This is a genomic window from Streptomyces sp. NPDC001903, assembly GCF_042891345.1.
Lineage (GTDB): Bacteria > Actinomycetota > Actinomycetes > Streptomycetales > Streptomycetaceae > Streptomyces.
The window spans coordinates 1-56,142 of record NZ_JBIASZ010000017.1 but is presented as its reverse complement, the minus strand read 5'-3'; the positions used below and the strand labels follow the sequence as shown (position 1 = coordinate 56,142).

Sequence of the window (56,142 nt, the reverse complement as noted above, 5' to 3'; positions counted from 1 at the left end):
CCTCGTGGTCGGCATGCTCGCCGAACCGGCCCTCGCCGGACTGCTGGCCGGGCCGATCGCGGCCACCGGCCTGCCCGCGGGGGCCGTGTCCGGCGTCGCCGTCTTCATCGGCATGCTGCTCGCCTCCGCCGTCCAGATGGTCGTCGGCGAGCTCGTCCCGAAGAACTGGGCCGTCTCCCGGCCGCTTCAGGTGGCACGGTTCGTGGCCGGCCCGCAGCAGGTCTTCTCCCGGGCCTTCCGGCCCGTCATCGCCGCTCTCAACGCCGTCGCCAACCGTCTCGTACGGGCGCTCGGCGTGGAGCCGGCCGAGGAGATGGCCTCCGCACGCACCCCCGGCGAACTGGTCTCCCTGGTCCGCCATTCGGCCCAGGCCGGCGCCCTCGAACAGGACACCGCCGACCTCTTCGTGCGGACCCTCTCCCTGGGCGAGCTCACGGCCCAGCACGTCATGACCCCCCGGGTGAAGGTCAGCGCCCTCCAGCACACGGCCACCGCGGCCGACGTGCTGAACCTGACCCGCGCCACCGGGCTGTCCCGGTTCCCGGTCTACCGGGAGCGCATCGACGAGGTCACCGGCGTCGTCCACCTCAAGGACGCCCTCGCCGTGCCCGAGTCCGAGCGCGCCCGCACCACCGTGAGCCGGATCTGCGTGGCCCCGCTGCTGGTGCCCGGCTCCCTGCCGGTGCAGCCGCTGCTGGAGCGGCTGCGCAGCGAGCAGCCCATGGCCGTCGTCGTCGACGAGTACGGCGGCACGGCCGGGGTGGTCACCCTGGAGGACATCGTGGAGGAGCTCGTGGGCGAGGTCCGCGACGAGCACGACCTCGCCGAGGACGAGAGCCCCGAACTGGCCGCCGTGCCCGCCGAGGACGGCCGCCCCTCCTGGGAGGCCGACGGCAGCTGCCGGGTGCACACCCTGCGCCGGATAGGCCTGGAGGTGCCCGAAGGCCCGTACGAGACCGTCGCCGGTCTCGTCGCGGATCTGCTCGGCCGGATCCCCGCCCCCGGGGACCGCGCCGAACTGCCCGGCTGGAGGCTGTCCGTCCGCCAGGTCGGCCGCAACCGCGCCGAGCGCGTCCGGCTGGTCCGGCTGGGCGCCGTCCCCGCCGCCGCGCACGGGACCGGCCCCGAGGCCGCCCGCGCCACCGTCCGGATCGACGCGGGCGCCGCACGCACCGGGCCCGGCCGCCAGGCCTCCCCGGACGGCCGCTCGCCGCAGCCGGCCCAGTCGGCCCAGCTGGAAGGCGCCGGCCGATGAACGCCCTCCAACTGCTGTTCGCCCTGCTCCTGGTCCTGGCCAATGGTTTCTTCGTCGGTGCCGAGTTCGCGCTCGTCTCCGTACGGCGCAGCCAGATCGAACCACTGGCCAAGGAGTCCAAGCGGGCCCGCCAGGTGCTGTACGGGCTGGAGAACCTGCCGCGCATGATGGCGGCGGCCCAGTTCGGCATCACCATCTGCTCCCTGACCCTCGGCGCGGTCGCCGAGCCGACGGTGGCCCGTCTGCTGGAGCCGCTCTTCCACGCGGCGCACATCCCGCAGGGCATGATCCACCCGCTGGGCTACGCGGTGGCGCTCGCCGCCGTCGTCTTCCTGCACCTGGTCATCGGCGAGATGGTGCCCAAGAACCTCGCCATGGCCGCGCCCGAGAAGACCGCCCTCTGGTTCAGCCCGGGCCTGGTGGCCTTCGCCCGGCTGTGCGGCCCCGTCACCAGTGCGCTCGGCTCCTGCGCGCACGTGGTGCTCCGCCTGTTCAAGGTGGAGCCCAAGGACGAGGTCGAGGCCGTCTACACCAGTGCCCAGCTCGGCCGGCTCGTCGAGGACTCCCGGCAGGCCGGGCTCCTGGAGCCGGGCGAGCAGGAGCGCCTGGAGGACGCCCTGGAGCTGGGCAGCCGCCCGGTCACCGACGTCCTGCTCGCCCGGGACCGGCTCGTCACGGTCGGCCCCTCGGCGACCCCGCGCCAGATCGAGCAGCTCACCGTCCGCACCGGCTACTCCCGCTTCCCGGTCCGCTCCGAGAACGGCGCCTTCATGGGCTACGTGCACGTGAAGGACGTACTGGACCTGGAGGACCGGGAGCGGGCCGTGCCCCAGCGGGTCTGGCGGCGGATGACCACCCTGTCCGCCACCCTCCCGCTGGACGACGCGCTCAGCGTCATGCGCCGGGACGCCACCCATCTGGCCCAGGTCGCCGACCCGGCCGGCCGGGTGCTGGGCCTGGTCGCCCTGGAGGACGTCCTGGAGATGCTGGTCGGCGAGGTACGCGATCCCGCGCACCGCGTCCCGGCCCGCCGCCCGGGCCCCCGGCAGACGAGCGCCGCGGGCCAGAAGGGACTTTGACGACACCCCCTGCCGCCCCGCGGAACCCCGCGGGGCGGCAGCGCTACATCGGCGGCGGCTCGGGCCGGTCCCGGTCCTGCGGACCGCGGCCCGACAGGACCTCCCCGTACGCCTGCATCAGGTCCGGCAGCCGCAGCGTCGCCAGGTCCTCCCGGGAGGGCTCGCCGGGGAAGCCCGCCAGCCGCAGGTCCCGGTACGCGCAGCTCTTCTCGTACAGGGTGCGCAGGAAGCGGCCGTTGCCCAGCTCGTCGATCCAGCCCTGCTCCACCACGTGCCCGCTGATGCTGCGCAGCTCCTCCAGGGCCTCCGCGTCCCAGCAGTCCCCGTTCGCGTCCGCCAGCACCCCGCCGATCGCGGTCAGCTCCAGCGGCCGGTAGCTCGGGAAGTCCACCCGGGTCGTGAACCGCGAGGACAGCCCCGGATTTGCGGCCAGCAGCCGGTCCATCCCGGCGGGATAGCCGGCCAGGATCACCACCAGGTGGTCCCGGTTGTCCTCCGCCCGCTTCAGCAGCACCTGGAGCGCCTCGTCCCCGTACGCGTCGCCCTTGCTGTACCCGGTGTTGGAGAGGCTGTACGCCTCGTCCACGAACAGCACCCCGCCGATCGCGGAATCGATCAGCTCGTTCGCCTTCACCGCGGTCTGCCCGAGGAACTCGCCCACCAGGTCCGCCCGTTGGGCCTCCACCAGATGGTCCCCGCCCAGCAGCCCGAGCGCGTAGAAGACCCGGCCCAGGATCCGCGCCACCGTGGTCTTGCCCGTCCCCGACGGTCCGGAGAAGACGAAATGCCGCTTCGGGGGCTGCACCGGCAGCCCCTGCCCGGCCCGCAGCCGGGCCATGTGCAGCTGCGCGGAGAGCGCCTTCACCTGCCGTTTCACCGGCTCCAGCCCCACCATGCGCTCCAGCTCCGCCAGGGCCTCGGCGAGCAGCGCCGGATCGGCCGGCCCGGCCGGCAGCCCCCCGGGCGCGGCCTGCGGCGGGACCGCCACCTTGCGGCGCGCGCCCTCCACCCGGCCCGTGCCCGGTCCGCCCGGAGCCCCGAACCGCGGATCAGGATCGGGGGCGATCAGCGGGTCCGGCTCCGCCTGCCCGTCCGCCGCGATGTCCTGGACGGGGCCGCCGCCGAGGGCCACGGCCGCGAAGTCCCCGCCGACCGGCGAGAGATCGTGGCCCGCGTACCCCTCGTAGCCGGACGCGGCGTATCCGGCGTATCCGTCGGCCCCGTCGACGTAGTCGCTGTCCTCGATCGCCGTCAGCCGGGCCGCCGTGTCCATGAACGCCGGATCCACCCGGTGCACCGCCCGGTACAGCGGCAGCGCCGCCGCGCTGCGCCCGGTACCCTCGTGGGCCCGCGCCAGCCAGTACCGCAGCTCCTTGCGCTGCGGCTGCTCGCTGCGGCACCGCATCAGCGCCGCCGAGAGCATGGGCTCGGCCTGTCCGTACATCTCCAGGCGGACCCGGGCCATCCCGCCGAACAGGCCCGCCTCGATGCCCAGCAGGGGATCGTCCACCAGCGGCTCGGTGTGCCGCACCAGCTGCTCCCAGTCCTTGACCAGGTAGGCCCGGCAGGCGTGCAGGAACCGCACCTGCGCATCGGTGTCCACCGGCGGCAGTGCGGCCAGTGCCTGGTCGAGCTCGGGGACGTGCCGGCCGTCCAGCCAGTGCGAGGCGTGGGCCAGCAGGAGGTCCCGCCGGCTCTCCAGCACCGGCTGCACCCACCAGCCGAGCCAGTACCAGGAGTTCAGCGTCCGCCGGTGGCGGGCCCGCTGCTCTCCGAAGCGGTCGCGGTGGGCGTACATGCGCAATAAGGCGTTGGTGGTGTCCACCCGGAGCGCGTGCAGGCCCAGCCATGCGTCGGCCATCGAGGGATCCAGTCGTACGGCCGCCCGGAACTCCTCCTCGGCCTGCGGATAGGCGCCCATGGTGCAGGCATCCACCCCGCGCAGCCAGGCGAGTTCGGCCGGGGCGTGCGTGCCCGGCGTGCCGAAATCCATCACATCCCCCACAAGCCTGCCCCCGTGGTGCACAGCAACCCCCGCGTCGCGCCCGCGAGTTGTCCACTGCGCCGATGAAATCAGGGATGCATCGTACCTGCGGCCAAGCACCATACGTAGGGTGCGGCGGGCACCGGTCGGAGGCGCACCAGGGGCGCGCGAGGTGACGCAGGGTGAAGATTTCGGGGAGATCGGGCCCGCGCGGCACCGGCGGAAAGCCGGCCCGGGGCAGAACGAAGCCCCCGATCACGGGGGAACAATCGGGGGCTTCGCGTCCGCTGCGGCCTGGAAAGACCGCGCATTCAGAACGTAAGGCCGGTGCGGGGCCCAGGTCAAGCACGTCGGTGCGGGCCCGCGCGAGCGGACTTCCCGAGCGGCTCAGGCCCGGGGGAATCCGTCACCTTCTGTAAGGGAAGAGGCCCTTCCGGAGGTCGCATCCGCCCCGGAAGTCCACTCGTATCCCGTACCGCTCTGGCGTACCAAAGTGTCGGCGAAGGGGCGCGAAGGATCATCCGCGAAGTGTGCGAGCTCCGCGCGCTCCCATCCGTCCCAGAAGTCGGAAAGTTCACGCCCGTCCCGATTTCGCCCGCGCCCCCAGGACTGCGCGCGGGGGGTCTCCATCCACAGCAGTCGCGCCAGATGCGGGCGCAGCGCCCGCCGTCCGGCCCCGACCCCCTCGATCAGCACGACCGGAACCGGCTCCAGCACCCGCTCGGGGCCGAACCGGCGCTCCACCCAGTCGTACGGGGCCCAGTGCGCCGGCCGCCCTGCGGCGAGCGGCTCCAGCACCTGCGCGCGCAGCCGCTCCGGCCACTCGAAGAGCTCCTCGTGCGTGGCCACGTCGTCCAGGTGCAGCACGGGAGCCCCGCCCAGCGCCTGCGCGAGCCGCCCGGCGAAGGTGCTCTTCCCGGAGCCGGCGTGCCCGTCGATTCCGATCAGCCGGACCGGGCCCAGAGACGGGGGCAGGGCGGCGAGTTCGTACGCGAGTGACTGAAGTGACTGCTGAGGCTCCACCCGGCCAGAGTAGGGCCCTGACCTGCCCCGGTGCCGCGTCACCCCGACACGGGGTCGTGGCTTCGGCTCCCGGCGGGCGGGAACTGGAAGGGTGGAGCCTTGCACCAGCGCACCGACCCCTGGGGGCCACGCCGATGACCGCACCCACACCACGCCGTGCCCTGCTGGCCGTAGCGCTCGCGGCGGCCGCGGTGGCCACCGTCCCGGGCGGCCGCGCCTCCGCCGCCGGCGGGACGCCCCCGGCCGGCACCGGCCCGGCCGGGGCGGGAGAAGCGGAAGCCGCGGCCGCGGCCCCCGCCAAGACCGTCGACAACCGGTTCTGGTACTCGTACGCGCACTGGCGGGCCGGCGCCCACCGCGGAACCACCGCCCTCGCCGGCGCCCGCCCCGGCCTGGTGATCGACACCCCGGCCGGCCGCACCGAGTACACCGACCCGCACACCGCGAAGAAGAGCACCTGGGAATACGCGGTCTGGACCTCCCCGGTGCACTCCTCCGGTGTGCCCGGCACCGAGGCCATCGCCTCCTGGAACGCCCACACCCCGGCCGGCACGTGGATCCAGATCGAGCTGCGCGCCACGTACGGCGGCGGAACCGCCACCCCCTGGTACGTGATGGGCCGCTGGGCCTCCGGCGACGGCGACATCCGCCGCACCTCCGTGGACGGCCAGACCGACGGCAAGACCACCGTGTGGACCGACACCCTCGCCGTCGACGCCCCCGCGAAGGCGGACGGCGTGCGGATCGCGCACTGGCAGCTGCGCCTGACCCTCCACCGCAAGCCCGGCGCCGCCCAGGGGCCGACGGTCTGGCTGGCCGGAGCCATGGTCTCCGACGTCCCGGACCGGTTCACGGTCCCGGCGTCCCTCCCGGCGCGCACGGCGCACGAGCTGAAGGTCCCCCGGTACTCGCAGGAGGTCCACAAGGGCCGGTACCCGCAGTACGACAACGGCGGCGAGGCCTGGTGCAGCCCCACCTCCTCCCAGATGACCATCGAGTACTGGGGCCGCAGGCCCAGCGCCGGGGAGCTGGCCTGGGTCGATGCCCGCTACCCCGACCCGCAGGTCTGCCACGCGGCCCGGTCCACGTACGACAGTGCGTACAAGGGATGCGGCAACTGGCCCTTCAACGCCGCGTACGCGGCCACGTACGCCGACCTGGCCGGGGTCGTCACCCGCCTGCGCTCCCTCGCCGACCTGGAGGTCCTGATCCGGTCGGGCATCCCGGTGATCACCTCGCAGTCCTTCCGGACGGAGGAGCTCACGGGCGCGGGCTACGGCACCGCGGGCCACCTCATGACCGTCGTCGGCTTCACCGCCGCCGGGGACGTGATCGCCAACGACCCGAACTCGCCCGACAACGCGTCCGTCCGCCGCGTGTACAAGCGCCGCGAGTGGGAAAATGCCTGGTTGCGAACAAAGCGTCACAACTCGTCCGGAAAGGTGGCGTCGGGCTCCGGTGGCATCTGCTATCTGTACGCCCCGGCCCGCCCGAGCGTCGTCCAGATCGCGGCCCTGCGGGCGGTGGGAGTGCTGTGATCGCAGTGCCGGAAATTCCCGTTGACCGCAGGCACAGATAAGCGGAACATAAAGGCGTAAAGGGCATATAAAGGCTTCTACAGGAGGCGGCCCGCCATGACCACCCACAGCATCGAACACCACCCCGACCTCGCCGAGATGCGCTCCCGGTTCGAGCGGGTCACCAGCACCCCCGCCGCGCAGGCCGTGGAGGCACTGGCCCTCATCACGGGCCTGTACCTGGCGGCCTCGCCCTGGATCGCCGGGTTCAGCGGACTCGGTCCGCTGGCGATCAACAACCTGATCGCCGGTGTGGCGTACTGCCTGTGCATGAGCGGACTCGGCTCCGCTTACGAACGCACCCACGCGATGGCCTGGACGGCGGTCGCCATCGGAGCCTGGACGATCGTGGCTCCGTGGGTCATCGCCGGTGACGTCAGCACGACCCGCAGCGTGGTCAGCAACGTCATCACCGGCGGCGTCGCCCTGCTGCTCGCGCTCGCCATGGCGGGCATGGCGGGCCGCAACCGCGCCACCTGACCCGCGTACGCGCCGGGCCCCGACCGCGATCCGGCCGGGGCCCGGCGACATGCCGGGGCGCGTGATACGCGCCACGCGTGACGATCGTCTCTACCGCGAAAGCCGCGAACGCTGTCACATTGGACGGCATGACCGCATACAGCCCCTCCCTCACCGCCCGCGCCCGGAACCTCGTCCGGACCGGTGGCCCCAAGGACCACTCCAAGTGGCTTGAGCACGTGCTCGGCTGGACGCTGGTGGTCGTCGTCGCCATGTTCGTCACTCAGGTCGGCTGGCTCTGACCTGCGGATCTGAGGGCCCGCGGGTCTGAGGTCCGCGGACCGGGCCTACGAGGCCTCCAGCCGCAGGCCGTCCGTGACGATCAGGTCCGAGGTGACCAGCGCCTGCTCCGCGCTGACCCGGGTCATGAAGACGAACGGCGGGATCACCGGGGGAGCGGGCAGCCCGTCGGGGCTGAACGTGACGCACAGCAGCCCTTCGATGCAGCCGCTGAACCTCGTCAGGTACAAGGTCACATTGCCCCGTAGCTCCAGGGACGTGGCGGCGAGCCCGTACTCCTCGCGGCCGTCGCGGGTGCGCAGCCGGTAGTCGGCCAGTGAGGCCGCGCGCATCCTGAGCACCATCACCCTCAGCGGCCCGTCGGCCGTCGCGACCTCGGTGACCCCCGCGAAGGCGAAGCCCTGCGGGGCGAAGAGCGAGGTGGTGACCATCGGTGGAGTCCGGGGGGCCGTTGGCGCCCCGGGGGGCGGCCCCGCCGCCCTGGCCGGCGGGGCGCCCATCGCCAGGGCGGCCACCAGCAGCACCGGCAGTACGGCGGCGAGAGCCGGGGGACCGGTGCCGCGCGGCCCGCTCCGGTACGCGTCCCGCCCGTCCGCGGCCGCGCGGGGCGCCTCGTCCGGCACCGGCGTCCACCCGAAGGCCAGCGCACTCCCGGCGATCCCGAGCAGCATGCCGACCAGGAACCCGCCCAGGTTGGTCGCCAGGAACGACAGCACCGACAGCAGCAGGGCGTGGACGGAGACGTACGCCCGCGCCTGCGGCAGGAACCACAGGAACAGGCCCGCCACGACGAGCGCGGCGCCGATCCCGATCGCCGCGATCCCGCCGAGCCCCAGGCTCACCAGCACGGTCAGCGGGGAGAGCGGGACCAGCAGCAGCTCGGCCCCGCCCAGGATGACCAGCAGCCCGCCCCAGAAGGGCCGGGTCCTGCGCCAGGCGCGCAGCCGCCGCCGCTGCAGCGGAAGCGGGAGCCGCAGCGGAAGCGGGAGCCGCAGTCCCGGCCGGGGGCGGCTCAGAAGCACTTCTTGCCGTCCAGGCCGACGCTCACCCGCATGCCCTTGAGGCGGAAGTTCCCGCCGGTCGCGGACCAGGCGTGCGACTTCACCCCGACGACCTCGATGTCCCCGGCCTGGAGGCCGAACTTCCCGGGCTCCCCCTTGACCCCGTCCACCCGGTCGAGGGTCGAGGCGTCCCGGCCGATCTGCGCCGTGCCGAAGGTCGCGTCGCCGTCGAGGTCCTCGCCGTCGATGACGAGATTGCTCGCCGTGACCTCCCCGGCCGGACCGCCGGCCGTCAGCTTGAAGACCACCGTGCCCAGCGGGGTGTCCACCTCGGCCGCCTGGCAGATGTCGGTGAGCGTGGCCTCGCCGATGCCGAGCAGCGCGACCGGATGCCCCTTGCCGTCGACGGAGCGGTCCGTCTGCACGTACGAGGCCAGGCCCTTGCTGCTCAGCTTCGAGGAGGAGACCTGGAAGCTGGTCCCCGAGACGGCGAACGAGGCCGCGAGCGCGCCCTGCGCCATGACCACGGCCATCGCCCCGACCGCGAGGACCGCGGGTACCGCGACGGCGGCCGACTTCCGCCAGCGGACCCGGCCTTCGCGCCTGCCGGCCGTGGGGCGGGCCGGCTCCGTACCGCCGCCCGTACCGCCGTCCGTACCTCCGGCCGTGCCTCTGTTCGTACTCATGGAAGTGCCTCCCGTACGTCGTCCGTGCGCAGGGGAAGTGCATGAGGCAGGTCTGCCATACTGCGGGCATCCTGTGGCAGTTCGAGGCTAGGGCCGAATTTGAATAATAGTCAACAGCGGGGTGCGAGCGAACGTTCGCAGGTCCGCAGGGCCGAACTCATAGCGACCGGGCGCAAGTTGTTCGCCGACACCTCGTACGACGCGCTCTCCATGGACGACATCGCCAAACAGGCTGGCGTCGCCAAGGGGTTGATCTACTACTACTTCAAGAGCAAGCGCGGCTACTACCTCGCCATCGTCGAGGACTCGGTGGCCGAGCTCGTCGCCCGCGCCGCCGGGGAACCGGACCTGCCCAAGGCGGAGCGGGTGCGCCGCACCATCGAGGGCTACCTCCACTACGCCGAGCACCACCAGGCCGCCTACCGCACCATCGTCACCGGGGGCGTGGGCTCCGACGCAGAGGTGCTCGCGATCCGCGACGCGGTGCGCGAGGAGCTGGTGGCCACCATCGCCGAGGGCGCGTACGGGCGCCGGGCCGTGCCGCCGCTGGCCCGGCTCGCGCTGGTGGGCTGGCTCTCCGGGGTCGAGGGGACCACGCTGGAGTGGATCGGCGCCCTGGCGGCGGATGCCCAGGCGGATCCCGGTGCGGACGGCGATCCGGAATCCGCCGCGCGGCAGCCCGACCGGGACCGGCTCGGCGCCCTCCTCGTCCGCCAGCTGCGCGCGACGCTGACCGTGATCGGGGAGTTCGTTCCGGAATGTCCGCCGCCACCGCTGCCCGAAGAGGCGTTCGAGGCGGCAGGTGATCTTGCCCCAGTGACGGGACGACCCTGATCGGGCATACTCAAGCCGCCCGCAGCCACTGATCTGCCGCTTCCGTGATCCGGGAGGGCAGTATCGGCTGTGAGAAGCACCGAGACCCGGCGGCCCGTCCCACACCTCACGTGCCGCCGCCGTGCCCGATGAGGGAGGAGAGCGCCGCCATGACTGACCGCGCCCCGCAGCCGGTGGACCGTCAGCTGCCCACCGAGGAGTCCCGGGATCTCCTCGCGCTCGTACGAGAGATCGCCCAGCGGGAGATCCGCCCCGTGGCCGCCGACGAGGAGGAGGCCGGGACCTTCCCGCGCGCGATCTTCACCCTCCTGTCCGAGGCCGGCCTGCTCGGTCTCCCGTACGCCGGCGAGTACGGCGGCGGCGAGCAGCCGTACGAGGTCTACCTCCAGGTCCTGGAGGAGCTCGCGGCGGCCCGCCTGACCGTCGGGCTCGGCGTCAGCGTCCACTCCCTGGCCTGCCACGGCCTGGCCGGATACGGCACGCAGGAGCAGCAGAAGGCCCACCTGCCCGCCATGCTCGGCGGCGGCCTGCTCGGGGCGTACTGCCTCTCGGAGCCCGCCTCGGGCTCCGACGCCGCCTCGCTGACCACCAAGGCCGTGCGTGAGGCTGGGGGAGACTGGATCATCACCGGCACCAAGGCGTGGATCACCCACGGCGGGGTCGCCGACTTCTACACCGTCCTGGCGCGCACCGGCGGGGAGGGCCCCAAGGGCATCACCGCCTTCCTGGTGCCCGGCGACGCGGAGGGCCTGACGGCCGCCGTCCCCGAGAAGAAGATGGGCATGAAGGGCTCGCCCACCGCCCAGCTGCACTTCGACGGAGTCCGCGTCCCGGACACCCGCCGCATCGGCGAGGAGGGGCAGGGCTTCACCATCGCGCTGGCCGCCCTGGACGCGGGCCGCCTGGGCATCGCCGCCTGCGCCATCGGCGTCGCGCAGGCCGCCCTGGACGAGGCCCTCGCGTACGCCCTGGACCGCAAGCAGTTCGGGCACCCCATCGCGGACTTCCAGGGCCTGCGCTTCATGCTCGCCGACATGGCGACCAAGATCGAGGCCGGCCGGGCGCTGTACCTGGCGGCGGCGCGGCTGCGCGACGCGGGCAAGCCGTTCTCCCGCCAGGCGGCGATGGCCAAGCTGTTCTGCACGGACGCCGCGATGGCCGTCACCACGGATGCCGTCCAGGTCCTCGGCGGCTACGGCTACACCGCGGACTTCCCGGTGGAGCGCCTGATGCGCGAGGCGAAGGTGCTCCAGATCGTCGAGGGCACCAACCAGATCCAGCGGATGGTCATCGCCCGCCACCTGGCGGGCCCGGAGTCGCGTTGACGGCGGGCTTGGTCCTGGAGGTGCGCCCGGCCCTGGCCGACGCGGAACTGAACGAGCTGTTCGGCGCGGCCTGGCCGGGCCACCGGACGGCCTCGTTCGGGCCGGTCCTGGAGCGCAGCACCGCCTGGATCACCGCCCGCCGCGGCGGCCGCCTGGTCGGCTACGTCAACGTCGCGGGCGACGGCGGCGCGCACGCCTTCATCCTGGACACCACCGTCCACCCGGACGAACGCCGCCGCGGACTCGGGGTCCGGCTGGTCCGGGCCGCCGCCGACGCGGCCCGCGCGTCCGGGGCGCAGTGGCTGCACGTGGACTACGAGCCGCACCTGGAGCCCTTCTACGCCCGCTGCGGCTTCCGCCCGACCGCGGCCGGACTCCTCCCGCTCTAGGGGGTGTCGTCAAAGTCCCTTCTGGCCCCGCCCTCACGGGCGGACGAAGCTACTTTGACGACACCCCCTGGCGGGCGCTCTTCCCGGCACCCGCTAGTACCGGTCGTCCCCGACGGGCAGGGGCTTCGCGTCGTGGTTGACGAAGAGGTCCTGGCGCGCGGCGGGGTGGTCGGCCGGCGGGGCGTTGGACACCGCGTTGTAGCTGATCAGGGCGAGGGTGCGGGCGTGCGTCGAGCGGTTCGGGCCCGAGCTGTGCACCAGGTTGCCGTGGAAGAAGACCACCGTGCCGGCCGGGCCGGTGGCCTCGTGCACGCCCCGGGTGCGGGCCAGCTCCTCGGTCGAGGGGTCCGGGAGCGCGTAGGCGTTCCGGCTCGACGTGATCCGGGCCCACGGGCCCTCGCCCGCTCCGCCGTCGGTGCCCCCGTCGTCCCCGGCGGGCGCGGCCGGCGCCGGCCGGTCGGTGTGCGTGCCCGGGATCAGGCGCAGCGGCCCGTTCTCCTCGGTGACCGCGTCGAGGAACACGGCGGCGGTGAGCGCCGCAGGGCGCCGCATCCCGTCGGCGGCCCGCCAGAAGTCGAAGTCCCGGTGCCACTGCCAGCGGTCGCCGCGCCGGGCCGCCTTCGGATTGACCTTCCACTGGTACACGTACATCTCCTCGCCGAGGAGCAGCCGGGCCAGCGCGGTCAGCGGCGAGGCCTCGGCCAGCGCCTGCCAGGGACCGCCTCTGCGGTGGAGCCCGTAGACGGCGCGCACGGTCGTCCCGTCCTCCTCGAAGAACCGCTGCGGTCCCTCCTCGGCGAGTACGGAGGGCAGTTCCGCGGTGAGGGGAGCCCATATCTCGTGCGGGGTCATCGGGGGTACGACGACAAAGCCGTCGCGCCGGTATTCGGCCAGGAGCCGCTTCGGGTCCGTCATGCGCCCAGGGTGCAGCCCGGCCCGGGTGCGCAGGAGGCGGCACGGGGAGCGCACAGGGAGTGCGCCGGGTCATTTCCGGCCGCTCCCCGCGGGCCGCCGCCTACTGGCCGCCGCCGTAGAGAGGGCCCGACGGCCAGATGGGGGAGGTCGCGACCCGGGACCACTCCGGATCGCGGCGGCCCGGCAGGGTGCGCCCGTCGGCGGCCCAACGGGCCAGCAGCGCATGGTAGATCGGGGGGTCCGGCTGCCGCTGCGGAACCGATTCTTCATGGCGCGGAACCGATTCTTCGTGCCCAGGCGGCGCCGGACGCCGACGGCGTCCCGTTCTTGTCCCAGGGGTTTCGAGTGTGGTCATACCGGGCCAACGCGCCACCCGACGCGCGGGTAACCGCCCCCGCCCTGCGGGTATCCGTTCGAGATGTCCCCGGCGCCGCGCGCCGGGGCGCTCGGGAGCGCCTGCGAGTGGCCAGACGTGCCGGGCTGTCAGGGAGTGCCAGAACTCTGGCCCCGGAGCCGGTATCTGACGTACCGTCATATCCGCCCGAGCCCGCTGCCGCCAGGAGGCTTGCCATGCCCGCGGACCGCCCCGTACCCCTCGACGAATACCCCGTCCACCAGGCCCCCTTGTCGATGAAGCACCTCGTCACCGGCGACCGGAACGCCTACGACCGCTGCATCTTCCACGTCTTCGACCACGCCGGCCGCGCCGTCCTCATCCTCGGCCTCGGCGTCTACCCCAACGCCGGGGTCATCGACGCCTACGCCACCCTCCGCACGGGCGACGAACTGCTCGCCGTCCGCGCTTCCGACGCCCTCACCGACGACCGCATGAACCTCTCCGTCGGACCGCTGCGGATCACCGTCGACGAACCCCTGAAGCGGATCTCCCTCCGGTGCGAGGCCGACCCCGCCGACCCCGGCGGGCTCTCGTACGACATCACCTGGACCGCCGAGTTCCCCGCCGTGTGGGAGCCCCACCACGTCCAGCGGCGCGGCGACCGCCTCATGCTCGAAGGCCGCCGCTTCGTCCAGGCCGGCCACGTCACCGGAACCCTCCGGGCCAAGGGGGAGGAGTACGCCCTCACCCCCGGAGAGTGGACCGGCACCCGCGACCGCAGCTGGGGCGTGCGCCCCATCCCCGGCGAGGAGGGCGGCCGCGCCGCCGAGGAGCACCGGCCCGAGGGCTTCCACTGGCTCTGGATCCCCGTCCGCTTCGAGGACCGCTTCCTCATGGTCATCGCCCAGGAGGAGGCCGACGGCCACCGCACCCTCAGCGAAGCCGTCCAGGTCTTCCCCGAGGACAGCGGCCGGGGAGACGTACAACTCGGCTGGCCCCAGACCGAGATCCGCTACCGCTCCGGCACCCGCCACCCCGAGAGCGCCGTCGTCCACCTCGCCGACCCGGCCCGCAAACCCCTCGAACTCGGCGTCGAGATCCTGAACTCCTCCCCGCTCGCCGTCGGCGCCGGCTACCCGCCCGCCGCCGACTGGCAGCACGGCACCTGGCAGGGCCGCGGCTGGACCGACCGCCGCGTCTACGACCTCTCCGACCCCGCCGCCCACCCCATGGCCGCCTTCGGCGTCACCGACCACTCCGCCCGGTTCACCCTCGAAGGGCGCACCGGCTTCGGCATCTTCGAGCACGGCAGCTTCGGCCGCCACGACCCGAGCGGCTTCACCGACTACGGCTCCGTCGCCCCGTAGCGGCGCACCCGGCGGCGCCCGCGGCGGCGTCCCGTACCCGAGCCAAGAGAAGGAACGGAGAAGTCATGGCAGCACCGGCACCACGCCCGCGCACCTCCACCCGCGAACCCGAGGAACTCGGCCGGCGCCTCGCCGCCTGGCTCCACACAGAGCTCCCCGGCGCCCAGGTCACGGGCGTACGCGTCCCCGCGTCCAACGGAATGTCCAGCGAGACCCTGCTCTTCGACATAGACCACCCCGACACCCCGGTCCGCGCCTGCGCCCTGCGGCTCGCCGCCGACCCGGCCGCCTACACGGTGTTCCCCACGTACGACATGCCCCGCCAGCACCGCGTGATGAGCCTGGTCGGCGCCCACACCGACCTGCCCGTCCCGCGCGTGCTGTGGCTGGAGCGGGACCCCGGGCCGCTCGGCGCGCCCTTCTTCGTCATGGCCCGCGCCGAGGGCCGGGTCCCGCCCGACGTCATGCCCTACACGTACGAGGGGAACTGGCTGCACGCCGCGAGCGACTCCGAACGCGCCGAGCTCCAAGAGGCGAGCATCTCCCTGCTGGCCCGGCTGCACGACCAGTTCCCCGCCAAGGAGGCCGAGTTCCTCCTCCCCGAGGGCGCCGGCAGCCCGCTGCGCCGCCACGTCGACGCCCAACGCGCCTACTACGCCTGGGTGGTCGACGGACTCGCACCGTCCCCGCTGCTGGAGCGCGCCTTCGAACGCCTGGAGGAGCTGTGGCCCGCGGACGAGGGCCCGGCCGTCCTCAACTGGGGCGACGCCCGCATCGGCAACGTGGTCTACCGGGCCGACGGGTTCGAACCCGTCGCCGTCCTGGACTGGGAGATGGCCGCGTACGCCCCGCGCGAGGTCGACCTCGGCTGGACCGTGTACCTCCACCGCTTCTTCCAGGACCTGACCGTCGGCTTCGGCCAGAGCGGCCTGCCGGACTTCCTGCGCCGCGACGACCTGGAGCGCCGGTACGCCGAGCTCACCGGGCACACCCCGCGCGACATGGAGTTCCACACCCTGTACGCGGCCCTGCGGCACGGGATCGTGATGCTGCGCATCGCCTACCGGCAGGCACACTTCGGGGAGGTCGAGATCCCCGCGGATCCGGACGGCCTGATCCTGCACCACGCCAGCCTCCGGGCGATGGTGCAGGGCACGTACTGGTAGACGTCCGGCACGGGCGGCCGGAAGGCCGTCGCTCAGGCGGCCTGCGCGTGCTGCCGCATCTGCGGCAGCAGCGTCGGCGCCGGCATCCGCACGGGACGCGAGCCGGGACCGCCGACGTGCGAGAACGGCTGCGTCCGCCAGTCCAGACCCTGCGGCAGGTCCAGCAGCACGACCTCGAGCTCCTGGGGCTCGCCCTGGCCCATGCCCACCGTCGGCAGCGCGTCGGAGGCCGGGCGGCCCGTGCCCGCGCACACCGTGAGCCCGAACGGGTTCCACGGGGTCAGGCAGAGCGCGTGCTCCGGCAGGTACTCCTCGTCGGCGACGAGGGCGATCGACTGGCCGCAGTCGGGGCAGATCGCGTGGTGGATCTCGAAGCCGTCGAACCCGTCGGCGTCTTCGAGGTACTCACCGTCCTCGGCATCGAAGAATTCCAGGGGCTCCGGCTCGGTGCGACCGGCGCGCTTGGTGTTCTGCATGGATGTACTCCCCCTTGGGTGGGCCGGGCGGGCAGTTTCCACAGCCTCGGCCACAGCAAGCACTTCCCGCCGCGCGGCACGAGTAACCACAACATCCCTGCGTACGCCTGCATACCCCTGTGGCCTTGGTCACATGCCCGCCGCAGGTGCCACTTGTGGGCGGACAGCACTGTGCCTGGAGCGCCCTTGGGCCTTAGGTTGAGCGGCTATGAGCGCAATGGAGGAGCTGGACCGCCAGATCGTGGATCTGCTCGTACGGGACGGGCGGATGAGCTACACGGATCTGGGCAAGGCCACGGGACTGTCCACTTCGGCCGTCCACCAGCGAGTACGCCGTCTGGAACAGCGCGGAGTGATCCGCGGATACGCGGCCGTCGTCGACCCCGAAGCCGTCGGGCTGCCCCTGACGGCCTTCATCTCGGTGAAGCCCTTCGACCCGAGCGCGCCGGACGACATCGCCGACCGGCTGGCCGGCGTACCGGAGATCGAGGCGTGCCACAGCGTCGCCGGCGACGAGAACTACATCCTGAAGGTCCGCGTCGCGACCCCGCTGGAGCTGGAGGACCTCCTGAGCCGCCTGCGCGCCCTGGCCCACGTCTCGACCCGCACCACGGTGGTCCTCTCCACCCCGTACGAGGCACGTCCGCCCCGGGTGTGACGGCTTTTCGGCCGCGTATCCGCGGGGGCGCGGTCGAAGCGGGGCCGGGGACCCGCGAGACTGACTGCATGACCGACCGCACCGCCAGTTCCGCCGAAGCCGCCGGAGCCCCCGCATCCGAACGGACCGTTCTCCTGCGCGGGGGCGAGGTACACAGCCCCGCCGACCCCTTCGCCACCGCGATGGTCGTCGAACGGGGACACATCGCCTGGGTGGGCTCCGAAGGCGCCGCGGACGCCTTCGCGCAGGGCGTCGACGAGGTCGTCGACCTCGGCGGGGCGCTCGTCACCCCCGCCTTCACCGACGCGCACGTCCACACCACCTCCGCCGGCCTCGCCCTCACCGGGCTCGACCTCACCGGCGCCGCCTCCCTCGCCGACGCCCTGGACCTCGTCCGCGCGTACGCCGGGCGCCGTCCCGCCGACCGGGTGCTCCTCGGCCACGGCTGGGACGCCTCCCGCTGGCCCGAGCGGCGCGCCCCCCGCCGCGAGGAGCTCGACGAGGCCGCCGCCGGCCGCCCGCTCTACCTCAGCCGCATCGACGTGCACTCCGCCGTGGTCACCACCGCGCTGCTGGACCTCGTACCGGCCGTCTCCGTGCGCGGTGACGAGCCGCTGACCCGCGAGGACCACCACGCCGTCCGCCGGGCCGCGCTCGCCGCCGTCACCCCCGCCCAGCGCGCCGAGGCGCAGCGGGCCGCCCTCGACCGGGCCGCCTCCCTCGGCATCGGCTCCGTCCACGAGTGCGGCGGCCCCGACATCTCCTCCGCCGAGGACTTCGCGGACCTCCTGAACCTCGCCCGCGAGCGCCCCGGCCCCCGCGTCTTCGGCTACTGGGCGGACCGGGACCTCGAACAGGCCAAGGCGCTCGGCGCCATCGGGGCCGCGGGCGACCTCTTCGTGGACGGCGCCCTCGGCTCCCACACCGCCTGCCTGCACGCCCCCTACGCCGACGCGGGCCACACCGGCACCGGCTACCTCGACGCCGCCGAGGTGGCCGAGCACGTCGCCGCCTGCACCGAGGCGGGCCTCCAGGCCGGCTTCCACGCCATCGGCGACGCCGCCCTCACCGCCGTCGTGGAGGGCGTGCGCGCCGCCGCCGAGAAGGTCGGCCTCGCCCGCGTCCGCGCCGCCCGGCACCGCGTCGAGCATGCCGAGATGATGACCCCGGCCACGATCGCAGCCTTCGCGGACCTCGGCCTCACCGCCTCCGTGCAGCCCGCCTTCGACGCGGCCTGGGGCGGCGAGGACGGCATGTACGCCGACCGGCTCGGCGTGGAGCGGGCCCGGACGCTCAACCCCTTCGCGGCCCTGCTCAAGGCCGGTGTGCCGCTGGCCTTCGGCTCCGACGCCCCCGTGACCCCCTTCGACCCCTGGGGCACCGTCCGGGCGGCCGCCTTCCACCGCACCCCCGAGCACCGGATCTCCGTACGGGCCGCCTTCACGGCCCACACCCGGGGCGGCTGGCGCGCCCTCGGCCGCGACGGCGCGGGCGTGCTCGTCCCCGGCGCACCCGCCGACTACGCGCTGTGGGAGACCGCCGAACTGGTGGTCCAGGCCCCCGACGACCGGGTCGCCCGCTGGTCCACGGACCCCCGTTCGGGCACCCCCGGGCTGCCCGACCTCACCCCCGGCGGCGATCTGCCGGTGTGCCTCGCCACCGTCGTCGGCGGGCGGGAGGTATTCGTACGGCCACAGGGGTGATCCGGTCGGCCTCGGTTCGGTACCGGCGCTTCGACCCGGATAGGTTCGGCCGGGTCCACCACCGGACGTCCGCACCGGGCGGTTCCGTCAGCTCAGCGCGCCCGCGCCTCGGGGGCGAGGGAAGGTTTCGCCGGGATGGGGGTCCCCCTGCTCCCCGTGAGCTCGGGGTGGGGTCCCCCCGCTCCGCGGGAGTTCGGGGGAGGGTGGCCCCGGCCGGGGCCCGCGGTCCAGTAGACAACGGTCACGGCGACCCGCAGCCAGCGGGAGCCCGACCGGCCCGAAGGACCGCGGGACCCGGCCACTGTTCTAAAGTCATCCTCTGAGACAGGACGTACAAGAACACGAAGGCGGACCCAGTGAGCGACGGCGGACAGCGAGGGCACGGACCGCTCGGCACGGCCTTGGTGATCATCCCGACCTTCAACGAGGCCGAGAACATCGGGCCGATCGTCGGCCGCGTGCGCGCGGCGGTGCCCGAGGCGCACATCCTGGTCGCGGACGACAACAGCCCCGACGGCACGGGCAAGCTCGCCGACGAGCTGGCGGCCGCCGACGACCACGTGCACGTCCTGCACCGCAAGGGCAAGGAGGGGCTCGGCGCCGCCTACCTGGCGGGCTTCGCCTGGGGCCTGGAGCGCGACTACGGCGTCCTGGTGGAGATGGACGCCGACGGCTCCCACCAGCCGGAGGAGCTGCCCAGGCTGCTCACCGCGCTGGCCGGCGCCGACCTCGTCCTGGGCTCGCGCTGGGTACCGGGCGGCCGGGTGGTCAACTGGCCCAAGAGCCGCGAGTTCCTCTCGCGCGGCGGCTCGGTCTACTCGCGGCTGATGCTGGACGTCCCGATCCGCGACGTGACGGGCGGCTACCGCGCCTTCCGGCGCGAGACCCTGGAGGGGCTGGGCCTGCAGGAGGTGGCCTCCGCGGGCTACTGCTTCCAGGTCGACCTGGCCCGCCGGGCCGTGCGCCAGGGCTTCCGCGTCGTCGAGGTGCCCATCACCTTCGTCGAGCGTGAGTTCGGCGACAGCAAGATGAGCAAGGACATCGTGGTGGAGGCCCTCTGGCGGGTCACCCAGTGGGGGCTCAAGGCCCACGCCGCGAAGCTGACCGGCCAGCTGACCGGCCAGGACAAGCCCAAGGACGGTGGCCCCGGCAAGGGCCCGGGAACCCCTTAGGGGATGTCCGGTACCTCCGGCTGAGGCCGCTTTTACGCCGCCCCAGGCACACTGGGTGGTATGACGACCGGCGTTCCCCTTTCGACGGCCCCCCGGCGACGCTCGCGTGGCCGCACCTTCCTTCCCCTGGCGGTCGCCGCCTGGCTGGTCCTGGAGATCTGGCTGCTGAGCCTGGTCGCCGGCGCGGCCGGCGGGCTGACCGTCGCCGCGCTGCTCGCCGGCGGGATCGTGCTCGGTGCCGTGGTCATCAAGCGGGCCGGGCGGCGGGCCTTCAAGAACCTCGCGAACACCTTCCAGCAGGCCCAGCAAGGGCAGCAACCCCCGCAGCAGGCGGCGAAGCAGCAGCCGGGCGGCGGCAACGGCCTCACGATGCTGGCCGGCCTGCTCCTGATGCTGCCCGGCCTGCTGTCCGACGTGGCCGGCCTGCTCCTCCTGCTCCCGCCCGTCCGGGCGTGGACGGCCCGGCGCGTGACCGGCTCCCTGGAGCGCCAGATGGCCGCGGCCCCGGCGGGCAGCTTCGGTGACGCCTTCCAGCAGGCCCGCATCCACTACCCCGACGGCAAGATCGTCCAGGGCGAGGTCATCCGCGAGGACGAGCCGCAGCAGCCGGGCCCCGACGCCGGGTACCGGCCGCCGCTGGCTCCCTGAGCGCCGTACGGCCGGGAAGAGAACACGGGAAGAGAACAGACGCGACAAGCCGAGGGCCCCCGCCACAGTTCGTGGCGGGGGCCCTCGGCTTGTTCTGCTACTCGTCCGGCTGTCAGGCGGACTTGCGGCTGTCCCGCGGATGCACAGCAATGTTCATGGCGCCGGAACGCAGGACCGCCAGCCTCTCGGCCAGCACTTCCTCCAGTTCCTCGCGGGTGCGCCGCTCCATGAGCATGTCCCAGTGCGTTCGCGCAGGCTTGCCCTTCTTCTCTTCGGGCCCGTCCCCGTCAACCAGGAGTGCCATGGCGCCGCACGCCTTGCACTCCCACTCCGGCGGAATCTCTGCCTCAACCGAGAACGGCATCTCAAATCGATGTCCGTTCTGGCATGCGTACTCCACCGCCTGGCGCGGGGCCAGATCGATGCCGCGGTCCGTCTCGTAGCTGGTAACCACGAGCCGCGTACCGCGGAGAGCTCGCTCACTCATGAATCGTGCCTCCCGGGCTTGTCGCCCACAGGACAGGTGTCGCTGTCGTCGTCATCCGGTCAACGTCCGGTCGGCGGTATAGATTCCCGCTCCGGGTGATGCGTCGCCCGTCGTGCCGCCCCTTGTTGTACCCACCAGTGCCCGTTTTGTCACATCTGGCAGCAGATGTCACCCAACGTCTTCAGTTCTTTAGCGCGCAGTAACGGTCCGGCTGGCAGGCCAAAGGCGTACACTACCGGCCCTTCGCTTCAACGTCGAAATCCGTTCGGAATTCGTATGAAGATCCGGGTCGTGCCCCGCCTCCGAGCCTCCGTCGGAGCACCGGCCGGATCCACTCAGATCCGCTCGGGAACAGGATTGCCCGCCGCCTCCACCGCGCGCCGCACCGGCACTCGCGCCAGCAGCACGAAACCCAGTGCGAAGAAGGCCACCAACGAGATGATCGCGTCCCGGTAGCTGCCCGTGACCTGGTAGGTGATCCCGAACACCAGCGGCCCGACCCAGCTCACCCCGCGGTCGCTCATCTCGTACGCCGAGAAGTACTCCGCCTCCTTGCCGGCCGGCACCAGGTGCGAGAACAGCGAGCGCGACAGCGCCTGGCTGCCGCCCAGCACCAGTCCGATCATCGACGCGAGGGCGAAGAACCACACCGGCGCCCCCGCCGGCAGGAAGTAGCCGGCGCCCAGGGTCACGGTCCAGGCCACCAGCGACCCGAGGATGGTCCTCTTCGCGCCGTACGACACCGCGAGCCGGCCCATCGCCATCGCACCCGCCACCGCGAGGATCTGGACGAGCAGCACCGCCGTGATCAGCGTCGAGTCCTCCAGCCCCAGCTCCTGCTTGCCGTACACGGAGGCCTGCGAGATCACGGTCTGGATCCCGTCGTTGTAGACCAGGTACGCCAGCAGGAACGAAAGCGTCAGCGGGTGGCGCCGCATGTCCTTCAACGTGGCGACGAGCTGCTTCCACCCCGACCCCGCGGCCGCGTGGGCGGCACCCGAGCGGACCACCGCCCGGTCCCGCAGCCGGCGCAGCGGGATGATCGCGAACGCCCCCCACCACAGGCCCGCCGAGGCCAGGCAGATCCGCACCGCCGCGTCCTTGGAGATCCCGAAGGACTCGTGCGACTGGAACAGGACCAGGTTCAGGATCAGGACGAACGCACCCGCCGTGTAGCCGAACGCCCAGCCGCGCGAGGAGACGGTGTCCCGCTCGTGCGGCTCCGCGATCTGCGGCAGGTAGGAGTTGTAGAGCACCATCGACACCGACATCGCGGCGTTCGCCACGATCAGCAGGACTCCGCCGAGCAGGTAGCGGTCGCCGCCCAGCAGGAACATCGCGGTGGTCGCCGCCGCGCCGGTGTACGCCGCCGCCGCGAGCAGCGGCTTCTTGCGGCCCGTACGGTCCGCGGCCGCTCCCACCAGCGGCATCGCCAGCACCGCGACGATCACCGACATCGAGACGGCGTACGCGAAGAACGAGCCGGACCGCACCGGAATGCCCAGCGGGTGGACGTAGCCCTGCGCGTCCTGGGCGGCCTCGGCCATGGTGGTCAGGTAGGGCCCGATGAACACCGTCAGCACGGTCGAGGAGTAGACCGAGCACGCGAAGTCGTAGAAGTACCAGCCGTGCTGCTGGCGCTTTCGTTCGGCCGCGCTCGGCGCCGGTTCCTCCGGCGCGGTCCCCGCGCCCTGTTCCGTGGTCTCCGCACTCACCGGTGCCCCCTCGTTCCCGTCCGGCACGTGAAGGGCGGACGCGGCGGTCCCGGCAGGTCAGGCCCAGGCTCCGCGCTGGTCCAGCACCGTGCGCAAGATGTCGATCCGGTCGGTCATGATGCCATCCACACCCAGGTCGAGGAGAGCCTCCATACGTTGCGGTTCGTTCACGGTCCACACGTGGACCTGCAGGCCCCGCTCGTGGGCCGTCTTCACGAACCGGCGGTCGACCACGCGGATGCCCGCCTGGGTCTCGGGGACCTGCGCCGCCACCGCCCCGACCCGCAGCGCCGCCGGGATCGCGTACGAGCGCAGCCGCAGGCCGACCACGCCGCGGACCCCGTACGAGGTCGCCAGCCGCGGACCGGCGATCTTCTGGGCCCGGGCCACCCGGCTCTCCGAGAACGAGCCCACGCACACCCGGTCCCACACGCCCGCCCGGGCGATCAGGTTGACCAGCGGGTGCAGGGCCGACTCGGACTTGATGTCGATGTTCCAGCGGGCCTCGGGGAACTCCTCCAGGAGCTCCTCGAACAGCGGCAGCGGCTCGGTGCCCGCCACCCGCGCCTCGCGGACCTTGCTCCAGGTCAGCTCCGCGATCCGGCCCTGCCCGTCGGTGACCCGGTCGAGGGTGGAGTCGTGGAAGGCGACGAGCTTCCCGTCGGCGGTGGCGTGCACATCGGTCTCGAAGTACCGGTAGCCCGCGTCGGCCGCGCGCCGGAAGGCGGCGGCGGTGTTCTCCAGTCCGTCCGCGGCACCTCCCCGGTGGGCGAAGGGGATCGGAGCCGGGTGGTCCAGATACGGATGGCGAAGGCGTACGTGAGTCACCCGTCGCAGTATGCACCGTGTGCCCCGTGGGGAGTGAGCGGCTGGACGGCCGCACGGTGTCCACGTGGTGAACGCCCCGGCGCCCCTGGCCCGGGTGGATCCCGGCATGACAGGCTGTGGGGGCGGAAGCGATCCAATACCGGCCGCACCCGGGGCCGGGTGAGGCCAATTCGACGAAGGTGGACCGGACAGCATGGCAGAGTGGACTTCGGCGGTGGGTGCCGCACAGCTCGCCCGTCTCATCACCTCGCAGCAGGAGCGCCCGGGCGTCCCCGGCGCGCGCAAGCTGCCCGCGTACCGCACCCTCGCCGACGGCATCAGGCTGCTCGTCCTCGAAGGCCGCGTCCCCGTCGCCGCCCGGCTGCCCGCCGAGCGGGAGCTGGCCGTCTCCCTCTCCCTCTCCCGCACCACCGTCGCCGCCGCGTACGAGGCCCTGCGCGGGGAGGGCTTCCTGGAGTCCCGCCGCGGCGCCGGCAGCTGGACCTCCGTACCCGCCGGGAACCCGCTGCCCGCCCGGGGCCTGGAGCCGCTGCCTCCCGAGTCCCTCGGCTCGATGATCGACCTCGGCTGCGCCGCGCTCCCGGCCCCCGAGCCCTGGCTCACCAAGGCCGTACAGGGCGCCCTGGAGGAACTCCCGCCGTACGCGCACACCCACGGGGACTACCCCGCCGGCCTGCCCGCGCTGCGGCGGATGCTCGCCGACCGCTACACCGAGCGCGGCATCCCCACGATGCCCGAGCAGATCATGGTCACCACCGGGGCGATGGGCGCCATCGACGCCATCTGCAGCCTCTTCGCCGGGCGCGGGGAGCGGATCGCCGTCGAGTCCCCCTCCTACGCCAACATCCTCCAGCTCATGCGCGCCGCCGGGGTGCGGCTCGTCCCCGTCGCGATGGCCGACGGGCTGGCCGGCTGGGACATGACGGTGTGGCGGCAAGTGCTGCGCGACGCCGCTCCGCGCCTGGCGTACGTCGTCGCCGACTTCCACAACCCGACCGGTGCGCTGGCCTCGGACGAGCAGCGGCGCGCCATGGTGGAGGCGGCCCGCTCGGCCGGCACCGTGCTCGTCGTCGACGAGACGATGGCCGAGCTCCAGCTGGACCCGTCGCTGGAGATGCCGCGGCCGGTCTGCTCCTTCGACCCGGCCGGGTCTTCCGTGATCACCGTCGGCTCCGCCAGCAAGGCCTTCTGGGCCGGCATGCGGATCGGCTGGGTCCGCGCGGCCCCCGACGTCATCCGGAGCCTGGTCGCGGCCCGCGCGTACGCCGACCTCGGCACCCCGGTGCTGGAGCAGCTCGCGGTGAACTGGCTGATGCGGACCGGCGGCTGGGCGGAAGCCGTGCAGATCCGCCGCGACCAGGCCAGGGAGAACCGGGACGCGCTCGTCGCCGCGGTGCGCCGGGAGCTCCCGGACTGGGAGTTCGAGGTGCCGCGGGGCGGGCTGACCCTCTGGGCGCGGGCCGGCGGGCTCTCCGGCTCCCGGCTGGCCGAGGTGGGGGAGCGGGTCGGCGTACGGGTCCCCTCGGGGCCGCGGTTCGGCGTCGACGGGGCCTTCGAGGGCTACGTCCGGCTGCCGTTCACCGTCGGCGGGCCGGTGGCCGAGGAGGCGGCGGTCCGCCTCGCGGCGGCCGCCCGCCTGGTCGGTACGGGCGCGGCGGGCAGCACGGCCGAACCCCCGCGCACGTTCGTCGCGTAGGGCGTCCGGGCCGGCTCAGGGGCCCACCGGCCAGGGGCCGCGGGCCGGCGGGGTCTCGGCCGGGGCCTCCTCGGCGTCGTCGAACGCCTCGAACTCGTCGAGCTCCTCGGCGTCGAGCGAGGGACCCGGCGTCCGGGCCGGCGGCTGGACGATGTGCAGCGTCTTCGCCGGCGCCACCCGCCCGGGCCCGCCCGGGGCCGGCAGCTGCCGCCCCGGCAGCAGCTCCAGCACCGCCTGGCGGTGACCCGGGTGCGCGGCGTCGTCGTACGGGTCCGGCGTGGCGGGCACCTGCAGCCGGTGCACGGGACCCGTGCCGAGCCGCGCGTACCCGCGCCCCGGCGGCACCTGCGCCGTCGGCGTGGTGTGCGGCGGGAGCCCCAGGACGTCGGCGATCTGCTGGGCCGCGGCCGGGCCGAGCACGACGCGGGCCCTGGTGTGCTGCCAGACGGCGTCGTTCAGCAGCTCCAGGTGGTCGAACTGCTCGGCCACCACGACGGTGACGTGCGCCGCGCGCCCGTGCCGCAGCGGTACCTGGAGCTGCGAGAGCGGGTCGGGGCTCCCCTCGGCGGTCGCCAGGTGCGCCAGCACGCTGGGCCGGTCCAGCAGGATCCACAGCGGTCGCCGGGTGTCCTCCGGCGCGGGCCGGCCCGCCTCGCGGGCGCGGTGCGTGGCGATCAGCCGCCGCTCGGTCTCCCGAGCGGCCCACTCCAGCGTGGCCAGCGCCCCGGCCGGACCGCACTCCACGGCCAGCACACCCGTGCGGCCGGACAGGCAGGAGAACTCCCCGCTCCCGCCGCCCTCCACGATGAGCACGTCGCCCCCGTGGTGCAGGGCCTGCAGGGCGATCGAGCGCAGCAGCGAGGAGGTGCCGCTGCCGGGCCGGCCGACGGCCAGCAGGTGCGGCTCGGTGGAGCGGGGGCCGGTGCGCCAGATCACCGGCGGTACGTCGCGCGCCGCGTCGTCCTCCAGGACCGGGAGGGTGCGCTGCACGGAGCCGGCGTCGGTGAAGCCGAGCACGGTCTCGCCGGGCGAGGTGACGAACGGCTGTGCGGCGATGCCCGTCGGCAGCGGCGCGAGCACCGTCAGGTCGAGTTGGTTGCCCTCCTCGTCCCAGTCGAAGAGGTACTCCCGGCCGCGCCCGGACTTGGCGTGCAGGAGCGTCTCGATCCGGGCCCGCGAGACGGCCTCGCCGTCGGTGAAGTAGGCGGGGTAGCGGATCCGGAGCCGGGTGACGCGGCCCGCCTCGTCGAAGGCGTAGCCGCTGAAGGCCCTGTCCCACTCCCCGCCGTGGGCGAAGAGCGGGTTGGGGTCCTCGGGGATGGAGAAGTACGGCACGAGCGCCTCGTAGAGGGCGCCGAGCCGTTCGGTCTCGGCCTCGCTGGGCCCGGTCTTGACCGGGGTCCGGTCGCGCCCCCGCCAGGCCGCGGCCGCCATCAGGGTGATCAGGGCGAGCAGCGGGCCGTACGGGACGAGCGCGAGCACGAGGACGCAGGCGGCTCCCAGAAACAGCGCGGGACCACGCTTGTCCTTGGGGGTCTCGGCCCACTTGCGCCGCCCGGCCGAGGCCAGGATGCGCAGGCCGCGCCCGATGACGAGGAGCGGATGGAGGACGTCCGTGGCGCTGTCGGCGGCCGTGCGAGCAAGGTCGCGGCCCCGTGCCAGCGACGTGGTGCCGTTGCTGAGGATGCGGGGGAGTGGGCGCCGGGCCACGGTCGTCTCCTGGAGTTGTGTGGTGCGGACGGTGGGGTCGGGGTCAGAGCTTGATCCCGCCGAGGAGGCTCGCGAGGCTCGCCGTGCTCGCCGTGATGCTCGGGGCGATGGCTGAGCCGGCGAGGAAGAAGCCGAACAGCGCGCAGACGAACGCGTGCGACAGCTTCATCCCGTCCTTCTTGAAGAAGAGGAAGGCGATGATGCCGAGCAGGACGACGCCTGAGATGGACAGGATCATGAGAGGTTCTCCTGGTGGGTGGGGACGGTCACCATCAGTTGTTCCAGGCTCACAGGAAGTATCAATGCGATAAAAGGTGCATACGGGTGAATCCCGTCTTTTTTCACTTGCCCGGCGCAGTCCGGCTGGCGCGTCCGCCGCGAACCGGGGCCGACCGGGATCATTGCCTCGGCCTGGCCCCCGTATGTGCAGGTCCGGGCGCTACTCTGGCGATTCACCCGTACGGTCGCAGTGCCCGTACGCCCCCCTGCCCGCCCGGCCCGGGGAATCTCACGTCAACAGCGAGTGGAAGGCGGTACGACAGATGAGCGAGCACGAGCCCACCCAGGGCGGCTCCCAGGGCGCTCCCGACGAGGACGTCATCGAGCTGGCCACCAAGATCTTCGACCTCGCCCGGCAGGGCGAGACCGAGACGCTCACCGCGTACCTGGACGCCGGAGTCCCGGCCAACCTCACCAACGACCGCGGCGACACCCTCGTCATGCTGGCCGCCTACCACGGCCACGCCGCCACCGTCACGGCCCTGCTCGCCCGCGGCGCCGAGGCCGACCGCGCCAACGACCGCGGCCAGACCCCGCTCGCCGGCGCCGTCTTCAAGGGCGAGGAGACCGTCATCCGCGCGCTGCTCGCCGGAGGGGCCGATCCGACCGCCGGAACCCCCTCCGCCGTGGACACCGCCCGCATGTTCGCCAAGGCCGACCTGCTCGAACTCTTCGGAGCCGAGTAGTCCGTTTTTGCCCGTGACCTGGCAGGGTCTGATCGGTCCGCCACCTCACGGAATGGTCACGGCGGCCGTAAATGTGGTCGCGGCGCACAAACCGGCTGGGTCATCATGGCGACGGATTCGATTCGCGGACACGACGGACGGGCAGGAGCGGGCAGGACACGAAGGGTGTCCGGGCCCATCCCCTGCGCAAACCCGGCCGACGTGGTCGCGGAGCACCGACGAGAGTGAGAAGGCAATGGTCTACATCGAGCGGAACATGACGGCGGACGTCCTCACATGCTGTTACGCGGCCCTGTGAATCCCGATTCCCGGTTGCGTCCCCAGCTTGATTTGAGGCCATTCCCATGTTCGAACCAGTCATAGCGCCAAGCGGCACCCTGCTCGGGCTCCTCCAGCGGGGCCGCGGCGACGGCACGCTGCACGCCCTCGCGGCGCCCCGGGCGGAGGCCCTCGCGGCCCTCAACCAGTGCGTGGTCAGCGACCCGCGCCAGGACTGGCAGGTCGAGAACCGCTCGCTGTACTACGCGCGCCTGTACCTGGATCTCGACGGCCCCCTCGCCGCGATCGAGAGCCACCTCTTCAGCGCCGACGACCTCGTCGACGACACGGACCACCGGACCGGCCTCGCGCTGTCCGTCCTGGGCCACCTGGCCTCGTACGGACGCGACGACGCGCTCATGCTGCTGCGCCGCTACGCCGCATCCGGGGCCAACTGGGCCTGGGCCCTCGACGAGCTAGCCCTGCGCGACGACGACGAGGGGCTGCGCGGCCTCGCCGCGCCCGTGCTCGCCAGATTCCCGGCCGACGCCGGGGGCGAGGCGCGGCTGGCCGCCGCCGTCCGCGACGCCTACGAGCCCCGGCCCTGGTGCCTGTGGGAAGAGTCACCCGAGTACGGCGACCGCCTGCGCGCGGCCCGCCGGCAGGGCTCCTTCGACCGCTGGCAGCGCCAGCTCACCCCGAACGGGCCCCGGCCCGGCTGGGGGGTCCAGGCCGTCTTCGACTGGGCCGCCGACGGTCTGCGCCGCGGCACCCCGCTGCACGTACCCGCCGCCCGCTGCCTCGCCGCCGTCGCCGCGCCCGAGGACCGCTCCGCGATCCTCGCGGCCGCGGCCGGGGCGGGCGGCGAGGCCGCCCGGGCCACCGCCCTGCACCACCTGGTCCTCGCCGAGCCGGAGAACCCGGCCGTACTGGACCTCATCGAAGCCGCCGGGGACGAGCCGGCCGTGGCCGCCTACGAGCGCATGTGCGGCCCCGCGGCCGTCGACCGGGCCCGGCAGTGGGTCCACCGCCCCGACGCCCTGGGGGCCGCCGCGGCAACGCTGCTGGCGGCCCGGGGCGGGGCGGAGGACGCCGGGCTCGTACTGGGCGCCCTGCGCTCGACGGTCCGCGGCTCCGGGCCGGACGCCCGGCCGCTGTTCTCCCTGGTCGACGGCGCCGGCCGGCTGTCCATCGGCTGCGCGGCACCGGTGCTGCGCCACATCTACCGCGAGACGGCCTCGTCCCACCTGCGCGGGCGCGCGGCGCGCGCCCTGGCGAGCACGGACCCGTCCTTCGCGGCCGGCTTCGCCGTGGAATGCCTCTGGGACTGCGAGGAGACCACCCGCGAGGTGGCGGCCCACCACGCGGAGACGGCGGACGCCCGCGTCGCGCCGCGCCTGCGCCGCCTGGCGGCCGACCCCGCCGAGGAAGAGGACGTCCAGTCGGCGGTGCGCAGCCGGATCACCCCGGAATCGGCCGTGTAGGCCCCTGCCGGACACACCCGCGGCCCGGCCCCCCGAGGAGAGGGGCCGGGCCGAGGCGTGTCACGGGGTACCGGGGCCCCGTGCTCCCGGGCCCAGGCCTGACCACGGCCCGCCGGTACGGTGCGGGCGCTGACGGGGTCGCGGACAGCGCGGGCCGAGCAGGACCCGGCCGGAGCTCCCGCGCACGCCTCAGCGGGCCCTGACGAACCTCACCGGCACCCCCGGCCGGGCCTGGGCCGCCGCGTCGAGGGCCGGGCCCGCAGGGACCACGCCCACCACCGGGTAGCCGCCCGTCACCGGATGGTCGGCCAGGAAGACCACCGGGAGCCCGTCCGGGGGAACCTGGACCGCGCCCAGGACCATGCCCTCGCTCGGGAGCTCACCGCCGCGGCCGCGGATCAGCCGCGCCCCGCCCTCGGTGCGCAGGCCGATGCGGTTCGACGCCGACGAGACCCGGAACTCCGCGCGCCACAGCGCCGCGATCGAAGCGGGCTCGAACCAGTCCGCCCGCGGCCCCGGCCGCAACGGCAGCACCAGCTCGGCCGGCATCCCCGGCACCGCCGCCACGTCGGCCCCGCGGACCGGATCCGGACCGGCCGGGCCCACCGGCAGCACCGTCCCGGCCGACAGGACGGGCGGCCCCAGCCCCGACAGCAGGTCCGTCGAGCGACTGCCCAGGACCGGCGGCACGGCGAACCCTCCCCGCACCGCGACGTAGCCGCGCACCCCCGACTCCGCCCGGCCCACCTCCAGCTCCGCCCCGGCCCGGAGCCACACCGGCGCTCCCCAGGCCACCGCGCGCCCCGACACCCGTACGGCACACGGCGCGCCCGTGACGGCCACGGTCACGGGGGCCAGCGCCCGCAGACCGACCCCGTCCAGGGTGGTCTCCAGGGCGGCGGCGTCCGGCGGATTGCCCAGCAGGCGGTTGGCCAGCCGGTGCGCCCCCGCGTCCAGCGCGCCCGACCTCGGCACCCCCAGGTGCGCGTACCCGGGCCGCCCCAGGTCCTGGACCGTGGTCAGCGCCCCCGCCCGTACGACCTCCAGCGCGGCCGCGCTCACCCCGCCACCTCCTCGAACCGCACCCGTACCCCCGGGGCGAACAGCGCCGCCGGTTCCCGTCCCGGATCCCACAGCACCGCGTCCGCCGTGCCGACCAGCTGCCAGCCGCCGGGGGAGGAGCGCGGGTACACCCCCGCGTACTCGCCGGCGAGGGCCAGCGAGCCGGCCGGGACGGCCGTGCGGGGCGTGGCCCGCCGGGGCAGGTGGAAGCGCTCCGGCAGCCCGGTCAGGTAGCCGAAGCCCGGGGCGAACCCGCAGAAGGCCACCCGGAACACGGTTTCCCCCACGATCCCGGCCACCTCCCGCTCCGCGACCCCCCACAGCCGGGCCACCTCCGCCAGGTCCGGCCCGTCGTACCGGACCGGGACGGTGACCAGCGGCCCCTCGGTCTCGGCCAGCGGCGGCACCTCCCAGCGCGCGATCCGCTCGGCCAGCGCGCCCGGCTCGCGCACCCCGTCCAGCAGCACCGTCCGCGCGGCCGGCACGAGCTCCCGTACGGCGCCCAGCTCGCCCGCGTCCCGCCGCCGGAGCAGCTCCGCGTGGAGCGCGGCGACCTCGGCCGCCGAGTCCAGCTCGATCAGCAGCGCGTCGCCTCCCACCGGCAGCGGCCTCACGCGAAGGCCTCCACCCGGACCCCCGCGGCGCCCAGCGCCTCGCGCACGCGCAGCGCGAGCCCCGCCGCCCCGGGGGTGTCCCCGTGCAGGCACAGCGAGCGCGCCTGCATCGTCACCCGGGAGCCGTCGGCGGCCGTCACAGCGCCCTCGGCCGCCATGCCGACCGCCCGGGCGACCACGGAGTCCGGGTCGTGCAGGACGGCCCCCGGCTCGCCGCGCGGCACCAGGGTCCCGGCCGGCGTGTACGCCCGGTCGGCGAAGGCCTCCGGCACGGCCGTGAACCCCGCCGCCTCGGCGGCGGCCAGCAGCAGCGAGCCGGGCAGGCCCAGGACGGGCAGGCCGTCGGCCCCGGCCGCCGTCCGGACCCCGGCGATCACCGCGCCCGCCTGGTCGGCGTCGTGGACCGTGCGGTTGTAGAGCGCACCGTGCGGTTTCACGTAGGACACCTTGGAGCCGGCCGCCCGGGCGAAGACCTCCAGAGCCCCGATCTGGTAGGCCACCTCGTCGGCCAGCTCGGCCGCCGGCACGTCCATCGAGCGCCGTCCGAAGCCCGCCAGGTCCCGGTAGGAGACCTGCGCTCCGATCCGTACGCCCCGCTCCGCGGCCAGCTCGCAGACCCGGCGCATGATGGACGGGTCCCCGGCGTGGAAGCCGCAGGCCACGTTGGCGCTCGTGACCACGGACAGCAGGGCCTCGTCGTCGGTCAGCGTCCAGCGCCCGAAGCCCTCGCCGAGATCGGCGTTGAGGTCGATCAGAGGTGTGATCATGGAAGCCATGCGGTGAGCGTAGAGCGTGGCGGTGCGCGACAGGGCGCGTCCGGCGGGAACGGCCGGCGTCCGCCGGGACCGATCAGGCCGAACCATGCCGTTTGGGATGTTGTCGGTGTCAGCGCCTAGTCTTTGTCCGTGACTCTCCCTGCCCCGGCGAAGACCCTTCCGTCCCCGGCGCCGGGCCCGGCCGCCGACGAGGGCCTGGCCCGGCGGCTGCGCGCGCTCGCCTGCACCGCCCCGCTGCACGACCTCGACGTGCGCAAGGCCAATCTCGCCGGCGAGTACGGGGTCTACGCGATGGCGGAGGTCGCGCTCGCCGCGATCGACCTGGTCACGCTCAACATGGACTTCGACACCGGCGCCGACCACGAGCAGATAGTGGCCAGGCTGCTCCCGCGCGTCGCCGCGCAGGCACCGCGGCGCCCGGCCGCCGAGCACGAGCGGGTGGCCCGCTGGGTGCTGGAGAACCTGATCAACGTCGGCAGTGTCGACCGGGGCTTCCGCGCGATCTACGGCACGTTCGGCGCGGACGGGGTGTACGTCCGCCGGGACTACGACTTCAAGCTGATCGAAGAGGTGCCCGGCTACGGCGGGGCGGTCTACCTCCGTACGACGGACGAAGCCGTCAACGTGCTGGTCGGCGCCCTCGACACGGACGTCACCAGTGCGCAGATCGCGGCCGAGGTGAAGCTGGAGGTCCTGATCAGCCGGGGCCGGCTGGCCGACGCCCAGCTCGCCGCCGAGCAGGCCCGGTACCGCACGGTGCAGTACGCGGAGACCCTGCGCCGCACGCTGGACGCGACCCGGCGCAACGTGCGGGCGGTGGACTGGCTCCAGTCGGTGCCGGACATGATCGAGGAGGCCCTCGACCACGTCGCCGACCGCTACCGGCACGAGAACGCGATCCTGACCAACATCCGGCGGGCGCGCGACGAGGCGGAGGAGCCGGACAACAAGCGGCGCGCCGCCGAGCTCGTCGACATCGTCAAGGACTGCATCCGCCGCCACACCCAGCTCCAGTCGAGGCTGCTGGACGCGGGCCCGCTCTTCCGCGCCGAGCAGGACCGGCAGGCCTTCGCGGCCCCCGCGCCGCGCTCCGGGATCGACCTGTACGGGCAGCTCGTGGCCCCCGTGCTGCCGCTCGCCCTGGAGCGGGCCTCCCGGGTCACGGACGCCTTCTTCGCCTCGGCGGTCGGCCTGCGGACCCCCGTCTCCGTCCGCGTCGCCGACCTGGTCGAGATACTGCTGACGCCGCCGGTGGAGCGCGAGCACCTGGGCGCGGAGATGCCGGAGCCGGACCTCATCGCCACCCCGGACGACAGCCGGTTCAGCGAGGAGCAGCTCGCCGCCGCGATGGAGCTGCTGGACCTGCCGCACGACGCCCCGCGCCGGCTGTCGGGCCTGCTCGCCGAGGCCAGGCGCGCCGACCCGGAACTGCCGTACCTGGTGGCCCTGCTGGCCGTCCACGCGGCGAGCCCGGCCGTGGGCACGGCCTACCGCCAGGGCGAGGAGCGGCTGCTCTTCGCCGTGGACGACGGCACGCAGCTCGAAGACCCGGAGTTCGGCGGCGCCGACCTGATCGTCGGCACGGCCCTGCTGGACGCGGCCGCGATGACCGCCGACCGCACGGAGGCGGCGTGACCGCCCCCGAGCCGCCCGGCGTGACCGCCCCGGGGCCGCCCGAGCCGTCCGCCGCCGAGCCGCCCGCCCCGTCCCCCGCGGGGCCGGCCGGGCCGCAGCACCCGCCCGCCGCCGCAGACCACGAACACCGCACCGCCGAGGAGACCCACCCGTGAGCGACCACCACGCCGAGCACCCCGCGTGGAGCGAGCGGCAGCCCGCGTGGAGCGAGCCCGACGCGCCGGCGGCCCCCGCCGCGCCCGCCGCCGCCGGGCCCGCCCCGGCAGCAGGGGCCGTCACGCCCGCCGACGCCGCCGACGCGGCCCGCCTCGTCGCGTTCGGGCTCCAGCCCAAGCTGCTCCCGGCCCGCGACGCCGAGTACGCCGAACTGCTGCGCCGCTACCGCGAGGAGCCGGCGTTCGGCCGCCTCGCCGACGCCGTCGCCACCGGGCTCGGCCTCGTCGTCCTGGAGGTCTCCCCGCGGGCCGGCATGGCCGTCGCCGCCGGCGAGGACTCCGTCTTCGCCGTCCGGATGGGCGACTACGCCCGCCGCACCACCGCCGACTCCGCCGACCGCTTCCTGCACGGCCTCGCCCACCTCGCCGTCGCGGCGCTCGCCTTCCCCCGCCCCGAGGACCTTGCCGACGACGGCTACATCGGCCGGATCACCGTCAACGGGGTCGACGCCTTCGTCCGGCAGACCTGCCGCCGCCTGGAGGAGCGCGCCGAGGAACTCGGCGAGAACACCGACCCGGCCACCGACGCCCCCGGCCTGGAAGCCGCCTGGCGCGTCTACGCCCGCCGCAGCGCGACCGGAGCCACCAAGGACGCCCGCCGCCTGGCCGGCTCCACCACCGGCATCGTCGGCAAGGCCGCCGCGTTCCTCACCGACTCCGGCTTCCTGCAGCGCACCGGCGACGACGCCGGCGGTACGTACCGCACCACCCCCCGCTACCAGCTCCAGGTCCGCGACATGGCGGGCAGCGCGGCCATGGCCGAGCTCCTGGAACTCGGCGTGGTCCCCGTCAGCGACGGCTCCGCCAGCCTCCTGCCGCCGCCCGAGGGCGACGACCTGGAGCTCGCCGCCGACGCCGGCCTGCCCTTCCACGCCTAGAGGGGGTCTGGTGGACCGGGCCGGGCCCACCGGGCCGCCCCGGTCCACGAGCACCCCGGGCACCTGCCCTCCGTACCCCTCCGTACCGAGAATTCACGAGAGTCCGCCGCCATGTACGAGCTGTCCCGGATCCGCCTCTACTCCATCGGGCCCGCCGGTGCGCGCTACGCCGACACCGTGCTCGACCTGCGCGGAGTCGGTGAGCCGGTGCCCCACCCGGCGCCCGCGCAGGCGGAGTTCTTCGAGGACGAGCCCACCGGGCCGCCGCGCCGCCCGGCGCCCGCGGGCGTGCTCTTCCTGGAGAACGGCGGCGGCAAGTCCGTCCTGCTCAAGCTGATCTTCTCGGTGATGCTCCCCGGCCACCGCAACACCCTCGGCGGCGCCAGCTCCGGCGTCCTGCGCAAGTTCCTGCTCGCCGACGACTGCGGCCACGTGGCCCTGGAGTGGCAGCACACCCAGACCGGCGAGTGCGTGGTCGTCGGCAAGGTCAGCGAATGGCGCGGCCGACAGGTCTCCAACGACCCGCGCAAGTTCGCCGAGGCCTGGTACTCCTTCCGCCCCGGCCCGGGCCTGAGCCTGGACAGCCTCCCCGTCGCCGAGGCCACCACCGTCCGCCCGCCCGTCGAAGGCGCCTCCGGGGCCCGGGGGCGGCGCCGCACCATGAAGGGCTTCCGCGACGCCCTCACCGAGGCCGGCAAGGCGTACCCGCACCTGGAGGTGTACTTCGAGGAGATCCACGACCGCTGGAACGAGCACCTCACCGAACTCGGCCTCGACCCCGAACTCTTCCGCTACCAGCGCGAGATGAACGCCGACGAGGGCGAGGCCGCCGGGCTCTTCGCGGTCAAGAAGGACTCCGACTTCACCGACCTCCTGCTGCGCGCCGTCACCGACACCCGCGACACCGACGGCCTCGCCGACCTGGTCCACGGCTTCGGCAACAAGCTCGGCCGCCGCGCCGAGCTGATGGCCGAACGGGACTTCACGGCCGGCTCGGTGGACCTGCTGACCAAGATCGTCGAGGCGGCCGAGACCCGCTCCCGGCTCCGCGACGTCCACGCGGGCGCCGAGCGCCGGACGCGCACCCTCGCCCGGCGGCTGTCCGCCCGCGCCGCCGAGGAGCGCGGCCGCGCCGCCGATCTCGCCCAGCGGGTCACCGCGGCCGCCCACGGGGTCACCTCCGCCGAATCCGCGCGGACCCGCAGCGCCGCCGTCGCCGCCGAACTCGCCTACCGGCACGCCTCGCTGGCGCTGACCGTCGCCGACAAGGCCGCCGCCGCCCAGCGCCGCGAGCTCCTCGAAGCCCGCACCCTGCACTCCGCGTGGCAGGCCGCCGAGGTCGTGCTGCGCCACCGCGCCGCGTCCGACCGCTCCGCCCGGGTCGCCGCCGCGATCCTGGAGGCCGAGCGGGACGCCGCCCCGGCGCTGGCCGCGCGCGCGACGGCCGCCGCCGCGCTCGTACGGGCCCTGCACACGGCCGCCGAGGACGGGGAGCGCGTCGCCAACGAGGAGGAGGAGCGGTCCGCCGCCCTCCAGGAGGCCGGCGAGGCCGCGCACCGCGACGCCACGGCCGCCGCGACCGCGGCCCAGCGGGCCCGCAGCGAGGCCGAGCACCTGCGGGCCCGGCTCGCGGAGGTCCAGCAGGAGACCGCCGAGGCCGTACGGGCCGGCTGGCTCGACGACTCGGCGCCCGACGCGGACCCGGCGCGGGCGGCCCTGGCCGCGTCCGACGCCGAGAAGACCGCCGTCGCCGCCTGGGACGAGTCCCGCGACGCCGCCCGCACCGGCGCGGACGCCGCCCGCGAGGCCGCCGCCGCGGAGTCCCGCGCCGAACTCACCGCCGCCCGCGCGGCCGACGCCGCCGACGCGGCCGAGGCCGCGCACGACGCCGAGCACCGGGCGGCCGCCTCCCTGGCCGCCTCCCCCCGCCTGGCGGAGCTCCTGGGCCTCCCGCCGGTCCCCGAGACCTTCCTCCCCCACCCGCGCTCGGGCGCCTCCGCGGACTCCGCCACCGCCGCCGCCGGATCCGGTACGCCGGCCGGCCCGGCCGGATCCGGCGCGGCGGCGAGCGACGCGGCCGGCGGGCTCACCGTCGCGGACCTCGACCGCAACGCCGACGAGCTGCACGAGATGCTCACCCGCGGAGTCGGTGCCGCCGAGCGGCAGCTGTTCGAGCTGCGCACCGCCGCCGCGGACGACGCCCGCATCCTCGGCGCGCTCGGCGACGGCGGACTGCTGCCGCCCGGCCCCGACGTCCTCGCCACCGTCGAGTACCTCGGCGAACACGGCATTCCGGCCCTGCCCGGCTGGCGCTACCTCGCCCAGTCCGTGGACCCGGCCGACCACGCGGCCGTCCTCGCGGCCCGCCCCGAGCTCGTCGACGGCGTCGTCATCACCGACCCCGACACCCACGCCCGGGCCCGCGAGGTCCTCTCCGGCGCGGCCCTGCTGCCCCGCTCCACCGTCGCCGTCGGCACGGCCGCCGCGCTGCTGGCTCCGGTTCCGCCGGCCGATCCGGATCCGGGGGCGTCCGGCATCTTCATCGTCCCGCCGAACCCGGCCATGCACGACGAGCACGCCGCCGACGAGGAGCGCCAGGCCCTGCGCTCCCGCGCCACCGCCCGCGACACCGAGATCCGGGAGCTGGCCGCCCGCCTCGCGGGGGACCGCGAACTCGCCGCCCGCCTCGCCTCCTGGCGCACCGGCTGCCCGACCGGCCGTCTCGCCGAGCTCGCCCGGCAGGCCGAGGCCGCCCGTGCGTTCGCCGAGGAGGCCGACGCCGAGCTCGCGGAGGCCCGTACCGTACGCGCCGAGGCCGACGAGGCCGCCGCCGACTCCGCCCGCGTCCGCGACGAGCGCCAGGACGCCGCCCAGCGGGCCCGCCGCGCCGCCGACGCCCTCGCCGGGCTCGCCTTCCGCCTGCGCGAACGCGCCGGCTGGCAGGCCAAGGTCCGCGAACTCGCGGACGACGCCGCCGAGTCCGAGGCCCGCGCCGAGGTCTGCCTGGACCGGGCCCGCGCCGCCGACGAGGACCGCCGCGCCGCCCAGCGCGCCGCCGACGACGCCCGCCGCACCGCCCGCGCACTGCGTGCCGAGCGCGCCGAGATCGCCGGCGCCCCCGAGGCCCTGCCCGAGGACGACGGCGCCCCCAAGGCGCCGCTGCCCGACCTCCGCGAAGCCTACCGGGCCGCCTCCCGGCTGTACGAGAAGGTCGGCGTGGGCGCCGACCTGCGCGCCGAGCAGGCCCGCGCCGAGAGCGACGAGAGCGCGGCCCTCGCCGAACTCGACCGGCTCACCAACAAGGTCCGCACCCGCGCCGCCCAGCTCCTCGAAGGCACCGACGGCGCCGACGGCCCCTCGCGGCAGGCGGCCGCCGCCCGCGCCGAGTCCCTCGTACAGATGCTGGAGACCCGCGCGCAGGCCGCCAGCGAGCAGCTCGGCCGGCTCCGCGGCGAGGCCGAACGGCACGCCCCCACCGAGGGCGAGGCCCACACCGACCTGCCCGAGGACCTGATCCCCGGGGACGTCGAGCAGGCGCAGGCCCTCCTGCGCACCGCCACCGCCCAGCTCGCCGCGCACACCGCGGCCGTGGAGACCGCCCGGGCCGCCCACGCCGACCTGCTGCGCGCCCACCGCACCGCCGAGGACGGCGCCGGAGGCTTCGACGAGACCGCGGCGATGCTGCGGGACCTGCTGCGCGACCACACCCACCAGGACGACGAACAGGAGCCGGCCGCCCACCCGGGCACGCTGGAGGAGGCCCGGCAGTCCGCCGCCGAGGCCCGCCGCTCCCTGCGGGGCTGCGCCGCCGACCTCTCGGCCGCCGAGGCGTCGGTGCGCGAGGCGAGCGACATCCTGGTCCGCCACGCCAACGCCAACCGCTACGAGCAGGTACGCACCCCCGCGCGCCAGCAGATCCGCGAACTGCCCGCCTCCGCCCTGCCCGAGCACGCCGCGGCCTGGGCCGCGGCCTTCGCGCCGCGGCTGCGCGTCCTCACCGACGAGCTGGCCCAGCTGGAGCGCAACCGGGACAGCATCGTCGACCGGCTGCGCGGACTGGTGGAGTCGGCCCTGGCCACCCTGCGCTCCGCCCAGCGGCTCTCCCAGCTCCCCGAGGGCCTGGGGGAGTGGTCGGGCCAGGAGTTCCTGCGCATCCGCTTCGAGGAGCCGGACCAGGCCACCCTCACGGAGCGCCTCGGCGAGGTCATCGACGAGGCGACCCGCACGGCCGTGAAGAAGAACAGCAGCGCCTCCTTCGGCGAGGGCCGCCGCGACGGCATGTCCCTGCTGCTCCGCGGAGTGCAGGCGGCCCTGGAGCCCAAGGGCATCGCGGTCGAGATCCTCAAGCCGGACGCGGTGCTGCGCGCCGAGCGCGTCCCGGTGGGCCAGATGGGCGACGTGTTCTCCGGCGGCCAGCTGCTGACCGCCGCGATCGCGCTGTACTGCACGATGGCGGCGCTGCGCAGCAACGACCGCGGCCGCGACAAGCACCGGCACGCGGGCACGCTGTTCCTCGACAACCCGATCGGCCGTGCGAACGCCACGTACCTGCTGGAACTCCAGCGGGCCGTGTCGGACGCGCTCGGCGTCCAGCTCCTCTACACCACCGGCCTGTTCGACACCACGGCCCTCGCCGAGTTCCCGCTGGTCATCCGGCTGCGCAACGACGCGGACCTGCGGGCGGGCCTGAAGTACATCAGCGTCGAGGAGCACCTGCGCCCGGGCCTGCCCCAGCAGTCCCCGGAGGAGGAGACCATCCACGGCGAGATCACGGCGACCCGCATGTTCCGCCGCTCCGCGACGGTCTCCTGACCGCGGCCTGACCGCCACCCGGCCGCCACCCGGCCGCCCCGGCGGCCCGGTGGTCCCCCTGCCCGCCGCCGCGCCCCGGCCCCGCCGGGGCGGCCCGTACGGGCGTCAGCCCCGGCCCGAGCTCGTCCGGTAGCGCCGGTCCGCACCCGGCGGCGGCCAGGCGGCCGGCCGGGGGCCCGCGGGATCGCCGCCGCCCCGCGGTATTCGGCCCGCCCCGCCGCCCGCCCCGGCGCCCCGCTGCGGCCCGGCCTCCCGGCGGGCCCGGCGCCGCTCGCGCCGACGGCCGCGCGCCGTGCTGCTCGGCTCCGACACCACCCCGTACCGCTGGTTCCACATCTGCCGGGTGATCAGCACGTCCAGCACGCCCCAGGTGGCGACGACCGTCCCCGCTATCGCGCAGAGCGCCATCGGGAGCGCCAGCCAGGAGCCGGTCACCATCAGGAAGAAGGTGACCGTCGCCTCGGTCAGCGTGACGGCCACGATCAGCACCGCCCGCACCGCCGAATCCCGCACCGGATCCGGCATCCTGCGCCGCCGGGCCGGTTCCTCCTCCCACAGCGACCGCCCCCGCGCGCCCACCGCGACCCCGTCGTCCTCGTACATCCCCATCACTCGCTCCCCCTGCCCCGTCCCCTCAACCAGCTAGACGTTCGAGACCGCCGAGAGATTCCCGTATCCACCGGACTCCTCCCCAGCACCTGCCCATCCCGGAACGAAGAATTCCAGCCATCCATCCGGTTGCGGGAACTGACACCCCACCAAGTGTCATCTGCCACAAAACGGGCTGCACTTGACCGGATGTGTCGGACAACTGGTGATCTACTCCTTGACGTCCGGCCGAAAACGTCCGGACACGCCTTCGAAGCCGCTCCCCGGCAGTAGTAGGCTCACGCCGTTTAAATGACGGAACACCGACCCCCGCCAACGGGGTTGAGCTGGGGGAGGCTGGGGAGGCCATGCGCTTTCGCGGGAAGTCCATCCGCCGGAAGATCGTGGCGTTGCTCCTTGTGCCGCTCGTCTCCCTCACCGCCCTCTGGGGCTTCGCGACCGTCCTCACAGGCCGCCAGGCCCTCGAACTCCTCGACGTGGCCTACGTCATCGACAAGGTCGGCTACCCCGTCGAGGACGTGGTCCGCGTCATCCAGAAGGAACGCCGCCAGACCCTCGTCGTCCTCGGCGACCCCCGCGCCTCCACCGCCACCGCCGAACTCGTCAAGCGCCGCGCCGCCACCGACGAGCTCGTCGACCGCATCAGCAAGAACGCCAAGGACCCCGAGGTCTCCGACGAGCTCGCCCCGGAAGCCGCCCAGCGCCTCGACTCCATCCTCGACGCCTTCCACGGCATCGGCGCACTGCGCCGCTCCGTCGACCAGAACACCCTCGACCCGAACCAGGCGCTGGAGCTCTACAGCCGGCTCGTCGACCCCTGCTACGACTTCCTCCTGAACCTCCACGCCCTCGAGAACGTGGAGATGGACAAGCAGGGCCGCGCCCTCGTCGGCGTCACCCGCGCCCGCGAGACGCTCTCCCGCGAGGACGCCGTCGTCGCCGCCGCCCTCGCCGCGCGCAACGTCACCCCCGCGGACGTCCGGCACGTCTCCGACTTCGCCGCCAACCGGGCCCTGCTCTACGAGTTCAACCTCGCGATCCTCCCGGCCGACGACCGCGAGCAGTTCGAGCAGTACTGGGGCGGCGCCGAGACCAAGCCGCTGCGCGACGCCGAGGAACGGTTCATCACCGGCGGCTCCGGCAAGAACCCGCGCATCACCGCCGCCCAGTGGGACGAGGCCGCGAACAAGGTCCTGGACGACCTCGCCGCCATGGGCACCGCCGCCGGCGACCGCTACCAAAAGCGCGTCGAACCCGTCGCCATGGGCGTCCTGGTCCAGGCGGCCATCGCCGGCGTCCTCGGCTTCATCGCCCTCGTCTTCTCCGTCGTCCTCTCCGTGCGCATCGGCCGCGACCTGGTCCGCGACCTGTCCCGGCTGCGCAAGGAGGCCCACGAGGTCTCCGGCGTCCGGCTGCCCGCCGTCATGCGCCGCCTCGCCGCCGGCGAGCACGTGGACGTCGAGACCGAGGCCCCGCGCCTGGAGTACGAGAAGGACGAGGTCGGCCAGGTCGGCCAGGCCCTCAACACCCTCCAGCGCGCCGCCGTCGAGGCCGCCGTCAAACAGGCGGAGCTGCGCCGCGGCGTCTCCGAGGTCTTCGTCAACCTCGCCCGCCGCAACCAGGTCCTGCTGCACCGCCAGCTGACCCTGCTCGACACCATGGAGCGCCGCACCGAGGACGCCGAGGAGCTCGCCGACCTCTTCCGCCTCGACCACATGACCACCCGCATGCGCCGCCACGCCGAGGGCCTCGTGATCCTCTCCGGCGCGGCCCCCTCCCGCCAGTGGCGCAAGCCCGTCCAGCTCATGGACGTCGTGCGGGCGGCCGTCGCCGAGGTCGAGGACTACGAGCGCATCGAGGTACGCAGGCTGCCGCGGCTCGGCATAGCCGGCCCCGCCGTCGCCGACGTCACCCACCTCGTCGCCGAACTCCTGGAGAACGCCACCGTGTTCTCCCCGCCGCACACCGCCGTCCAGGTGCTCGGCGAACGCGTGGCCAACGGCTTCACCCTCGAGATCCACGACCGCGGCCTCGGCATGAACGCGGAAGCGCTGCTCGACGCGAACCTCCGGCTCGGCGAGACCCCCGAGTTCGAGCTCTCCGACACCGACCGCCTCGGCCTGTTCGTCGTCAGCCGCCTCGCCCAGCGCCACGGCGTCAAGGTGGTCCTCCAGCCCAGCCCGTACGGCGGCACCACTGCCGTGGTGTTCCTGCCGGCGGCCCTGCTCACCGAGGCCCCCGAGACCAACGGCACCGGCCTGCGCCTCGGCGACGGCAAGGTCGGCCGGGCGGCCGGCCAGGGCGCCGGGAACGGGCACGGCCCCGCCCGGCCCGCCCCGGCCGCCGTGGAACGCGCCCCGGTCGGCCGCTCGCTGGCCGCCCCCGAACTGCGCGGGCCGGTCGAACTGGAGGCCCCGCTCGGCGTGCTCGGACTGGACGGCCTCGACGACCCGCCGGTCCTGGACGAGATCACCACCGGGATCGGCGGGCTCACCGGCGTCGGCGGCCGCCCCGCCATGGCCACCCTCGACGACGAGACCCCGCCGAACGGCACCCCGCGCAGCGCCCTGCTGGGCCTGCGCCCGGCAGACCGGGCGCACGCCGACCGCAAGGGCGGCCCGGAGCGCGAACGGGAGCCGCTGGCCCCCACGGGCCCGGTCCGCCTGGACAGCCACCGCGCCGACCCGGTCCGCGGCGCCCGCCCCGACGGGCCCCGCCCCTCGGGCGCCGTGCCGCTGCCGCGCCGCAGGCCCACCCCGACGCTGGTCGCCGAGCACGGCCGCCGGGTGGAGCCCCGCCCGGTCACCGCGGTGCCGAAGCCCGCCCCGGAGCGGGAGCCGGCCCCGCAGGGCCCCGGCGGTCTGCCCAAGCGCGTCCGCCAGGCCAACCTGGCGCCCCAGCTGAAGAACGCCCAGGCCTCCGCACCCGCCGAAGCCGCCGCGGACCAGATGGTCCACCGCGACGCCGAAGAGGTACGTACGCGCATGTCCGCACTCCAGCGCGGCTGGACGGCGGGCCGCACCCAGCAGGCACAGCAGCAGTCCGGAACCGGGGCAGGCACTTCCGCCGCCACAGGTCCCGGATACGAGAACGAGGGGGACGGTCGATGACCGCACCGCAGACCGGCAACGACACCCGGGGCCGCGGCTCCGGTCCGCTCAACTGGCTCCTCGACGAGCTCGTCGACCGGGTCGGCAGCATCCGCAAGGCCGTGGTGCTCTCCGGCGACGGCCTGCCCACCGGCAGCTCGAAGGACCTGACCCGCGAGGACAGCGAGCACCTGGCCGCCGTGGCCTCCGGCTTCCACAGCCTGGCCAAGGGGGTCGGCCGCCACTTCGAGTCCGGCAGCGTCCGCCAGACCGTGGTCGAGCTGGACGAGGCCTTCCTCTTCGTCATGGCCGCCGGCGACGGCAGCTGCCTGGCCGTGCTCTCCGACGCCGACTCCGACGTCGGGCAGGTCGCGTACGAGATGACCCTCATGGTCAAGCGGGTAGGCGACCACCTGGCGACCGCTCCCCGCTCCGGGCTGCCAGCCGGAGGGTGAGGCGGACGGCATGAGCGATCCAGGCCAGAACGATCCGGCCGAGAACGATCCAGGCCGGCCGCACGACCCCGCCCACCCGCACTGGTTCGACGACGAGGCGGGCCCCGTCGTACGCCCGTACGCCATGACCCGCGGCCGGACCAGCCACGCCGGCCAGCACCGGCTCGACCTGATCGCGCTCGTCGTCGCCGAACCGGCGGCCGACGATCCGGTCTGGGACCTGACCCTGTCCCCCGAGCACTCCCACATCCTCGGGCTGTGCCGGGAGAGGCCGCAGTCGGTCGCCGAACTCGCGGCCGAACTCGACCTCGCGGTCGGGGTCGTACGCGTCCTGATCGGCGACCTGGCCGATGAGGAACTGATCCATGTGAACCGGCCGGTACCCCCGGCCGAACTGCCCGATGAATCCATTCTGCGTGAGGTGATCGATGGCCTTCGGGCGCTCTAGCCGCACCGGTGCCATGCATGCCGTGTCACCGGTCGAGCCGCTGACCCTGAAGATCCTGGTCGCGGGCGGCTTCGGGGTGGGCAAGACCACCCTGGTCAGTGCGGTGAGCGAGATCAGACCGCTGCGGACCGAGGAACTGCTGTCGGAGCCGGGCATCGGCATCGACGACACCGGGGGAGTGGAGGGCAAGAGCACCACCACCGTGGCGATGGACTTCGGCCGCATCACGCTGCGCGAGGACCTGGTGCTGTACCTCTTCGGCACGCCCGGACAGGACCGCTTCTGGTTCCTGTGGGACGAGCTCGCCCAGGGCGCGCTCGGCGCCGTGGTCCTCGCCGACACCCGCCGCCTCGCCGACTGCTTCGCCGCCGTCGACTACTTCGAGCGGCGGGGGATCCCGTTCACGGTCGCCGTCAACTGCTTCGACGGCGCCGAACGCCATCCGGTGGTGACCGTGCGGGAGGCGCTCGACCTCGACCCCGAGGTGCCGGTGCTGCTGTGCGACGCACGGGACCGGGAGTCGGTGAAGGACGTGCTGGTGGGGGTCGTGGAACACGCGATGTCGCTGGCGCGGGCCCGCCGCCGGAGCCTGACCGCGGGGACCTGAGCCGCCCGCACACAGGAGGCGGCCCGTACCCCCGCCGACTGGGGTACGGGCCGCGGCTCTCATGGGGGGTGGGAGGGCCTCGTCCGGGGCGTCCTGCGCGGCGGGAGGCTGTGGAGCGAGTGTGAACCCGCCTCCGGGGGCCGTCAAGCGTTCCGACAACAGCAGCTGTTCAGGGTCCGCGCCCGGCGGCGGCGCGCACCCCGGCGCGGCCGCCGGCGTCACGTGAGGGCCCCGTGCCGACCCCGTGCCGGCTCTGTGCGGACCCCATGCCGACCCCGTGCCGACTCCCCTCACCGCACCGCTCACCGCACCGTCACCGCACCGCTCACCGCACCGCTCACCGCACCGCGACGACGGCCGATCCGTGCCCGAACAGGCCCTGGTTCGCGGTGATCCCCGCCCGGGCCCCCGGCACCTGCCGGTCCCCGGCCGTGCCGCGCAACTGCCAGGTCAGCTCGCAGACCTGGGCGATGGCCTGCGCCGGCACCGCCTCCCCGAAGGAGGCCAGGCCGCCGCTGGTGTTCACCGGCACCCGACCGCCGAGCGCCGTCGCGCCCTCCCGCACGAGCTTGGCCCCCTCGCCCTCGGCGCACAGGCCGATGTCCTCGTACCACTCCAGCTCCAGGGCGGTGGAGAGGTCGTACACCTCGGCCAGCGAGAGGTCCCCGGGCCCGAGCCCGGCCTCCTCGTACGCGGCCCGCGCGATCGACGCCCGGAACGAGCCCGGCGCCGGCCGTACGGCGGTCACGGAGTCCGTGGCGATGTCCGGGAGGTCGAGGACCGTACGGGGGTAGGTCGGAGTCACCGTCGACACAGCCCGGATCCGCACCGGATCGGCGACCCCGCGCGAGCGCGCGAAGTCCATGCTGCTCAGGACCAGTGCCGCGCCGCCGTCCGAGGTGGCGCAGATGTCGAGCAGCCGCAGCGGATCGGCGACGACCGCCGAGTCCGCGACCTCCTCGGCAGTGACCTGCTTGCGGTAGCGGGCGAGCGGGTTGAGGGCGCCGGCCGCGGAGTTCTTGACCTTCACCTGCGCGAAGTCCTCCAGCGTGTCCCCGTACACGGCCATCCGGCGGCGCGCGTAGAGGGCGAAGTACGCCGGGTTCGTGGCGCCCAGCAGGCGGAACCGCAGCCAGTCCGGATCGTCCGGCCGGTCCCCGCCCGCCGGGGCGAAGAACCCCTTGGGCGCCGCGTCCGCGCCGACCACCAGGACGACGTCGGCCAGCCCCGCCAGGATCTGCGCCCGCGCCGCCCCGATGGCCTGGGCCCCGGAGGCGCAGGCCGCGTACACGCTGGTCACCCGGGCGCCCTGCCAGCCGAGGGCCCGGGCGAAGGTCGCCCCGGCCACGTAGCCGGGGTAGCCGGAGCGCACGGTGTCGGCGCCGACGACCGACTGCACCTCGGACCACTCCAGCCCGGCGTCGGCGAGCGCGGTGCGGGCCGCGGCCCGCCCGTACTCGACGAAGCTGCGGCCCCATTTGCCCCAGGCGTGCATCCCGGCCCCGAGGACGGCGACGTCGGCGCTCACGCGGCGCCCCCCGTCGGCCTGAACCGCCAGGTGGTCCGGACGGTCCCGGTGTCCGCGTCCTCGTCGAGCACGCCGCCGACCACCTCGACCTCCATCCCGACCGCGAGATCGGCGACGGTGATCCCCGGAGCCGCCTGCCCGAGCACGACCATCCCCTCGGCCTCCAGCTCCACCGCGACCAGGGTGTACGGCTCCCAGGGCGCGTCCGGGTCGGACACGTACGGCGCAGGCGGCCTGTACCGCCCGTCGGTGTAGGACCACACCCGGCCGCGCGGGGACAGCGGCACCTCGGCGAGCTGTCCGCCGCCGGGGCAGTGCGGATTGCGGCAGTACGCGTCCTCGCGCGGGAAGAACACCGCGGTGCAGGCGGAACACCGGGTGCCGAGCAGCCGGAAGCCGCCGCCCCCCGGTCCGTCCTCGGTGAACCACCCGCTCACGACGGGTGTGCGTGTACGTCCCAAGGGAACCCCTCCCCAGCCGGCCCAGCCATCTGACGGATCGTCAGAAGTCTGTCACGGGCGGGCGGTCCTGGCACGGGTTCTCGGCAAGCCACTTCTGCGCGATCTCCCCCAGCTCCGCGTCCCGCCCGGCCAGCATCATCCGGATCATCTGCGCGTCCCCGCGCAGCGACCAGGCCGGATGCCCGAAGGTGGCCGGGTTGTTCCCCTCGATCAGGAAATGGGCCGGCCAGGCCGTCCCGTACCCGATCAGGGGCAGCGCGGCGAGGAACCGCCCGCGGCCCCGCGCCAGGCCGTACGCGGTCAGGGCGAGCCCGGTCAGGGTGCCGGTGAGGTGGATCCAGCGGGTGGCGGCGCGGGAGTGCTGGGCGACGTAGTAGGGCCAGAACTCCTCGTACGAAGCGAATGTCATGCGGGGCACGGTACTCACGGCGGGACGGAGGCGACAGGGACCGGGAAGCCGAAGAGGCGGGCGGCAACTGCGAACCCCTCCACGGCCCTTGGCATACGATCGCCGCATGCCGGCACAGCTGAGGGACTCGCACTGCTCCTCCTGCGGAGCACCGTTCGACACGACCGCCTGGCCCCGTACGTGCGCCTCGTGCGGGGCCGTCACCTACCGCAACCCGCTCCCGGTGGCCGTCACGCTGCTCCCGGTCGAGGACGAGGCGGGCACCGGGCTGGTGGTGATCACCCGCACCATCGAGCCGGCCCGCGGGGGCATCGCGCTGCCCGGCGGTTTCATGGACTTCGGCGAGGACTGGCGCGACGCGGTCGTCCGCGAGCTGCGCGAGGAGACGGGCATCCACGCCCCGGCCTCCGAGGTCGCCCTGGCCGACGCCATGAGCTCCCCGGCGGGCCACCTGCTGCTCTTCGGCCTGCTGCCGCCCCGCCCCGCGGCATCCCTGCCGCCGTCGGCCCCGACGGACGAGACCTCGGGCTGGCACGTCCTGCGCACCCCGGCGGAACTGGCCTTCCCCCTCCACACCCGCGCCGCGACCTCCTGGTTCGCGGGCCACTACACCGCCTGACGGCGGGCCGGGCGCGATCGCCCGGCCGCCCTCGGCGCCGCCCTGCGGCCCCGGCGCCGCCAGGGGGTGTCCGCAAAGTCCCGCCCGCCCTCCGGGCTCACGGCCTACTTCGCGGACACCCCTAGAGCCGTCCCGGAACGCCCTCCACGGCCCCGGCCACCGGCCCGAGCCCCCGTACCTCCACCCCCGCCACCGGCTCGCCGGCCTCGTCCCCCACCACCACCGCGTCCTCCACCCACCGCACCGCGTACCGCTCGACCCGGCCCGCCTCGAACCCCGGTCCCGGATCCCGGATCACCACCCCGCCGCCCGTGCGCCCCCGCGCCGGAGCCCACACCTCCAGCCCCACCCCGCCCCCGGCGGAGCGCACCGGGAGCACCGACCCCGCCCGCGCCAGCACCGGGATCCGCCCCCGCGGGGCGTCCAGCAGGATCTGCCCGGGGCCCTCGTACGCCGTCCCCGTCGCGGTGTCGTACCAGCGCCCCCGCGGCAGCCGCACCGCCCGCCGGTCCGCCCCGCACTCCAGCACCGGCGCCACCAGCAGCGCGTCGCCGAGCAGGAACGCGTCCTCGCAGTCCCGCAGCGCCCGGTCCTCCGGCGCCCCCCACCACAGCGGCCGCACGTACGGGGCCCCCGTCCGCCGCGCCAGCTGGGCCAGCGTCAGGAAGTACGGCCGCAGCCGCTCCCGCTCCGCCAGCACGGCCCGCGCCCGCTCCTCCACCTCCGGCCCGAACTCCCACGGCTCCCGCCGCCCGGCCCAGATCGCCGAATGCGTCCGGAACAGGGGCAGGTACGACCCCAGCTCGAGCCAGCGCAGATACAGCTCCGGCGAGGGCGAACCACCGAAGCCGCCCACATCGGGGCCCGAGTACGGCACCCCGCACAGGCCGAGCCCCAGCACCAGCGCCAGCGAGGCCCGCAGCCCCTCCCAGCCCGTCTCCACGTCCCCCGACCAGGTGCCCCCGTACCTCTGCATCCCCGCCCACCCCGACCGGGAGAAGAGGAACGGCCGCTCGGCCGGCCGCAGCCGCACCAGCCCCTCCCAGCCCGCCCGCGCCATCCCGAGCGCGTACACGTTGTGCGCGGCCCGGTGGTCCCCGCCCGCCCCGTCCATCGCGTGCCGCGCCGAGCGGGGCAGCGTCATGTCCCCGAAGGGGGCGAAGGACACCGGCTCGTTCATGTCGTGCCACACCCCGGCGAAGCCCTGCTCCAGCCGCTCCTCGTACAGCCCGCCCCACCAGGTGCGCACCGCAGGATCCGTGAAGTCCGGGTACGCGCACTCGCCGGGCCAGACCTCGCCCCGCACCTCCTGCCCCCGGGCGTCCCGTACGAAGGCCCCGCCCGCCCCCACCGCCAGGCCCGACGTGTGCACGGGGTCGCCCGCCTTCACCGCCGGGTCGACGATCGACACCAGCCGTACGCCCTGCTCCGCCAGCTCCCGCGCCAGCCCCGGCAGATCCGGGAACCGCTCCTCGTCCACCGTGAAGACACGGTGCTCGTCGTAGTGGTCGATGTCCAGGTGCACGGCCGACAGCGGGAGCCCGCGCGAGGTGTAGCCCGACACCACCCGCCGCACCTCCTGCGCGCTCCCGAACCCCCACCGCGCGTGCTGGTACCCGAGCGCCCACTCCGGCGGTACGGCCGCCCCGCCGGTCAGCCCCGACCAGCCCTGCAGCACCCGCGCCGGCGTCCCCACCAGCACCCAGCACCGCAGCGGCCCGCCCTCCATGCGCAGCTCGCTCGCCCCCGGCCGGTCCGCCCCCGAGCCGGCGCCCTCCTCGCCCTCGCGCAGCGCCACCCGCCCGTCCCAGGAGTTGTCGTGGAACACCAGGTGGGTCCCCGCGTCCGCGACCACCATCTGCACCGGCATCGTGATGTACAGCGGATCGTCGCCGGGACCGAAGCCGCCCTTGGGGTCCGTGTTCCACAGCCGGTACACCCCGTCGCGCAGCCGCGGCCCGCCGGCCCGGCCGCCCAGCCCGAAGAACCGGGCGTCCGCCGGCACCTCCGCCCGCTGGAGCCAACGCGACTCGACGGGCTCCGCGGCGACCGGCTCGGCCGGCTCCCACCAGCGCGGCGGCAGCTCCCGGCGCAGCACCGTCCCGCCGGGTGTGCGGACCTCGATCGCCCCGTGCCGGGACACCGCCACCGTCACCCGCTCGGAGACCACCCGCCAGCCGCCGCCGGTGTCCGGCTCCAGCACGGCCCGCGGATCGGGCTCCGGGCCGCTGCCGACCAGCGCGTACGAGGGCGTCGGCCCGGCCCCGTCCCAGCCCCAGAACACCGCGCCCCCGGCCGTGACCCGTACGAGCAGCTCCGAGCGGGCGAACCGCAGCACCCCGCCGCCCGGCCGCGGCTCGGTACCGGTCAGCAGACCCGGCACGCGGGCCCGCTCCGCGCCCCGGCGCGGGAGCCCCAGCGCGTCCGCGCGCCGGTGGCGCCAGGCCGAGCGCCACGCGCGCCGCCCGCGCTCCGTACCGATTTCCTTCACCGCACGCACCAGATCGCGACCGTTCATGCTGCTCACCCTGCCACCGGCCGCCCGGCGAGCGGGCGGCGTTCAACTTCCGTTCACTCGTCCAAGAGGCCCCTGGTGCGGAGGTGGATCACATGGCATGGTCCCTGTGAGCCGCCGCGCACACCCACCGCGCGACGGCGCCGTACGCACGCCACGCACACATCACGCACACGACGCGCGAGCCGCAGACTTGACCGGGAGCCGACCCATGACCTCAGCCACCCCGCCGGAACCCCTCTGGTCCCCGGGCCCCGACCGGATCGCCGCGGCCCGCATCACCGCCTTCCAGGCCTGGGCCGCGGACCGGTTCGGCGCCCCCGCGGACGGCGGCTACCCCGCCCTGCACAGCTGGTCCGTCGACGAGCTCGACACCTTCTGGCAGGCCGTCGCCGAGTGGTTCGACGTCCGGTTCACCACCCCGTACGAATCCGTCCTCGCGGACCGCTCCATGCCGGGCGCGCGCTGGTTCGCGGGCGCCACGCTCAACTACGCCGAGCACGCCCTGCGCGCCGCCGAGGACCCGGCGCGCGCGGACGACGCCGCGCTCCTGTACGTGGACGAGACCCACGAAGCCACCCCCGTGACCTGGGCCGAGCTCCGCCGCCAGGTCGGCGCACTCGCCGCCGAGCTGCGCGCCCTCGGCGTGCGCCCCGGCGACCGGGTGAGCGGCTACCTCCCCAACATCCCCGAGGCCGTCACCGCGCTGCTCGCCACCGCGGCCGTCGGCGCCGTGTGGACCTCATGCGCCCCCGACTTCGGCGCCCGCAGCGTCCTGGACCGCTTCCAGCAGGTCGAGCCCGTGGTCCTGTTCGCCGTCGACGGCTACCGCTACGGCGGCAAGGAGCACGACCGCCGCGACACCGTCGCCGAACTGCGCGCCGAGCTCCCCTCGCTGCGCGCCGTCGTGCACATCCCGCTGCTCGGCACGCAGGCCCCCGAGGGCGCCGTCGCCTGGTCGGACCTGGTCTCCGGCGCCGCCGAGCCCGTCTTCGAGGCCGTCCCCTTCGACCACCCGCTCTGGGTGCTCTACTCCTCCGGCACGACGGGCCTGCCCAAGGCGATCGTCCAGTCCCAGGGCGGCATCCTGCTGGAGCACCTGAAGCAGCTCGGCCTGCACTGCGACCTCGGGCCCGAGGACCGGTTCTTCTGGTACACCTCCACGGGCTGGATGATGTGGAACTTCCTCGTCTCCGGCCTGCTCACCGGGACGACCGTCGTCCTGTACGACGGCAGCCCGGGCTATCCCGACACCGGGGCCCAGTGGCGGATCGCCGAGCGGACCGGGGCCACCCTCTACGGGACCTCCGCCGCGTACGTGATGGCCTGCCGCAAGGCGGAGGTGCACCCCGGCCGGGACTTCGACCTCTCCGCCGTGAAGTGCGTCGCCACCACGGGATCGCCGCTCCCGCCCGACGGGTTCCGCTGGCTCCACGACGAGGTGGCGGAGGACCTCTGGATCGCCTCCGTCAGCGGCGGCACCGACGTCTGCAGCTGCTTCGCCGGCGCCGTCCCCACCCTCCCCGTCCACATCGGCGAGCTCCAGGCCGCCTGCCTCGGCACCGACCTCCAGTCGTGGGACCCGTCCGGCAAGCCGCTGATCGGGGAGGTCGGCGAGCTCGTCGTCACCAACCCGATGCCCTCCATGCCCATCCGCTTCTGGAACGACCCGGACGGCAGCCGCTACCGCGACAGCTACTTCGAGATGTTCCCCGGGATCTGGCGCCACGGGGACTGGATCACGATCACCGACCACGGCTCCGTGGTCATCCACGGCCGCTCCGACTCCACGCTCAACCGGCAGGGCGTCCGGATGGGCTCCGCCGACATCTACGAGGCCGTCGAACGCCTCCCCGAGATCAAGGAGTCCCTGGTCATCGGCCTGGAGGAGCCGAACGGCGGCTACTGGATGCCACTGTTCGTCCACCTCGCGCCCGGCGCGACCCTCGACGACGACCTCCGCGGCCGCATCAAGGCGACCATCCGCGAGGAGCTGTCGCCGCGCCACGTCCCCGACGAGGTCATCGAGGTCCCGGCCATTCCGCACACCCTGACGGGCAAGCGCATCGAGGTCCCGGTCAAGCGCCTGCTCCAGGGCACTCCGATGGCGAAGGCGGTCAACCCCGGCTCGGTGGACAACATCGAACTCCTGCACTTCTACGAGGAGCTGGCCCGCACCCGCACCCGCGACTGAGGTCACTGTCAGTGGTGACGGTTACCGTGAGTGAGCAATCGAATGCGCCACTCAGGGGGAGCCATGCCACGGACACGCCACGACACCAGTCAGACCGCCGGCCGGACCGCACGGGCCGGCGCCCGCACCACCCGGCGCCGCATGCTGCGCCGCGAAGTACCCGGCACCGTCGGCCTCCTGGCCGACGCCGGGGACTTCGCGGCCATGCGCGCCTACCGCAGCTTCGCCTTCGGCCACCACGACGACTACGGCGACTACCTCCGCCACGTCGAAGGCCTGCTGCGGTCCCTCGCGGCCCAGGGCCTCCACACCACCGTCGCCCTCTTCGACCCCGACGAATACGCCGAGTTCTGCCGGGAACACGGCGTCGATCCGGACACCGCCGAAGCCCGTACCCGCTTCACGGCCGAACTCGCCGGAGCCGGGACCGTACTGCCCTACACCGGCCAGCCCGTCGACGAGCTCGTCCCGCTCCTCGTCGACGAGGCCGTGCGCCAGGCCACCTGGGAGTACGCCACCACCCTGCTCGCCGGCGTCGGCAGCTGCGCCGACTGCGGCGAGGACATCGGCCGGGCCTCCTTCACCCGGGCCACCTCGATGCTCGACCGCCTCGTCGAGGGAGCCGGGCCGGGACACCACCACCTCGTATGCAGCGTCCCGGCCCAGGACGAACAGCTCGTCGCCGTCCTGCACGCCGAGGTCGTCCCAGAAGGGGACGGGCCGCCGCGCGTCGAGGGCCGCGAAGGCCTCGACTTCGTGACCGTCCTCGCCGCGGGCCTCGCCCTCGGCGGCCCCGGGGGACTGGTGCTGCGCAGCACCGTCGAGGGCCTCGGCGACCGGGTCCACGGCTGGCGCCTGGACCGCGGGCGCCTGGTGCCGCTCTCCGCGGCCGCGGTGTTCAACGCGTACTGCACCGACGCCGACACCGGGGACCCCGTGGCCCCCGAATCCGGAGTCGACTACTGCCCCGGCTACGAAGTGGACGACCCCACTCCACAGCACTGACCCCCAGGAGGACACGACCGGGCACCACCGAACACGACCGAGGGGCCCCCGCCACCGGCGAAGGCCCCTCGATCGACACCACCCTGCTCGGCTACTCGCCGGACAGCACCGCCTGGGCGGCCACGCGGGCCTCCTCGGCACTGTCCGCGGCACGCGCCGCGGCCGCGGCACGCTCGCACTGGGCCAGCGTGTACTTGGCGAGCGTCGCCCGCACGTAGGGAATCGAAGCGGCACCCATCGAGAGAGAGGTGACACCCAGACCCGTCAGCACACAGGCCAGCAGCGGGTCGGAAGCGGCCTCGCCACACACACCGCAGCTCTTGCCCTCCGCCCTGGCGGCCTCCGCCGACATGGCGATCAGGTCGAGCAGCGCCGGCTGCCACGGGTCCTGGAGCCGCGACACCGCACCGACCTGGCGGTCCGCGGCGAATGCGTACTGGGCGAGGTCATTGGTGCCCAGCGACAGGAACTCGACCTCCTGGAGGATCGAGCGCGCCCGGAGCGCGGCGGAGGGGATCTCCACCATCGCGCCGAACTTCGCCCGCAGCCCGGCCTCGCGGCAGGCGTCGGCGAAGGCCTTGGCGTCGGTGCGGTCGGCCACCATCGGGGCCATGACCTCGAGGTAGACCGGCAGGCCCTCGGCCGCCTTGGCCAACGCGGTCAGCTGCGTGCGCAGCACGTCCGGGTGGTCCAGCAGCGCACGCAGACCGCGCACGCCCAGCGCCGGGTTCGGCTCGTCGGCCGGTGTCAGGAAGTCCAGCGGCTTGTCGGCGCCGGCGTCCAGGACACGGACGACCACACGCCCCTCGGGGAAGGCCTCGAGCACCTTGCGGTACGACTCGATCTGCTTCTCCTCGGACGGCGCCTTCTTGCTGTCGTCCAGGAACAGGAACTCGGTACGGAACAGGCCCACACCCTCTGCCCCGGCCTCCACGGCCGCCGGCACGTCCGCCGGACCGCCCACGTTCGCCAGCAGCGGCACCTTGTGACCGTCGGAGGTCGCACCCGGACCGGACGACGCGGCGAGGGCGGCCTTGCGCTCGGCGGCCGCGGCCGCCAGCTCGGCCCGCTTCGCCGCGGTCGGCTCCACGAACAGGTCACCGGTGCTGCCGTCGACGGCGATGACCGTACCCTCCGCGATCTCACCGGCACCCGGCAGCGCCACGATCGCCGGCACGCCCAGCGCCCGCGCGAGGATCGCGCTGTGGCTGGTCGGGCCGCCCTCCTCGGTGACGAAGCCGAGGACGAGCGCCGGGTCGAGCAGCGCGGTGTCGGCGGGAGCCAGGTCCCGCGCGATCAGCACGTACGGCTCGTCGCTGTCCGGCACACCCGGCATCGGCACGCCCAGCAGCCGCGCCACGATGCGGTTCCGTACGTCGTCCAGGTCGGCCACCCGGCCGGCCATGTACTCCCCGGCCCCCGCGAGCAGGTCGCGGTACGAGGCGAACGCGTCGTACACGCCGCGCTCGGCCGTGCTGCCGACGGCGATGCGCCGGTCGACGTCCGCCATCAGCTCGGGGTCCGTGGCGATCATCGCCTGGGCCTCCAGCACGTGCTGGGCCTCGCCGCCTGCCAGCTGGCCGCGCGCGATCAGGTCGGCGGACACAGCCTCCACGGCCTTGCGGGCGCGCCCCTGTTCGCGCTCCGCCTCGTCCGCGGTGATCTGCTTGGCCGGCGGCTCGAGAACCGCCGTGCCCATGTGCCGCACCTCGCCGATCGCCACACCGTGGCTCACGCCGACGCCTCGCAGCGTTGTCTCCATTTCACCCGTCTCCGATTGAGCGGCGGGCCCAGCCGCCGCGGTGGATGTCCGACCCGCCCGTGCAGGCGGACGAGGTCACTGCCAGCTGAACAGGGCGTCGTCGACCTTCACGTCTCCGGATTCGACGACGTCGCCCAGGGAGTCCGCGGTCGCCTCCAGCGCCACGACGGGGCAGATCGGAGACTTGCCGGCGTCCTCGACGGCCTGCGGGTTCCAACGGATGACGGCCTGGCCACGGGTCACGGTGTCGCCCTTGTTGACGAGCAGCTCGAAGCCCTCGCCGTTGAGCTGAACGGTGTCGATCCCGAGGTGGGTGAGGACGCCGTGCCCTTCGCCGTCGACGACGACGTACGCGTGCGGGTGCAGGGAGACGACCACCCCGTCGACGGGGGCCACCGCCTCCGACGGCTCGCGCACGGGGTCAATGGCGGTGCCCGGACCCACCATTGCGCCGGAGAACACCGGATCGGGCACTGCCGCGAGTCCGATGGCCTGCCCGGCAAGTGGGGACGTCACGCTGGTCATGGGGGGCCTCCCAGGGGTGGGGCTTCTACGTGTCGTCGTCACAACCTGTGCTGTGACGACGTACTTTCAGAAGGGTATGTCACGACTCGTCCCGGTTCGCTCGATGTGCACCCCCTGCCGGAGGGCACGCCTCGCGACCGCGACGACGTAGTGGACTAGACCATACGCCTGAATCGATTTGCTTGGGCACCACGGGCCCTGTACTGTCGTGACTCCCGCCAGGACGTGCCGCGTGAACTTCTCGCGAACATCCGATGGACGGGACTCCTCCTCTTCAATGCTTCTCTTGCTCCGTGCTGCTCTTCGTGAGTGGTCAGGGAGTCGGAAAAGCCCTGATAGAGTCGGAATCGCCGGAAAGGGAAAACGCGAAAGCGAAGACCCCGGAAAGCAAGCGGAACTGACTCTGATAGAGTCGGAAACGCAAGAA

General features: G+C 74.2%; 49 protein-coding genes (1 of these 49 only partly in view). 28 read left to right on the top strand and 21 right to left on the bottom strand.

Annotated features, from left to right (window positions below; all coding sequences use genetic code 11):
- Positions 1 to 1,255, top strand: the 3' portion of a protein-coding gene (locus ACFYZS_RS30845) for a hemolysin family protein (RefSeq protein ID WP_389019639.1). Its footprint begins 215 nt before the window's first position; the window shows 1,255 of its 1,470 coding nt (coding positions 216-1,470); its start codon lies beyond the left edge, outside the window; its stop codon occupies positions 1,253 to 1,255.
- Positions 1,252 to 2,334 carry a hemolysin family protein gene (locus tag ACFYZS_RS30840; RefSeq protein WP_389019636.1) on the top strand — a complete coding sequence of 361 codons (1,083 nt, stop codon included), beginning with the start codon at positions 1,252 to 1,254 and terminating at the stop codon, positions 2,332 to 2,334. The genes ACFYZS_RS30845 and ACFYZS_RS30840 overlap by 4 nt, the downstream gene beginning before the upstream one ends.
- A 43-nt stretch (positions 2,335 to 2,377) precedes the next feature.
- Here the strand turns inward: ACFYZS_RS30840 and ACFYZS_RS30835 are convergent, their stop codons facing one another.
- The gene (locus ACFYZS_RS30835) at positions 2,378 to 4,327 is read right to left on the bottom strand and encodes an AAA family ATPase (protein WP_389019633.1); all 1,950 of its coding nucleotides are present in this window, start codon (positions 4,325 to 4,327) and stop codon (positions 2,378 to 2,380) included.
- A 378-nt stretch (positions 4,328 to 4,705) separates the two neighbouring features.
- Entirely contained in the window at positions 4,706 to 5,341 is a 636-nt protein-coding gene (locus tag ACFYZS_RS30830) for a uridine kinase (protein WP_389019630.1), read from the bottom strand.
- A gap of 134 nt (positions 5,342 to 5,475) precedes the next feature.
- On the opposite strand from ACFYZS_RS30830, the gene ACFYZS_RS30825 reads away from it, so the two are divergent.
- The 3 genes from ACFYZS_RS30825 to ACFYZS_RS30815 all read left to right on the top strand — a co-directional run bounded on the left by ACFYZS_RS30825 (position 5,476) and on the right by ACFYZS_RS30815 (position 7,679).
- Positions 5,476 to 6,879, top strand: a complete 1,404-nt coding sequence (locus ACFYZS_RS30825) for a peptidase C39 family protein (protein WP_389019627.1) — start codon at positions 5,476 to 5,478, stop codon at positions 6,877 to 6,879.
- A gap of 96 nt (positions 6,880 to 6,975) precedes the next feature.
- A complete protein-coding gene (locus ACFYZS_RS30820) occupies positions 6,976 to 7,398 on the top strand; it encodes an SPW repeat protein (RefSeq protein WP_389019624.1) in 423 nt (140 codons plus the stop codon).
- A gap of 128 nt (positions 7,399 to 7,526) precedes the next feature.
- The gene (locus tag ACFYZS_RS30815) at positions 7,527 to 7,679 is read left to right on the top strand and encodes an SCO1431 family membrane protein (RefSeq protein WP_389019622.1); all 153 of its coding nucleotides are present in this window, start codon (positions 7,527 to 7,529) and stop codon (positions 7,677 to 7,679) included.
- 45 nt (positions 7,680 to 7,724) lie between these two features.
- Here ACFYZS_RS30815 and ACFYZS_RS30810 read toward each other — a convergent pair whose 3' ends face one another.
- The gene (locus ACFYZS_RS30810) at positions 7,725 to 8,699 is read right to left on the bottom strand and encodes a DUF6114 domain-containing protein (protein ID WP_389019619.1); all 975 of its coding nucleotides are present in this window, start codon (positions 8,697 to 8,699) and stop codon (positions 7,725 to 7,727) included.
- The gene (locus tag ACFYZS_RS30805) at positions 8,690 to 9,211 is read right to left on the bottom strand and encodes a DUF6230 family protein (protein WP_389019932.1); all 522 of its coding nucleotides are present in this window, start codon (positions 9,209 to 9,211) and stop codon (positions 8,690 to 8,692) included. The genes ACFYZS_RS30810 and ACFYZS_RS30805 overlap by 10 nt, the downstream gene beginning before the upstream one ends.
- 252 nt (positions 9,212 to 9,463) lie before the next feature.
- Here ACFYZS_RS30805 and ACFYZS_RS30800 point away from each other — a divergent pair, with 252 nt between their 5' ends.
- The 3 genes from ACFYZS_RS30800 to ACFYZS_RS30790 all read left to right on the top strand — a co-directional run bounded on the left by ACFYZS_RS30800 (position 9,464) and on the right by ACFYZS_RS30790 (position 11,912).
- Positions 9,464 to 10,198 carry a TetR/AcrR family transcriptional regulator gene (locus ACFYZS_RS30800; protein ID WP_389019616.1) on the top strand — a complete coding sequence of 245 codons (735 nt, stop codon included), beginning with the start codon at positions 9,464 to 9,466 and terminating at the stop codon, positions 10,196 to 10,198.
- A gap of 149 nt (positions 10,199 to 10,347) precedes the next feature.
- Positions 10,348 to 11,523, top strand: coding sequence for an acyl-CoA dehydrogenase family protein (locus ACFYZS_RS30795; protein ID WP_389019613.1), 1,176 nt, complete (start codon positions 10,348 to 10,350; stop codon positions 11,521 to 11,523).
- Positions 11,520 to 11,912, top strand: coding sequence for a GNAT family N-acetyltransferase (locus ACFYZS_RS30790; RefSeq protein ID WP_389019610.1), 393 nt, complete (start codon positions 11,520 to 11,522; stop codon positions 11,910 to 11,912). The genes ACFYZS_RS30795 and ACFYZS_RS30790 overlap by 4 nt, the downstream gene beginning before the upstream one ends.
- Positions 11,913 to 12,005: 93 nt before the next feature.
- Here ACFYZS_RS30790 and ACFYZS_RS30785 read toward each other — a convergent pair whose 3' ends face one another.
- Positions 12,006 to 12,827 carry a phytanoyl-CoA dioxygenase family protein gene (locus ACFYZS_RS30785; RefSeq protein ID WP_389019607.1) on the bottom strand — a complete coding sequence of 274 codons (822 nt, stop codon included), beginning with the start codon at positions 12,825 to 12,827 and terminating at the stop codon, positions 12,006 to 12,008.
- Between the two features lie 570 nt (positions 12,828 to 13,397).
- On the opposite strand from ACFYZS_RS30785, the gene ACFYZS_RS30780 reads away from it, so the two are divergent.
- Positions 13,398 to 14,531, top strand: a complete 1,134-nt coding sequence (locus ACFYZS_RS30780) for a hypothetical protein (protein WP_389019604.1) — start codon at positions 13,398 to 13,400, stop codon at positions 14,529 to 14,531.
- A 65-nt stretch (positions 14,532 to 14,596) separates the two neighbouring features.
- Positions 14,597 to 15,697, top strand: coding sequence for a phosphotransferase family protein (locus ACFYZS_RS30775; protein ID WP_389019602.1), 1,101 nt, complete (start codon positions 14,597 to 14,599; stop codon positions 15,695 to 15,697).
- Positions 15,698 to 15,729: 32 nt separating this feature from the next.
- Here the strand turns inward: ACFYZS_RS30775 and ACFYZS_RS30770 are convergent, their stop codons facing one another.
- On the bottom strand, positions 15,730 to 16,173 hold the full coding sequence (locus ACFYZS_RS30770; protein ID WP_389019598.1) for a hypothetical protein: 444 nt from the start codon (positions 16,171 to 16,173) through the stop codon (positions 15,730 to 15,732).
- Between the two features lie 217 nt (positions 16,174 to 16,390).
- Between ACFYZS_RS30770 and ACFYZS_RS30765 the strand changes: the two genes are divergently transcribed.
- The 4 genes from ACFYZS_RS30765 to fxsA all read left to right on the top strand — a co-directional run bounded on the left by ACFYZS_RS30765 (position 16,391) and on the right by fxsA (position 20,354).
- Positions 16,391 to 16,831 carry an Lrp/AsnC family transcriptional regulator gene (locus tag ACFYZS_RS30765; RefSeq protein WP_030162595.1) on the top strand — a complete coding sequence of 147 codons (441 nt, stop codon included), beginning with the start codon at positions 16,391 to 16,393 and terminating at the stop codon, positions 16,829 to 16,831.
- Between the two features lie 68 nt (positions 16,832 to 16,899).
- On the top strand, positions 16,900 to 18,534 hold the full coding sequence (locus ACFYZS_RS30760) for an amidohydrolase (RefSeq protein ID WP_389019595.1): 1,635 nt from the start codon (positions 16,900 to 16,902) through the stop codon (positions 18,532 to 18,534).
- Between the two features lie 356 nt (positions 18,535 to 18,890).
- Positions 18,891 to 19,706 carry a polyprenol monophosphomannose synthase gene (locus tag ACFYZS_RS30755; protein ID WP_389019592.1) on the top strand — a complete coding sequence of 272 codons (816 nt, stop codon included), beginning with the start codon at positions 18,891 to 18,893 and terminating at the stop codon, positions 19,704 to 19,706.
- 60 nt (positions 19,707 to 19,766) lie between these two features.
- Positions 19,767 to 20,354, top strand: coding sequence for an FxsA family membrane protein (gene fxsA / locus ACFYZS_RS30750; protein WP_389019590.1), 588 nt, complete (start codon positions 19,767 to 19,769; stop codon positions 20,352 to 20,354).
- Positions 20,355 to 20,466: 112 nt separating this feature from the next.
- Here the strand turns inward: fxsA and ACFYZS_RS30745 are convergent, their stop codons facing one another.
- The 3 genes from ACFYZS_RS30745 to ACFYZS_RS30735 form a co-directional block, all read right to left on the bottom strand.
- Complete coding sequence (locus ACFYZS_RS30745) at positions 20,467 to 20,841, bottom strand: RNA polymerase-binding protein RbpA (RefSeq protein ID WP_007262928.1); 375 nt, start codon at positions 20,839 to 20,841, stop codon at positions 20,467 to 20,469.
- A 335-nt stretch (positions 20,842 to 21,176) separates the two neighbouring features.
- Positions 21,177 to 22,556: an MFS transporter gene (locus ACFYZS_RS30740; protein WP_389019587.1), complete on the bottom strand. Its 1,380-nt coding sequence runs from the start codon at positions 22,554 to 22,556 to the stop codon at positions 21,177 to 21,179.
- Positions 22,557 to 22,613: 57 nt separating this feature from the next.
- A complete protein-coding gene (locus ACFYZS_RS30735; RefSeq protein WP_389019585.1) occupies positions 22,614 to 23,384 on the bottom strand; it encodes a glycerophosphodiester phosphodiesterase family protein in 771 nt (256 codons plus the stop codon).
- A 193-nt stretch (positions 23,385 to 23,577) separates the two neighbouring features.
- On the opposite strand from ACFYZS_RS30735, the gene ACFYZS_RS30730 reads away from it, so the two are divergent.
- Positions 23,578 to 25,080 (top strand): PLP-dependent aminotransferase family protein, encoded by a 1,503-nt coding sequence (locus tag ACFYZS_RS30730; RefSeq protein WP_389019582.1) that lies wholly within the window; start codon positions 23,578 to 23,580, stop codon positions 25,078 to 25,080.
- Between the two features lie 15 nt (positions 25,081 to 25,095).
- On the opposite strand, the gene ACFYZS_RS30725 is transcribed toward ACFYZS_RS30730, so the two are convergent.
- Positions 25,096 to 26,790 (bottom strand): hypothetical protein, encoded by a 1,695-nt coding sequence (locus tag ACFYZS_RS30725; protein ID WP_389019579.1) that lies wholly within the window; start codon positions 26,788 to 26,790, stop codon positions 25,096 to 25,098.
- A 43-nt stretch (positions 26,791 to 26,833) separates the two neighbouring features.
- Complete coding sequence (locus ACFYZS_RS30720) at positions 26,834 to 27,028, bottom strand: hypothetical protein (protein WP_030162614.1); 195 nt, start codon at positions 27,026 to 27,028, stop codon at positions 26,834 to 26,836.
- Positions 27,029 to 27,332: 304 nt separating this feature from the next.
- Here ACFYZS_RS30720 and ACFYZS_RS30715 point away from each other — a divergent pair, with 304 nt between their 5' ends.
- On the top strand, positions 27,333 to 27,755 hold the full coding sequence (locus ACFYZS_RS30715) for an ankyrin repeat domain-containing protein (protein ID WP_229341939.1): 423 nt from the start codon (positions 27,333 to 27,335) through the stop codon (positions 27,753 to 27,755).
- A gap of 344 nt (positions 27,756 to 28,099) precedes the next feature.
- Positions 28,100 to 29,497 (top strand): HEAT repeat domain-containing protein, encoded by a 1,398-nt coding sequence (locus tag ACFYZS_RS30710; RefSeq protein ID WP_389019576.1) that lies wholly within the window; start codon positions 28,100 to 28,102, stop codon positions 29,495 to 29,497.
- Between the two features lie 189 nt (positions 29,498 to 29,686).
- On the opposite strand, the gene ACFYZS_RS30705 is transcribed toward ACFYZS_RS30710, so the two are convergent.
- Genes ACFYZS_RS30705 through ACFYZS_RS30695 form a run of 3 tightly spaced genes read right to left on the bottom strand, consistent with a single transcriptional unit; the run spans position 29,687 to position 31,940 of the window.
- Positions 29,687 to 30,559 carry a biotin-dependent carboxyltransferase family protein gene (locus ACFYZS_RS30705; RefSeq protein WP_389019574.1) on the bottom strand — a complete coding sequence of 291 codons (873 nt, stop codon included), beginning with the start codon at positions 30,557 to 30,559 and terminating at the stop codon, positions 29,687 to 29,689.
- Positions 30,556 to 31,173, bottom strand: coding sequence for an allophanate hydrolase subunit 1 (locus ACFYZS_RS30700; protein ID WP_389019572.1), 618 nt, complete (start codon positions 31,171 to 31,173; stop codon positions 30,556 to 30,558). Before ACFYZS_RS30700 ends, ACFYZS_RS30705 begins: the two co-directional genes overlap by 4 nt.
- Positions 31,170 to 31,940 (bottom strand): LamB/YcsF family protein, encoded by a 771-nt coding sequence (locus ACFYZS_RS30695; protein WP_389019928.1) that lies wholly within the window; start codon positions 31,938 to 31,940, stop codon positions 31,170 to 31,172. Before ACFYZS_RS30695 ends, ACFYZS_RS30700 begins: the two co-directional genes overlap by 4 nt.
- A gap of 138 nt (positions 31,941 to 32,078) precedes the next feature.
- Here ACFYZS_RS30695 and ACFYZS_RS30690 point away from each other — a divergent pair, with 138 nt between their 5' ends.
- From ACFYZS_RS30690 to ACFYZS_RS30675, 4 genes are all read left to right on the top strand, one after another.
- On the top strand, positions 32,079 to 33,584 hold the full coding sequence (locus ACFYZS_RS30690; RefSeq protein ID WP_389019569.1) for a hypothetical protein: 1,506 nt from the start codon (positions 32,079 to 32,081) through the stop codon (positions 33,582 to 33,584).
- Positions 33,581 to 33,739 carry a hypothetical protein gene (locus ACFYZS_RS30685; protein ID WP_389019567.1) on the top strand — a complete coding sequence of 53 codons (159 nt, stop codon included), beginning with the start codon at positions 33,581 to 33,583 and terminating at the stop codon, positions 33,737 to 33,739. The genes ACFYZS_RS30690 and ACFYZS_RS30685 overlap by 4 nt, the downstream gene beginning before the upstream one ends.
- The gene (locus ACFYZS_RS30680; protein WP_389019565.1) at positions 33,736 to 34,677 is read left to right on the top strand and encodes a hypothetical protein; all 942 of its coding nucleotides are present in this window, start codon (positions 33,736 to 33,738) and stop codon (positions 34,675 to 34,677) included. The genes ACFYZS_RS30685 and ACFYZS_RS30680 overlap by 4 nt, the downstream gene beginning before the upstream one ends.
- A gap of 111 nt (positions 34,678 to 34,788) precedes the next feature.
- Positions 34,789 to 39,489, top strand: a complete 4,701-nt coding sequence (locus ACFYZS_RS30675; RefSeq protein WP_389019563.1) for a hypothetical protein — start codon at positions 34,789 to 34,791, stop codon at positions 39,487 to 39,489.
- A gap of 105 nt (positions 39,490 to 39,594) precedes the next feature.
- Here the strand turns inward: ACFYZS_RS30675 and ACFYZS_RS30670 are convergent, their stop codons facing one another.
- On the bottom strand, positions 39,595 to 40,101 hold the full coding sequence (locus ACFYZS_RS30670; protein WP_389019542.1) for a hypothetical protein: 507 nt from the start codon (positions 40,099 to 40,101) through the stop codon (positions 39,595 to 39,597).
- A 344-nt stretch (positions 40,102 to 40,445) separates the two neighbouring features.
- Between ACFYZS_RS30670 and ACFYZS_RS30665 the strand changes: the two genes are divergently transcribed.
- From ACFYZS_RS30665 to ACFYZS_RS30650, 4 genes are read left to right on the top strand one after another with little or no spacing between them, the layout of a single operon-like run.
- On the top strand, positions 40,446 to 43,208 hold the full coding sequence (locus tag ACFYZS_RS30665) for a nitrate- and nitrite sensing domain-containing protein (RefSeq protein WP_389019540.1): 2,763 nt from the start codon (positions 40,446 to 40,448) through the stop codon (positions 43,206 to 43,208).
- Positions 43,205 to 43,642 carry a roadblock/LC7 domain-containing protein gene (locus tag ACFYZS_RS30660; RefSeq protein WP_030162639.1) on the top strand — a complete coding sequence of 146 codons (438 nt, stop codon included), beginning with the start codon at positions 43,205 to 43,207 and terminating at the stop codon, positions 43,640 to 43,642. The genes ACFYZS_RS30665 and ACFYZS_RS30660 overlap by 4 nt, the downstream gene beginning before the upstream one ends.
- A gap of 10 nt (positions 43,643 to 43,652) precedes the next feature.
- Positions 43,653 to 44,090, top strand: a complete 438-nt coding sequence (locus ACFYZS_RS30655) for a DUF742 domain-containing protein (protein WP_389019537.1) — start codon at positions 43,653 to 43,655, stop codon at positions 44,088 to 44,090.
- A complete protein-coding gene (locus ACFYZS_RS30650) occupies positions 44,071 to 44,697 on the top strand; it encodes an ATP/GTP-binding protein (protein ID WP_389019534.1) in 627 nt (208 codons plus the stop codon). The genes ACFYZS_RS30655 and ACFYZS_RS30650 overlap by 20 nt, the downstream gene beginning before the upstream one ends.
- A gap of 337 nt (positions 44,698 to 45,034) precedes the next feature.
- On the opposite strand, the gene ACFYZS_RS30645 is transcribed toward ACFYZS_RS30650, so the two are convergent.
- From ACFYZS_RS30645 to ACFYZS_RS30635, 3 genes are read right to left on the bottom strand one after another with little or no spacing between them, the layout of a single operon-like run.
- Complete coding sequence (locus ACFYZS_RS30645; RefSeq protein WP_389019532.1) at positions 45,035 to 46,225, bottom strand: lipid-transfer protein; 1,191 nt, start codon at positions 46,223 to 46,225, stop codon at positions 45,035 to 45,037.
- Positions 46,222 to 46,686: a Zn-ribbon domain-containing OB-fold protein gene (locus ACFYZS_RS30640; RefSeq protein WP_389019529.1), complete on the bottom strand. Its 465-nt coding sequence runs from the start codon at positions 46,684 to 46,686 to the stop codon at positions 46,222 to 46,224. Before ACFYZS_RS30640 ends, ACFYZS_RS30645 begins: the two co-directional genes overlap by 4 nt.
- 40 nt (positions 46,687 to 46,726) lie before the next feature.
- Entirely contained in the window at positions 46,727 to 47,095 is a 369-nt protein-coding gene (locus tag ACFYZS_RS30635) for an Mpo1-like protein (protein ID WP_389019526.1), read from the bottom strand.
- A 106-nt stretch (positions 47,096 to 47,201) separates the two neighbouring features.
- Here ACFYZS_RS30635 and ACFYZS_RS30630 point away from each other — a divergent pair, with 106 nt between their 5' ends.
- The gene (locus ACFYZS_RS30630) at positions 47,202 to 47,714 is read left to right on the top strand and encodes an NUDIX domain-containing protein (RefSeq protein ID WP_389019523.1); all 513 of its coding nucleotides are present in this window, start codon (positions 47,202 to 47,204) and stop codon (positions 47,712 to 47,714) included.
- A gap of 121 nt (positions 47,715 to 47,835) precedes the next feature.
- Here the strand turns inward: ACFYZS_RS30630 and ACFYZS_RS30625 are convergent, their stop codons facing one another.
- A complete protein-coding gene (locus ACFYZS_RS30625) occupies positions 47,836 to 50,232 on the bottom strand; it encodes a glycoside hydrolase family 31 protein (protein WP_389019520.1) in 2,397 nt (798 codons plus the stop codon).
- A 208-nt stretch (positions 50,233 to 50,440) separates the two neighbouring features.
- On the opposite strand from ACFYZS_RS30625, the gene ACFYZS_RS30620 reads away from it, so the two are divergent.
- Together ACFYZS_RS30620 and ACFYZS_RS30615 are read left to right on the top strand one after the other, a co-directional pair.
- On the top strand, positions 50,441 to 52,423 hold the full coding sequence (locus ACFYZS_RS30620) for an acetoacetate--CoA ligase (RefSeq protein WP_389019518.1): 1,983 nt from the start codon (positions 50,441 to 50,443) through the stop codon (positions 52,421 to 52,423).
- A 63-nt stretch (positions 52,424 to 52,486) separates the two neighbouring features.
- Complete coding sequence (locus ACFYZS_RS30615) at positions 52,487 to 53,428, top strand: hypothetical protein (RefSeq protein WP_389019515.1); 942 nt, start codon at positions 52,487 to 52,489, stop codon at positions 53,426 to 53,428.
- 91 nt (positions 53,429 to 53,519) lie between these two features.
- On the opposite strand, the gene ptsP is transcribed toward ACFYZS_RS30615, so the two are convergent.
- A complete protein-coding gene (gene ptsP, locus ACFYZS_RS30610; protein ID WP_389019512.1) occupies positions 53,520 to 55,190 on the bottom strand; it encodes a phosphoenolpyruvate--protein phosphotransferase in 1,671 nt (556 codons plus the stop codon).
- Between the two features lie 75 nt (positions 55,191 to 55,265).
- A complete protein-coding gene (locus ACFYZS_RS30605; RefSeq protein WP_389019510.1) occupies positions 55,266 to 55,715 on the bottom strand; it encodes a PTS glucose transporter subunit IIA in 450 nt (149 codons plus the stop codon).
- Positions 55,716 to 56,142: the final 427 nt, after the last annotated feature.

Bases quoted from the DNA above. Each gene is read 5' to 3' on its own strand.
- ACFYZS_RS30820 (WP_389019624.1), top strand. From the start codon at position 6,976: ATGACCACCCACAGCATCGAACACCACCCCGACCTCGCCGAGATGCGC.
- ACFYZS_RS30805 (WP_389019932.1), bottom strand. From the start codon at position 9,211: ATGGCCGTGGTCATGGCGCAGGGCGCGCTCGCGGCCTCGTTCGCCGTC.
- ACFYZS_RS30760 (WP_389019595.1), top strand. From the start codon at position 16,900: ATGACCGACCGCACCGCCAGTTCCGCCGAAGCCGCCGGAGCCCCCGCA.
- ACFYZS_RS30745 (WP_007262928.1), bottom strand. From the start codon at position 20,841: ATGAGTGAGCGAGCTCTCCGCGGTACGCGGCTCGTGGTTACCAGCTAC.
- ACFYZS_RS30650 (WP_389019534.1), top strand. From the start codon at position 44,071: ATGGCCTTCGGGCGCTCTAGCCGCACCGGTGCCATGCATGCCGTGTCA.
- ACFYZS_RS30835 (WP_389019633.1), bottom strand. From the start codon at position 4,327: ATGGATTTCGGCACGCCGGGCACGCACGCCCCGGCCGAACTCGCCTGG.
- ACFYZS_RS30615 (WP_389019515.1), top strand. From the start codon at position 52,487: ATGCCACGGACACGCCACGACACCAGTCAGACCGCCGGCCGGACCGCA.
- ACFYZS_RS30715 (WP_229341939.1), top strand. From the start codon at position 27,333: ATGAGCGAGCACGAGCCCACCCAGGGCGGCTCCCAGGGCGCTCCCGAC.
- ACFYZS_RS30625 (WP_389019520.1), bottom strand. From the start codon at position 50,232: ATGAACGGTCGCGATCTGGTGCGTGCGGTGAAGGAAATCGGTACGGAG.
- ACFYZS_RS30815 (WP_389019622.1), top strand. From the start codon at position 7,527: ATGACCGCATACAGCCCCTCCCTCACCGCCCGCGCCCGGAACCTCGTC.
- ACFYZS_RS30780 (WP_389019604.1), top strand. From the start codon at position 13,398: ATGCCCGCGGACCGCCCCGTACCCCTCGACGAATACCCCGTCCACCAG.
- ACFYZS_RS30795 (WP_389019613.1), top strand. From the start codon at position 10,348: ATGACTGACCGCGCCCCGCAGCCGGTGGACCGTCAGCTGCCCACCGAG.
- ACFYZS_RS30730 (WP_389019582.1), top strand. From the start codon at position 23,578: ATGGCAGAGTGGACTTCGGCGGTGGGTGCCGCACAGCTCGCCCGTCTC.
- ACFYZS_RS30765 (WP_030162595.1), top strand. From the start codon at position 16,391: ATGGAGGAGCTGGACCGCCAGATCGTGGATCTGCTCGTACGGGACGGG.
- ACFYZS_RS30720 (WP_030162614.1), bottom strand. From the start codon at position 27,028: ATGATCCTGTCCATCTCAGGCGTCGTCCTGCTCGGCATCATCGCCTTC.
- ACFYZS_RS30660 (WP_030162639.1), top strand. From the start codon at position 43,205: ATGACCGCACCGCAGACCGGCAACGACACCCGGGGCCGCGGCTCCGGT.
- ACFYZS_RS30665 (WP_389019540.1), top strand. From the start codon at position 40,446: ATGCGCTTTCGCGGGAAGTCCATCCGCCGGAAGATCGTGGCGTTGCTC.
- ACFYZS_RS30630 (WP_389019523.1), top strand. From the start codon at position 47,202: ATGCCGGCACAGCTGAGGGACTCGCACTGCTCCTCCTGCGGAGCACCG.
- ptsP (WP_389019512.1), bottom strand. From the start codon at position 55,190: ATGGAGACAACGCTGCGAGGCGTCGGCGTGAGCCACGGTGTGGCGATC.
- ACFYZS_RS30770 (WP_389019598.1), bottom strand. From the start codon at position 16,173: ATGCAGAACACCAAGCGCGCCGGTCGCACCGAGCCGGAGCCCCTGGAA.
- ACFYZS_RS30635 (WP_389019526.1), bottom strand. From the start codon at position 47,095: ATGACATTCGCTTCGTACGAGGAGTTCTGGCCCTACTACGTCGCCCAG.
- ACFYZS_RS30695 (WP_389019928.1), bottom strand. From the start codon at position 31,940: ATGATCACACCTCTGATCGACCTCAACGCCGATCTCGGCGAGGGCTTC.
- ACFYZS_RS30620 (WP_389019518.1), top strand. From the start codon at position 50,441: ATGACCTCAGCCACCCCGCCGGAACCCCTCTGGTCCCCGGGCCCCGAC.
- ACFYZS_RS30785 (WP_389019607.1), bottom strand. From the start codon at position 12,827: ATGACGGACCCGAAGCGGCTCCTGGCCGAATACCGGCGCGACGGCTTT.
- ACFYZS_RS30675 (WP_389019563.1), top strand. From the start codon at position 34,789: ATGTACGAGCTGTCCCGGATCCGCCTCTACTCCATCGGGCCCGCCGGT.
- ACFYZS_RS30655 (WP_389019537.1), top strand. From the start codon at position 43,653: ATGAGCGATCCAGGCCAGAACGATCCGGCCGAGAACGATCCAGGCCGG.
- ACFYZS_RS30710 (WP_389019576.1), top strand. From the start codon at position 28,100: ATGTTCGAACCAGTCATAGCGCCAAGCGGCACCCTGCTCGGGCTCCTC.
- fxsA (WP_389019590.1), top strand. From the start codon at position 19,767: ATGACGACCGGCGTTCCCCTTTCGACGGCCCCCCGGCGACGCTCGCGT.
- ACFYZS_RS30775 (WP_389019602.1), top strand. From the start codon at position 14,597: ATGGCAGCACCGGCACCACGCCCGCGCACCTCCACCCGCGAACCCGAG.
- ACFYZS_RS30840 (WP_389019636.1), top strand. From the start codon at position 1,252: ATGAACGCCCTCCAACTGCTGTTCGCCCTGCTCCTGGTCCTGGCCAAT.
- ACFYZS_RS30825 (WP_389019627.1), top strand. From the start codon at position 5,476: ATGACCGCACCCACACCACGCCGTGCCCTGCTGGCCGTAGCGCTCGCG.
- ACFYZS_RS30605 (WP_389019510.1), bottom strand. From the start codon at position 55,715: ATGACCAGCGTGACGTCCCCACTTGCCGGGCAGGCCATCGGACTCGCG.